Origin of the sequence: Nocardia sp. JW2 (assembly GCF_051843015.1) — a bacterium.
In the GTDB taxonomy this organism is placed as follows: domain Bacteria; phylum Actinomycetota; class Actinomycetes; order Mycobacteriales; family Mycobacteriaceae; genus Nocardia; species Nocardia coubleae.
On the sequence record NZ_JBPXLK010000002.1, the window covers coordinates 230,687 to 288,357 of the forward strand.

Genomic DNA, 57,671 nt, shown 5'->3' on the forward strand with positions numbered 1-57,671 from the left:
CGAGCTCGTGGCTGAGCCGGTTGATGTCCGTGGAGTCCACGCCTGCGGTGGCGTCGACGAGTCCCATGTGTTCGCCGATGGCTCGAACTACCGTTTCGACGGGGACATCAGGGTCCCAGTGCGGGCCCGTCACCTCGGCGCTGGGCGCAATGGCCGCTCGTAGGTGTGCGTGTTCGGGATTGTCGACGAACTCGATATCGACCCGCAAGCCGTCACCGTTGAGCAGGATGTGTTTCGGCGCGGAAGTGTCTGCCGCACCTGCCTTCTCGGGGAACAACGCGGCTGGTGGCGCTTTCGACGGGTCACCGAACAGCTGTGAACTCGCCTCGATCATGGTGCGCGCGACCGTCTGCATTCGGTCGGCTGTGACCCCCGGCATTTGCTCGAGGTAGGCACGGATCTTCACTTCGGTTGTCCGGCGGCCATTGCCGTCGATGGTTTGCCGGAAGTCGTACCGCGCAGTGCTGACGGTCGTCGGCTGCTGAACGGGTGGCCCGGCCGGGTAGGCCGCCGTCAGCTCCGCACCGGTGGTGCTGCGCGTGACGGTGCCGTCTTCGTGATGGGTGCGCCAGTGGCCGTCGGCTGAGATGCGTGGACCACCGGTGCCGTCAGGATTCACGGTGGTAGCGCTGTGGATACTGCCGTCGGCATCGATCCACACCGCCCGGGCCGGGGCCAGGACATCGATGCCGAGATGTTGGGCGAGTCGGGTGGCGAACCCGTTCGAGGACGCATTGCCCGCGATGAGCCGGACCGGGGTGGTGTGGTCCCAGCCGTGTGCGCGCAACAGGTCGCCGTATTCGGCAGGGGTGTAGGTGTGGTCGCCGATGAGCGCGTGGCCGTCGTCGGAGAGATGAACGTCGGCTGTGAAGTAACCGGGGGCGGCCGGCACCTGGCGAGCAAGGTCGGCGCGGCCGGGATCGTCGGTGTGATGGGCGATGCCCGCGGCGGTGCGCTCACCGCGCTCGGCGGCGAGTTGTCCACTGTGAGTGAATGCTTCGTCTCGTCGGTCGGCGAGATGGCGCAGTGCTGCGGCTTGCTTCTCGAGGGCCGCCAACTCGTGTTCGGGCGAATCCGTCGGGACGACCAATGGGGGATGGTCCTGCTGAGTTCGGATGGCCGTCATCGATTGCCCGTTCGGCCCGTCCGGGGCGGAAGTCTTCGTGTTCTTGTCTGCCCAGGCGTGAAAAACCGTGAGGTCGAAATCAGGGTGGGCTTTGAGTTCGGCGGCGCGCTGTCGAAGGTGCTCGACGTCGGTTTCGACATGTCGGCGGAGTTTTTCGGTGTGGTGCGCTCGTTCGCTCTCGCCGGCTTCGGAGTCCCGGAAATGCGTGTCGACCAGCCCGGGAATGCTTGCCAGCCGGGCACGTTCCATTCCATCGATGACCGCGGCCACATGCCACGGCGTCATTTCCCGATCGACTTCCTGCAGGGTCTTCGCTGCCCAGGTGACGGCGGGTTGCGTACCCGGCCGGAACTCGATCAGGGGTTCGTTCTTCGACTCCGGTGTTGGGTCGAACTGGTGCTGGTCGATGATGCTTTCGTAGTTGCGTGCCCGCTGGAAGGAACTCTGTGGGTTCCAGTAGACGTGGGGACCGTGCATGATGCCCGCACCGATCACGGCGAGCCGGCGCTCGTAGAGACTCAGCTCCGCTGGTGTCAGGCGAGTTCCGTCGGCGTGCAGGATTTCGAACATGTCGTGGTCGCCGGTTACGGGTACCTTGTCACCGTTGATCTTCTGATGGACGATGCCGTTCTCGACCACGAAATCGTGCGCCAGCTCGGCCATATCCGCCGCATACGCGACGAAGTCCTCGGCGCGGTCATGTAGTCGCTGCTCGAGTGCTTCGATCTGCGTGTCCGACATGCCGGTGGTGTCGGGCATACGCAACGTCCCCGGCTCGAACCGCCCGACCAGCCCCTTGGCGTGCGCCGGTGCGCCGAGCGCGACATCGAGATCGTTGATCGTCTTGTCTTTGATCACCATCGGTTTGGGCGCGGCGCCGGCTTTCAGGTGCGGCACCGAATCAGGATTGGTCGGGCGGACCTGGATGATCAGGTTGAATCTGTCGATGAATCCTTGGATACGGCGTTGGTTTCTGATCGGAATGCCGTAGACCGATTCGATGTCGGCGGATGTCAGCGGATCCGTCGGCAGGGAGTCGTCGGCCATGAGGTCCCAGTCGCCCTGCCGACCGGGGTCCGAGTTCGCCGGATCGACGGGAAGCGCGGTCGGCGGCCGATGATTTCCGTCCGCATCCGCCGGATGGAACGTGCGCCAATTGCCGTCGTTGTGAACGACGGCGGGGGAGTCGGGGCGTTGCCTGACACCGACGATGTCGGTGGGTGCGTGGACAGGCACACCGAGTTCGTTCGCGATGTGTTGTGCCCACCCGGCGTCGTTGCCGCTGTGGCATGAGACGAGTCGGACGGGAGTGCCCGGCACATAGTCGGGATTGGCGCGGATGGCCTCGACCACCCGCTGGGGATCGACCGGGATACCCATATCGTCGACGGGGCGGCCGATGTCGTTGCCGTGGACGACGACGTCGTGGGCGCCCTCGTTGCGGAGGTTCTCGCTGACACGACGCGCGGTGGGGTCGTCGCCGATGGTGGTGCTGTGGGGCCGGTGCTGGACGGGCAGACCGACATCCACGCGGTGCTCGGGAGTACGCGCGTCGTCATCGGCGAGTGGATCGGTAGCGGCCGAATGGTCGGCCACGGTGTGGCTGTGGGTGCGCGCAGCTTCGATACCCGCGTCGTAGTCGGTGACCGATCGTCCCGCGCCCGGATGGTATTCCGAGCCGACCGCCGCGGGGTCGTAGGCCATGAACACCACGTCGGGCCGACCACCGTTGTGCTTGCGGAAGGTCTCGTAATCCCAACCGGGCGGAGCATACTCGTCGTTCCAGGCGAGGCGGGCCACCGGCACGAAGCCCGCCTCGGCGTAGAGCCGAGGCAGAACTGTGTCGAAACAATCGAGCCTGCGGCCGCCCTGATCGATCGCGATGGTGAGCATCGCGATCGACGCGCCAGGATAGCGAGTATCGCGATGGGCGAAGACCGAAACGATCTCGTCGCCTTTCAAGGCGATGCCCGCTTTACCGTCGTCGGTGACGAACAACCGCATGGTGCGGTATTCCTCGGTGCTGTAGACGTGCACCGACGCCGCGAAACGATTGTTCTCGGTGAGCAGGACCATTTGCCGACGGAAGAAGTCGGCGTCGGCCGGTGCCAGCTCGAAGAGGTCCGGCGTGCTGTGTCCGAGAGCGGCGAGACGGTCCGCGTCGGCGGTCGTCAGCGAGCTGACCCCGACCGGGGTGATGTCGCCGAGATCGGTCAGAAGCCGTGGGCCTCCGCTTCCTCGATCATCTCGTCCGTCCAGTACTGCTCGATCGCTGTCCGTTTGTCCGTCGGAAGGTCCGGTGTCCACCCCCGCCGCCGCCAGAACGCTTGGCGTTGGGCCTCGGTCAGTGGTGGAACGCTGCTGTCGGTCATCGGAGATCTCCTGGGCGGGCTGGCTTGTCGGGCTGGTGGTTTCGTGCGCGTCGGCGGGTGGTACGTCGGCTGAGGGCGCCAGCCGTTCTTGCCGATTGTCGGGATCCCCGGACATCGCCCGGCCGGGGTTCGCCGTGGCCGGTGAAGTCGAACCTGCGACCGGGACAACGTATCCCCGGTCGTTGATCGGGCCGCCGCGTGGATACTCTCCCGGTGGTAAGTCGAATACACCTTCGTTGTCGAAGAAGCGAACCTGGCCGTCACGGCTGACGACGGCTTCGACATGCGGCGTCCTTTTGAACCGGAGATCCTGGTGCATGCTGTTGACGCAGTCGGGTCGGAGTCGACGCTCCTCCGGCGACGGCGGACCGGGTAGCCGATCCTCCGGATGCGTGTGCAGGATGAACTTATACGTGGATGCCAAGCCGGGTGGGATTATCGAACGGGTTCTCTCACCGCGGAAAAGTCGCAGGTCGCCGTCGGCGTTCTGAACGACGGCATGCTCGTTGTCCGCGAACTTCTGCAGTTCGGCGAGGTGGGTGATGTTCACCTCGCCCGGCCGGATCGGAATGCTCTCGTTCGTCGCCAAGGCGTTGACCAGTTGTTTGGCCTTGGGCGACAGTTCGCCGAACGTGATCTCACCGCCCGGCATCCGCGAGTTGGATTTGTAGTGCTTGGCCATCTCCCGGGTTCCGTCGGTCGACGTCTCCGGAGGCGGAGCGGTCTCCTGATGGTGGGAAGTCTCGGCCGTCGAATTCGACGAGGGCGGAACGACATTTGTGCTGGCGGCTTGGACGGGCGCGGTTGTCCCCGGCGTATGGGAGTCGATGGCGGCCCGAGGACCGGACGCTGGAGCGACCGGCGGACCGGGGTGACCGGGTCGCGATGTGGGCGCGCTGTTCTCGGCAGCAGGCGCGTGCCGTTCGGAATCGGTTCTATCCGAAGTCGCCTTCGGGGACGACGTGGGTGTGGTAGCCGGCGTCGATGGCATAGCCGATGGAGTGGCGCCCGCTGCGGCGACGGGCGCGGTGGGCGACGGCGCCGCAGGAGCACTGGCTACCGGCGATGTTGTTGTGGTTTCTGTTTCGGCAGCCGATGCTGCGAGATCGACCGTGGGCGCAGCGGTGTGCGTGGCCGGTGCGACAGTACCCGGGTCGCCGACCTGAGATTGTGGATCGCGAGTGGCATCTGTCTGCGGCACGGCATTGCCGGTGCTGGTTGTGGCGATGTCCGGTGCCGTCGGGTCGGCATGGCTCCCACCGAATTCGGTTGTGGATGAATGGGAGTTCTCGTCGACAACACTCGATGGGGCTTCCACTCCGGTCGACGCCGCATCGATAGCTGAATCCGTTGGAGTGTGAGCGGTATCAGCATTGGCGTTCGAGGGACTGACGTCGCTTGTGGACTGTGCAGCGGGGGCCCCGGCACCGACGCCGGGATCAGTCTGTCCGGGGGGTGAGGTTGTCTGTTGTGTGCTGGCCGAATTCTCCGAGGACGCTGGGTCAACGGTGTCGGCATTTCCAGAGCTTTGGTTGGTGCCTGTGTCGGCCGGGCCGGCCTCGGTGTCAGTTCCGTTGTTCGAGCTGCTGTTGTCGCCGTTGTTCCGGCTGTCGCCTGCTCCGTTGTTCGTTGCCGTATTCGATCCGGCGTGGTCCGTTTGGGAGGGACTGCCCGTGCGGGTGGTGTTGCCGGTGTAGTTCATGGGTCCGGCGTTGTCGGTGTGTCCGCGGTAGCCGTGGATGGCGGAGGGGCCGGCGCCGGAGGCGGCGCCGCCGGTGAAGGAGCGTGGGTCGAAGTCCCAGTTGCCGGTGAAGGCGCCGGTGGCGAGGTAGGCGGCGGTCGCGCCGGCGAGGCCTGCGCCTGCGCCGGTGGTGGCGCCGTTGCGGGCCCCTGTCCATTTGCCGTTGGTGGTGGGGAGTTTGCGGCCGAGGCCGAAGCCGGTGGCGCCGCCGACGCCGCCGGCGATGGCGGAGATGCCGGCGTTGAGTCCGACGGCTTGCCAGTCGTAGCCGTTGATGTGGCCGGTTGTGTTCTGGATGTGTTGGACGGTGAGTTCTTGGCTGGTGCCTTGTCCGAGTTCGACGAGGGATTCTTGGACGGTTTCGTAGACGAGTTTGACCGCTATGCGTTCGAGGACTTCTTCGGTGACGTTGGTGGTGATGGTGTGGGCGATGGCTCTGGCGAGGCGGTTGCCCATCCAGGTGAAGAGTTTTCGGGCTTGGGCGATGACGATGGCGTGGGCTAGTGGTGCGCCGGGTCCGGCGGCGGCGGCCCAGGCGAGTTCTGTGAGGAGCCAGGCGCCGGCGATGTAGAAGTTGAGTTTGGCGGCTTGGAGTTGGTCGCCGCCGGAGTCGGCGGCGGCAGCGAGTTTGGTCCAGTGGTCGGCGAGGTGAGCGAGGGATCCGTTTTTGTCGGGGCCTTGGCCGTCGATGAGGGGTTGGATCCATTCGAGGATGGATTCCCCGCCGCGGCCTTGGGGGTAGGCGGCGTTGACGGTGCCGACAACGGCTTCGAGTTCGGGAACGAGGGCCTTGGCGTCGTCGGCGGCGGCTTGGAGGTCTTTGCCCATTCGCCACATGAGGTCTTCGTTGCCGTGTGGCCAGTCGGCTCCGACGAGCCATTCCACGGGTTCGAGCCAGGACGGGAATCCGAGTGCCACAGCGGGTTACCGGTACTCGATGCGGAACACCCGCGCATCCACCGGCACAACCCACGGCAGATATGGGTAGGCGACAGCACTCGTCATCGAAGCCCCCCACGGCTGGTGCAACCAAACATTAGCCGACATCGCGGTGTCGACGAGTTCGACTGTGCCACAAGTGGATATAAACTACAACGCAGCAATTCGCTGTTGTTGCCGAGTGATTCGAGCTGCTTGCACCATCACGCATGATTCAGCGGAGGTGCGCACGGGCTACGGCCGGGTGCCAGGCCACGGCAGGTCTAGCGCGAGTTCAAGCGTCTTCTAGCCGTTTCGGCACATAGCCGGACAGGTATTCACCGAAGAAGCGGGCGAGGTCCGAGGGGTATGCCTGAATGCAGGACAGCGAATAATCGAGCACCAGGCCGAAGCGGTTTCGCCCGGAGTCCACGTAGCGGTACTTCGGCTCGAGCGTGTCCAGCATCTCCTGATAGAGGTCGCGCACATCGAGGAAGTCCAACAGTTCCACCAGGTCCCATGTCGATACATCGACCTGTGGGTCCTTGCTCAACAGTATCGATCGCCCGCCGGCGCTACCGCGCACACGTTCGCCTCGACCGAGAGCCTCTGCACGGTGCATGTCGATGAAATGAAAGGGGCCGGATTCCTCGACATACGCCCATTCGTTGAACCGAGGATTCTCGTAGAGCTCCCCACTGGGAAGGCGGGCCACCAGATCGGTAAAACCGAGTCCGCGGCGGGGCACTTCGTGTGTTTCGCCGTCACCGCCCCGGAGCAGCACCACATCCTCCACCGTCGAAACCCAGGTAGCAGCCTCCCGCCTGAACGTTTCCCGTTCCGGGAAGTTTCGGATGCACCCGAGGTGGAACGAGCCCCAGAAGAAGCTCGCGTTCTCATCCCACGAGGCACGCATTTGGTGGTAGGGCCGCATGGACTCCGCCCATCCGTCCACCTCGAGCACGAATCGGCCACAGAATCGGCACGCCTCGTCGTCGTCGATCACTATCTGTCCTCTCGGCGTCGACTCGGTGGGGATAGGGAAGCTGGTCCGGATGGGCGACTTATCAGTGAATATTCGTCCCCGGACCGAGCGGGTCGACTGTACGACATCGCACCGTCGAACCGGGCGCGGCAACTGGACTCGAGTCCACCGGCCCGGTAAACAATCCGGCTACCAGCCCGAATCTGTGACCCCGGTACGACGTTCGGCCGTCCACCTGGCGTGATCCTCGGCATTGTCGAAGGTCGGCGCCGCCTCCTCGGCTCTGACGCGTTCGGGAGAGTTGGGTGGTGCCATCGAGGCCGCCGGCAGCGTAGGCGCCTGACTATCGAGGTCGGGAAGGTTGTCGATGAGTTCGTGCAGCTTCGGCATCGCGGCCCGCTGATCCGCGATCGGTTGCATCAGCTCCTCGGTCTGACGCCCGACATCGGCAAGAGCGCGTTGCGCGGCAGTCGTGACAGCTTTGGCGATTTCGTCATAGGTGAGTTCGTCGATGTCGGAGGAGAACTTCGTCTCGATCACCGCACCATCGGCGTTCATCGTCACAGTGACACGTTTGTCGTTGGTGATCCCGGTCCCGGTCAGCAGAGCGCGTTTCTGCGCCGCTTCCGCGATCGCACTGATCTGCTGGCTGAAAGTGACCAGCAGAGAGGCGGTTTCGGCTTCATTGTTCATCGAAAGTCTACTTCCCGAAGCCGTCGACGTTTTCCTGCTCGCGTTCGTCGCTACGCTTGCTGCCCGACAAGATCCCGTTGGACAGGTTGCCCATCGAGGTCGACAGCGTGCTCGTGCTCTCCACGATGTTGGTAGCCCCGGCTTCGAATCCGTCTGCCCCGTCCGCGAACTTGCTGCCGAACCGGTCATCACCCCAAGCGGCCGCTCCCGGCGCGACAGCTGTCTTACCGGCGGCGGCGATCGTATCCAACTGGTCCGCGATCGCGGCGATGTCGTGGATGACTTGTGCCAGCTTGGCGGTGTTCACTTCGATCGGCTCTGTCATCGGTTCCCCCGGTCTGTTCCATAGTGACCGTACCTTTGGCCACCTATTCGACTGTGCCACAACGAGTATGAAGGCACAATGGTCTTGGTTGCGGCCCGTGACTGCACACCCGCGCTTGCGCCAAGAGTCAACTGTAGGACTTGCGTTCATCCCTGATCGCACGAATGACCGCGGCGATCCGAGCATTGACCATCGAGATCAACTGAGCTGAATCCGCAGGGATCGCTGTGGAACTCGGTCCCGGAGTCACCGCGTATCGACCGTCGTCTTCTAGATCCCGCCACTGGAGCCAGCGCTCGGTGATGCCGCGTGGTCCGAATTCCGAGTGGCCTTGCACCACACCTATCGATCCGACGGATGCTGTCGGCATCGCGAGAAACTTGCTGGAACGGACCTTCGTCCGCTCATCGAAATCGTCCTCCACGAACGAGCGGCCGTAGTCGTATTCGACATCGGTCACGGCAGTCTCGATCAACGGAATCTCCGGCATCTTTCCGGCCTCGGCCGGGGGCAACGCGCTGACAATGATGTCCGCCAGCTTCAGCGGATCACATTCGGTCACCGTGAACCCGCCGCTGTGCATATACGTCTCGCCGGGCAATTGGGTGATCAGATAGCCGCGATTCGCGCGGCGCAACGCCAACATCCTGACCCGGCCGTCGGCGCGATGGGGGTCGCGCGAATCCAGACCGTTGACCACGATCCGGATATCTGGCTGGGTCAGTGCTTCGAGGACGTTCTTGAACGAGTTGTCCAGCTTGGTGCTCAAACCCTCACCAACTTCCCGTTTCTCACGCAAGTAGTCGTAATACATGGGGGTCCTACTGATGAATACGAGTGGATGGGGGAGCGTGCCGGCTTCACCGAGCGACTCCCAGATCACCACGAGCTCCAGATCGGTGAGCTGCCACGTCCGGCTCATCGTTCCACCACCGGCCGAACCACGACCGGTGCGTCGCCAAGTGCTTCATCGAGATTCTCAGTCGAATTCAGATACTGCGGGCGCTTGTGCTCTTTGCCCTGGCCTTGTCCTTGCCCGGCGGCGGCGGGGCTCATGCCCGGTGCGCCGGCCGCACCGGTGGCCCCAGCCGTGATCCCGGCACGACTCACCATGGCGTCGGCCGTCGTGATCGCCGCTGCGCGAGGGAACAATCGGGACTGGGTCGCATCTCGAGTCAGTGGAGCCGCCGCGGCCGCTCCGCCCCCAAGACCGGCTCGGGAGCCACCGCCACCACCGCCACCGCCGGCCGACGTGGGAAGTCCCGCAAGTCCGGTGGGTGCCACACCGTTCAGCGCACTGTTCTCCTGAGCCGTTTCGACACCCTCCTGAGCGGCCTGCAAGCTCTCTTCGGCCGCCTGCTGCGCAGCCTCCAGTCCTTGCTCGAGAGCGCTCGAGGCATCCTCGGTCGCATCCTGCGCGGCTTCCTGCGCGCTGTTCGCTGCGTCTCCGAGGGATGAGGTGTCCGCAGAATCCGTGGCGGATGACAGGAGATTCTGGGCGGCCTCCGACGCGCTTTCGAGAGCGGAAGTCAGGTCACCGGTATCGGGCGTTGTCGGCGTCGTCGGTGTTTCCGGTGTCGTTGGAGTAGTGGGGGTTTCAGGCGTGGTGAGTTGAGGAGTGCCGCCGCCTCCTCCATTTGCGCCCGCGCCACCTCCGGTATTCACGCCGGGTACAGCGGCAGGTGCCGGTACCTCCGGTGCGGCCTCCTGCGGTGGGAGAGCAAGACCTGCTCTGCTCTTCGGCGACTTCAAAGTCAAGAGTTCCGAATTGTACCGAATGATGCCGGCGATGTAGTAGGCATCGCAGTCCTCTTGTATGTACTTCAGTCTGCTTTCAGTTTTTCCACTCTTGTCTTGTTCAGCTGGATCCTGCGGCGTAGTCGGCATGCGCACTCGTGTCTCTCTGAGAGACGATGCCAAGTCGTAAAGTCGGCTGCTGACGTACTTCATATTGAGCGTCAGACCTTCGGTATCGGCGGTGTAGTCTTCGATGGCTTTCAACGCCGCATCTGCCCCGGCACCGGTCCAGCCCGACCGCATTTTCGGGCCATCGGAGCGGAACAGGGCGAAGCCGTTGGCCAGTTGGTTTGCCATCCACTCCCAATTCTCCGCCGCGAATGCGATCGTCCCCGCATTTATGCTTTCGCCGAGCTGGTAGAAGGAAACCCAGGGTTTGGAGAAGGCGTTCTCGGGTGGCACCGCGCGGGTGTCCGACGGAGGTTTGTGGTCACTACCGAGATTGCGTCTCTTCCTGTCCAACAGTGGCCCATACGTCTGAACCTCGGGCTTCACCGTCTTGGCTGGATAACCGAGCTCGGGTGTCTTGCGTGGTGCTCCTGGAACAGGCACGTCGTAGGACGGCCGGTACGAGTCCGGAAGGAAAGGTTTCGGTGTGGTCGGTCGGCCTGCGGTGGTGGTGTTCAAGATGTCCTTGAACGCGTCAGTCGACTGGTTTTCGGCCTTTGCGTAAGCGATACCGGCAGCCTTGAATGTATCGGCCATCGCATTGACGATATCGACGTGCGACTGCACTATTCGATCGAGATTGTCGGCCTGGGTGGAGAATTCCATCGCCAGCTTGGTTCCTGACCAAAAGATAGAGCTCGGGCCCGCGAACGGCTTGAGATTGTTCACATTCGGAATGTGCTGCTTGACGAGCAGTAGATATCCGAGGAGTTGGTTGCAAGAGTTCAACGCAGTGGCTGTCACCGATGAGTTGAACATCAGCGCATCGCTCGGTAATTGCGCTTTGGCTTGTAGCTCTCGCCAGTCGGTCACGCCAGCTCCCCTCGAGTGCTTCTTTTGGCTTCGGAGTTGGTCGTGCGACGGTAGCGATCATGTCTCCCCCGCCTGTCCTGTCCCCCCGGTAGCCCGTCTTGCGTCGGCGAGCTACCTCTGGGGATTATGCCGCTCTGGCGGGGTGAGTGCCACAGGGCAGATGGTTTCGGCATCGGCGCCGTGCGCTGGCGTCCGTAGGGGACACGGGGCAGGATCGGGTAGCTACATCTGGATGCCGAGTGGAGTGGGGAGGGTAACCGAGGTGAGCGAACGGGGAGGCCGTGCAGCGTCGGACGCTGAGGGTACTGGGGGCAGGCTGCTCGGTTCCACCGACATCGGATTCCAGCTCGGGGCAACGCCTGCGGACGACGGGAAGGCGGTGAACCGCCCAACCGCAAACGGCGTCGACTCGGTGCTCGGTTCACAGGGGGCGTCGATTTCGGACGAGCTCGGTTCGGATACTGCGGGAGTCGGTCGTCCGGTGTTGTCGGCTCAGGAGCCACTGGCGGACACATTGATTCGTCGGCTCGGCGAGGTCGGTCCAGCGGGGTGGAGGAGGCTCGAGGCATCTGTCGCATTGGCTGGTGGCACGGGTGTGGCGAGAGTCGACTGGTTCGACCGGGAAGGTCGGGCGGTGCGTTCCGAGGTGCCGGAGGATGTGCTCGATCTGATTCGCGAGCAACGCGTGCGCGAAATCGGTTCGCTCCGTGGGCCGTGGTGGCGGATGGTCGTGCGGGCGTCGGCGGACGGGCGTTCCGAGGTCGAGTACGACTACGGCGACGAACCGTTTCCGGGTGATCAGTTGCTGACTCCCGATGCGTATCTTGCGGATCTGCAGGCGTTTCCGCGCCCCCGAGTCCCGGTGTGGTTGGCGGCCTATGTGCGGCAGGAGGATTCGCAGCGACGCTCGGCGCGGCAGGCGGCTGCGCGGGCGCGTTCGGTAGGGGTGGCTTCGGCGCGAGAGGTGGAGGGGCTGCCTGGGTTGGCGGCGGTGTGGGGACGGTGGGCAGTGCTCTCGGCCGCGTTTGTCGCGGGTGAGCTGGAGCGGGGGCCTCGGGTGTTCCCGTCGATGGGGATCTTCGAGGGGGATGGGCGTAGCGGGTCGACGTTGTATCTGCTGCCGGGGGACCGCGCCGTGTTGTCCGGCGGTGTCTGGGGGGCTCCGGATCTGGAGGTGGCGTACAACAGCACCGGAGTGCTTCCGGACTACTACGCGGGTGCGCCCGAGTGGGTGGCCAACCAGGTACTCAATCCCCGTGCGGCGAATGGGCTCTTGTCGTTCTGCTTCTGGTGGGATCGCGGGAAGTGGTATCGGGGCGAGTCGGCCGAGGTCGAGCAGTTGGCTGTCGCGATGCCGGGGATCCGGACTGCCGAGGAGGTCGTGGACGCCGTGTGTGCCGCTGGTTCCGCCGATGCGCCGCGGTCCGCTGCGGCGGTCTTGGTCGCGGCGGCGGAGGTGGGGGCGGTCACCCGCGATCTCCTGAAGGATGCTTTGGGTTCAGTCGGCGATGTCGACGGCGCGTGGTATCAGCTTTCGCTGGCGGGACTGGTCGACGCGCGCGGGTAGTCGCCGATGAACTCCCGAAGTGAATGACTCGCTGCGCGAGAATCGAAAATCCCGCCGACAAAATGTCGGACATGATCAGCGGTCATCATTTCGGCGCTTGTCGAATGCCATGAACACTTTTCAGGTATTGCGACCCGTCGGCTCGACCGTTTTGCCGCCGATAGTGACAGAAAGACGATGATCTATGGTGTTTTCGGTGCCGAGATGGTAGTTGTAACAACAGGTTTGGAGTCTCGTCGGTAGGTGACGAGATGGAAGGGGGGAATCGTGGTCGATTCCATGGACGAGTTGGTCGATCGGGTGCAGCGACAGGTCTATCGTATGCGCGATCTGCATGACCAACTCACGCGTATCAGGGCGCGAGAAGCGTCCGAGGACGATGCGATGACCGTCGAGGTCGACGGAAATGGTGCAATGACGGCGCTTGACTTCTCCGACGCGGTTACCCGCATGACGCCGGGCGGCTTCGAATCCACCCTCGTCGCTACCGCCGCAGCGGCCGCGGCCAGTGCTTTTGCGCGCCGCGCGCAGTTGATCGAGGAGTTCAACACCGAGGTCGCGCGGTAATGTCTCGTTAACTTTCGAGCGCCTTATGATTACCTTAAGCCTTGTAGCACAACGTTTTTCAGCGATGTATGCTGATGTCGACCATCAAATATTCTGGAGGGGACGATGGCCGTTCTGATTCGTACCGATACCGCGGCGATTTCTTCTTATGGTGCCGCCAATGCTGCTATGGCTACGCAGGTGGCGGCCGCTGGTGCTGCCGATGCCGGCGCATCGATGGCAGCCGCGGTGCCGATCTTCGGTTTGATCGGGCAGGATTTTCTTGCCGCGTTCGCTGTCGCACAGGGCAACAACCTGGCATCGGTGACCGAGATCGCGGCGGTACATGCGGGTACTGCCCTGGTATCGGCGCAGACTGTCGGCGCGGTTCAGCTCGACGAGCAGATCGGCGTCGCCGCAATGAATTCCGTCAGGTCGCGCTGACTTTTCGGTCGAATTCGTAACCGCTGCGAACTATTTCGGAGCGGGATTTTCGTTCGCAATTAGGAGCAGTGGCAATGGGGATTGATACAAACGCTTCTGTCGGGGGTGAGTCGAGCGAGATCCGGTTCGATTCGGTCGCGGCAACCAACGCGGCCGCGCAGCTGGATGCGCTGGCTCAGCGGCTCGAAAATGATCTGCGCCTCGAACAGCACGCACTTTCTCCCGCGCCGGCGGGCAGTGACGCGGTGTCTGTGCGGGCCGCACAGACGCTCACCACCGTCGGTGAATCGTTTCAGCGCAACCTGATCGAAGGGGTGCTCGAGCTACGCAAGATCGCCGCGAACCTGCGCGCCCAGTCCGATCGGGTTGTGCAGAACGAGGAAATCAGTGCCGACGAGTTCCGTTCGCGGAACGTCTGACGGGACTCGCTGATGCTCGAACCGGCACCCCCGGGATTCACCGGCCAGGTCTGGGAGGCGAAGTTGCCTCAGGATCTTTCCCAGGACTTGTCCACCGGGGCAGGCGCGCGGACTCCGGCCGAGACAGGATTGGCGTGGGCGCGGCTCGGCGCCGGTCTCGGTCTCGCGGTGGTGGAATTCGAGAAGATTCTCGGCGGTATCGACGGTGCGTGGCAGTCCGATGGAGCCAGAGCAACGGTCGAGAAGATTTCCGCGCTGCGGCATTGGTTCCTGGACATGGCGACCGCCGCCGCGTCGAACGCCGCGCAAGCGGAAACACACGCCGCCGCCCACCAGGTGGCCAGGTTGGCGATGCCTGACGCAGGCGCGATCGCCGCGATCCAGTCCGCACAGCAGACCTTGGAAGCGGTGAGTGCCACTCTCGGCGCGCCGATGCTGGCGAAGGCTGCGCAGATCGACGGGGAAGCCGACCTCGCCAAGGCGACAGCCGCGCGGGTGATGCGGACCTACGAACTCGTCACCGAGCCGTTGGCAGCACCGTGGGAACAGCCGCAGCCGCCGGTCATTGCGACGGCCGACGCGTTGCAGGCCGAAACAACGACGGCGACAACAACACCCGCCTCGACCGGCAGCATCGCCATGCCGCTCGGCCTCGGCGCACTGTCGGTTCCGATGCGGCAGACGGCATATCGTGGCCGGATGGTGGCCGCCGGGGTGACCTCGGTCGCCGCACCGGTGACTAATGCTCAGCCCGTCACCGTGCCGCAGGGTTCGGTGCCGATGGCACCGGGCGCCGTAGCGGCGTCTAAGGCAGAAGAAGAGCACACGAGCCGGGCTGGTCTGATGTCGACGGGCGAGGGTGATTTCGTCGACGCCGGAGTGCAAGCCGCGCCCGCCGTGCTCGGTGGTTCCGCGGCCAACGTGCAGCAGGCAGCCGCACCGGCGCAGGAGGCGAGCGCGTGACGACTCTGACCACCGACGGGCTGCTGACGCTGACCGATCGGCTCGGCGTGCAGACATTGCCCACCGTGCTCGCGGTATGGCCGCAGTGGGAGACATACGACGAGCTGCTGAAAGCCCGCGAACATGCGCTTGCCGAGCTGAAAGCTGATGGTTCGGTCGATGCCTACGGCGAGGTCGCGCTCGAGCTGAGCGACGCGCTGACCACACTCGCCAATCCAGAGCGCGAGTTGGTCGTCCGTGTCTACGGCGAGGGCGAAACCGTGCGGATGTGTCTGGTCCGGCGTGGCGAGCACCATGCGTTCGCGATCCGGCGCGGTGACCACTTCGAGATCAGCTCGATCTGGAGCGACGGATCAGGGGCCGCGCTCGCGCGCCCGATCCTGGACGCTCTCGGCCGCTGTGACGCCGCCCAAGTGTCGAGTTTCAGCGCACCGGCGGCCGAGGTCGCCGAACGACTCGACGGTGCGACGGAGTCATCCGACTACGCCGACGCGGTATACGCCCTCGGAGTGCAGGGACGTGACGCCACGGCATACGGGTTGGCATTTGGTTCGTGCCGTTCATACGCCGAAATCGTTGCCTATGCGCACGAGGACGGCGCCACCACAAGTTCTCCGGGAGCCGTTGTCGTCTACGACACCGCGCAGGGCCGCATCGCGGCCGCTCCCGGTTCAGCCCCGGACCAGCAGGCGTGGTCGACCGTCACGCCTGGGACCGATCACCGGGTCGCGCAGGCGATTGCGGGGTTGGTCGAATCTCTGCCGGGGGGGAGGTGGATGCCCAGCTAGATCAGGGTTTCTCCACCAGAAGTAGAAGCCGGTGCTGCCGAATTCGGCGAATCGGTCCGGAAGGTCCGGAACACTTTCAGGAAGGTGCCTTTCATGGCTCAGTTTCAGGATGAAGTGAAGGCTGTCGCGGCAGCCAATGTAATGGAGACCTCTATCGCGTCCGTCCGTCGGACGTTGCAGGAGATCACGTCGTCTATCGAAGCGTCACGGCCCGGCTGGGTGGGTGACGCGCAGACTCAGTTCGACAAGGTGTCCACCCAGTGGAACCAGGAGTCCGCGGATCTGAACCAGAAGCTCGATGCGATCCACGAGGCAGTTCAGAGCGGCACCCAGGGCCTGTCGCAAATGAACCAGGCCAACGCCGCAGAGTTCACAGTTCTCAAAGTCTAATCGCAAACTTTATAAACGGAGGCAATCATGTCCGAACAGCTTTATAACCCGACTTACATCAACCCGCTGATCACTTCGCTTCGTGACGAGGTCACGAAGCTGAACACCGTCGCGGGCGAGATGGAGCACGGCTACACCGAGATGCAGAACGCCTGGATCGATCCGAATTCCGGCGAGACCAGTGAGTCCTTCACCGGTTTCAACACCGTGTACCAGGTCTGGAAGACCGACTTCAGCGACACCGCGGCTCAGCTGACCGACCTGGCGAACAAGGTGGAGACCGCGCTGCAGAACGCGACCACCACCGACCAGAAGGTCGGTGACTGGTTCATCCAGTAGCGGCCATCGGCTAGGCACCCCTTTCGAACAACCGAAAGGGGTGCCTAGCCATATCGGCGACTACTGTGCACCGGTTCGAATAGTTCATTGGAGGAACAGTGCCTGCCCAGCTGACCACCCGCGCGCAGGTCAACGGCTACCGCTTCTTATTGCGCAGGCTGGACCATGCCCTGATCCGGCGTGATGTGCGAATGCTGCACGACCCCATGCGTTCTCAGTTGCGCTCACTGGTGGCCGGTGCGATCCTCGCACTGCTGATCGTCGCCGGGGCGGCGATCATGGCGTTTCTGCGGCCGCAGGGCGCGATCGGCGATGCGAATATCGTCATGGGGAAGGACAGTGGTGCGCTCTATGTTGTTGTCCGGGACAACAACAAGAACATCACCGCGCTTCATCCGGTGCTGAATCTGGCGTCGGCCCGGTTGATCACCGGGAGTAGTGAAACGCCTACTTCGGTGAAGGATCGCAAGCTGGATTCGGCGCCACGCGGGCCTATTCTCGGCTTGCCGGGTGCGCCGGGGGCGCTGCCCGGTTCGAAGCAGAGCGAACGTTCGGATTGGACGCTGTGCGACACGGTGCAGCTGTCCAAGTCGGGTAGCGCGATTTCCTCGCCCGGTGTGGTGACCACGTTGGTTGCCGGTCGGCCGCACGTGAACGCGGTGATCCGCGAGGCGGATCCGGCGGCGACGCTGCTGGTGAGCCGGGGTGACAAGACCTACCTGATCTACGACGGCAAGCGCGCCGAGATCGACACGAAGAACACGGCGGTCGCACGGACGCTGCGGCTTTCGGAGTATCAGCCTCGGGCGGTGAGCACCGGGCTGCTCGATGCCGCGCGGGAGGTGCCCGTGTTGACCCCGCCGAATATCGCGCTGGCCGGTCAGCCGGGGCCGGGCAGGTTGAGCGACGTGCCGATCGGTGGCGTGATCAAGGTGTCCACCGCGGAGGGAGAAGCGCTGTATGTCGTGCAGGCCGGTGGCGTGCAGCGGATCTCGCCGTTCACCGCGCAGGTGATCAGGAACGCGAATTCCCAAGGGATGTCGGAAATCAAATCGATGCCGCCGGACATCCTCGATGGCATGGCGACGGTGTCGGGACTGCCGGTGAACGAGTTCCCCGACGAGATTCCGAAGATTCTCACGGCGGAGGACGCTCCGGTGGCCTGCCTGTCGTGGACGAAGGCGAAGGCGATCCCGACCAAAGCCCCGGATGCCACCGAGGCGCCCGCCGACCGGGCCGTTGTCACACTGCTGGCCGGTACCCGGTTGCCGCTCCCGGACTCGGCGAAGGCGGTGACCGTGGCCACCTCGGACGGCACCGGAGACCGGATCGACGGTGCGTACATCCCGCCGTCGTCCGGCGAGTTCCTCCAGATCACGGGAATCAGCTCGGGCAGCCCGCGACGTGGCAGTTTGTTCTACGTCGCCGACAACGGAATCCGGTACGGCATCCCCGATCTCGATACCGCCGAAGTCCTCGGCCTCGGACGTACCCCGAAGCTGGCTCCGTGGGAGATCGTCGGCCAGCTCGTGCCGGGAGCGACGCTGTCCAAGCAGTCGGCCCTCACGAAATACGACTCCCTGCCCACCGGCAGCTGAGCCCGTCGACACAACAGAGCCCGTCCAGCCGACCCGGCCGGACGGGCTCTGTTGTCTGTAGGGGACCGCTCAGGCCCCGAGGTAGTACTGCTCGGTGGGCGTGGTGACCAGGGTGGCGGTGGCCTTCGAGGCGGGGGTATGCACGGTGATCGTGGTGGCCGACCGAGGATCCTGGATGATGGTGACATCGACTTCCGGCCTCGGTACCGAGGTGAATTCGCGGGCGATATTCACCACGGTCGCCGATCCGGGAGGTGCGGAGGCCGGAACACCGTCGAACACGATGACGATCGCGGGCGCGTGTGGTCCGCCGCCGGCGGGCGTCACCCGGGCACCCGCATTGCGCGGTGCCAACGTAAGAGCGTTCGGCGCACCGACATTGGCGACCATCGTGTGCCACGAGGCCGGACGATCCGTGTGGACGATCGCACCGGCTCCGAGCGCGATCGCGCGCAGAATCACTTGCTGGGCCAGATAGAGGTTGCCGACGATCTCGATCCGGCGGCTGCCGACACCGACCAGCGGAATGGCGACGCCCCGGCCCGAGCTGTCGGCACCGATCAGCTGTCCGCATCCGGTGGTGGGGATACTGAGGTCGGCGAGCGCGTCGAGCCCACCCCGATAGCCCACCGCCCCGGTGTCGCGGCTGCCGATCGGCAGGCTGTCGGCCAAGGCCCAGAGCTGACGGCGGGGCAGCGGTCGCAGGCCCTCGAGTGGTACTTCCTCGAACTCGGTATAGGTGTCGTAGCGAACTCGCGCGTCCACTTCGATCATCCTGCGCCGCTGCCCGAGTCGGGCTCGGGTGTCGTCGCCGGACAGCAGCCGTACCATCACCGTTGTCGCCAGACTCGGCACCGCCCACACCCGCGCGAAGCCGTCGGCGGTGATGAGTTCGTCGCCGATCTGGTAGCTCGTCAGAAATACGTCGGCTTGCTCCAGGGTGTCGGGGCGTTCGTCGAACTGGTCGATCGCGATGCCGCGACTGAGTTCCCTGATCGCGACGCTCATGTCGGCCGAGGTCAGAATCGCGGCCTTGATGCCGTTGGTCGCGAGCCGGTTGGTCACCCGCAGGGTCGCGATGATGGCCGCGCGCAGCGTGCCTTCGTGTCCGCTGCCCCGGTTGGCGATGGCCTCGGCGTTGGCCAACGGATCGAGGCGGAGCACGATCCACATGGTGCGCTGGGCGATGGCGGGCAACGGGCCGAGGATCTGATCGTACATGCGGCCCAGCGGTGCCACCTGGGCGGCGTACCCGGTGAGCACGGCGTCGGTGCTCGTGGTCCGGGTCCCGGTGCTCACCACATCGATGGAGTCGAGCGCGATATCGAATTGCCGTAGGCAATGGGCGATTTCGGTGAGCGGCAGCACCTGATCGGTGCTGAGCGAACCACGGTCGAGCAGGGTCAGCGTGTCCGGCGGCGAGTCCACGCGCAGCATGGTGACCAGGCATCGGCCGTCCCAGCGCACACCGGCGCTGCCGCCGTCGGGTAGTGGGACGTCGAAGGTCGAATCCTGTTCGATGATGGTGCGGGTGCGCCGGCGCCACCGGTAGTGGACCCAGGCGCCGATCCGCAGACCGATCGGCACCCCGCGCACCGGAGCGAATCCGCAGGCGGCCACCACGAGGCAGACGATCATCGTCGCCCACCACTGCGCGTCGAGCGCGATCGAGATCAGCGACGCCGCGACCTCGATGAGGGCCATCGGGATGACCAAACCCAGTGGTAGGTGCCGAAACAACCAGAACTCCTGCGAGCTCAACCCGGCGGTGCCGGGCTCCTCGGGTTCCGGCTCCTGGGATGTCCGGTCTTCTGACAGCTGCTGAATACTCACCGATCTCCCCCGACCCGAGCGCATCACCGACAGCTGTGCGCTCGTCTGCCTATCTCAGTTGGTGTCCGCGCAGGTCGATCCCGAGCCACGCGGGTGCGCCGCGCGCTAGTTCGCCGAAAACCCCAGCGAGGCCAGCAGCCCGTCCAGAGCCACCGCCATGTCGGGTTCCTCGATGCGCATCAAAACCGAGTCGTCGACGTCGGCCAGGTCGAGGGAATCGTCGTTGGCGAGCCGGAACTCGCGTTCTTCCTCGGCCGCCTCGACGACATTGCGGATGAAACGACCGTTGCCCGCCAGGTCGACACCGCGGCGGGGCTGGCCGCTCTGATCGGTGCTGTGTGTTTCGTACAGATCCCGGCAGGCGAGGACCAGTCGGTTGAGCGCGCCTTCGGAGAGCGTGGAGTCACGTGACGCCGCGATCACCTCACCGATCTGACCGAGCTCTTCCGGTGTGTAGGACGGAAACTGCAACCGCTTCGAAAAGCGCGATGCCAGACCGTCGTTCGCGGCGAGGAAGCGGTCGATCTCGCCGTCGTAGCCGGCGATGATCACCACGAGCCGGTCGCGGTCGTTCTCCATGCGGGCCAGCAGGGTGTCCACGGCCTCACGTCCGAAGGCGTCACCGCCGGACAGGCCGGTCTGGATGAGCGTGTAGGCCTCATCGATGAACAGCACGCCGTCCATCGCGCTGTCGATCACCTTCTCGGTCTTGAGCGCGGTGCCGCCGAGATTCTGGCTGACGAAGTCGACGCGCTTGGCCTCGACGACCTTGTCGGTCTTGAGAATGCCTACGCCGCAATAGATCTTGGCGACGACCCGCGCGATGGTGGTCTTGCCGGTTCCCGGTGGACCGGTGAACGCGAGATGCTGTCCGCGAGGCGCACTCGACAGACCCTTCTCCGCGCGGATCCGGGCCAGCTGGGCGGTGGACTGCAGCTTGGCGACCTGCGTTTTGACCGAGGCCAGCCCGATCTGTTTGGTCAGTTCGGCGCGCGCCTCGGCGAGCACGGACTTGGCCCGATCCTGGATTTGCGCGTCCTCGAGATCGGACATCGATGGCGCCGAGGCCGGATCCCACTTGTCGGTCCTTGCTTCGAGGGCCTCGCGGGTGGTCACCGTGAGCCGGTAGGTCTTGTCCCGCATGGCAGCGGTGTTGGCCTCGAAGTCCGGTGCCTGCGAATAGACCTGCTCGAAAAGTTTCTGCGCTTCCTCGGCCTTGCCGGATTCCCGCAGGCACAGGCCGCGACAGAACATGGCGGTGGTGCGTGCTGCGGGAATGGGGCCCGCCTCGGCTTGCTCGAGCCGCCGGATGGCCTCACCGAACAAACCGAGTTGCGCACAGGCCGAACCGACCATGACGTGTGCGCCCGCGGCCAGATACGGGTCGTCCCATTCGGCGGATCCTGGCAGCACCGACATCACGTCGGACCAGCGTTGCGTCTGGTAGTGCAGGACGCCGCGGATGTAGGCGCAGATCCGGTCGTCGGCGAGTTTGTCGGGATCGGCCGGTTTCGCGGCCCGATGCGCGGCCAGTTCGTCGAGGACCCGCTCGGCGTCGCCGTACTGCTTGTCCGCGATCAGATGTGCCGCGTAGGCGAGCCAGATCTCGGTGAAGCTCGACAGCGGGTAGTCGATGTAGAGACCGGGTGTGAACCGGCCCGCGAGCTGACGCGGCGCCAAACCGACCCTGCGCTGCTCGCGATTGAGTGACATGGTGCTCGTCCGGTGCAGATTGACGAGTACTTCCTGGGTGAGTTCGCCTGCGGCGGCGCGGCCCAGCCAGGCGTCGCACATTCCGTCGTCCCATTCGGTGGCTCGCGTGAATGCCAATCTCGCGTACTCGAGGTCGCGGCTGGATTCCTGTCCGTCGATGCTCAGGCCGAGCGATAGGACCCCCGCGTCGAATGCCCGTTGTGCCTGGCGAATATCAGCCATCCGCGCTTCCCCCGAAATCTTTGTTCCCCGTGTAGCTTTCGCCACTGTAGCGTCCGAACGTCGTGGCCGTGCACCGACTCGAACGGTCGGATACATTATGAACGATTGCCCGATTCGGGCAAACCTGACATGCAGGGGGAGTAGTTAGCAAGTGTCAGCACAATCGAGCGGTGGCCTGGGAACCACCGAACCCGAATTGTGCCGTGTGTCCGTCATCGGGGGAAACACCCAGCTCGACGTCGGCCTACCGGCAAATGTTCCGATCATCGCATTCATCGACGACCTGGTGGCCCTGATCGAGTCCCGGGATCCGCAGCAGCCCGATCAGGAGGACGGCGCGGCGCCGTTGGAGGCGCGTCACCACACGCTCGCCCGGCTCGGCCGCGACGCGCTCGCGCCCAACCAGACACTGTCCGAGGCAGAGGTTTTCGACGGTGAGCTGCTGGTGTTGCGGTCGGTAGCCTCGACCGAATCGCCGGCGTTGTTCGACGATGTCATCGATGCCGTTTCCCGGCTGACCGCCGAGGTGTTCCATGGCTGGTCGGCCGACGCGGCGCGGATGGTCGGCTTGGTCCTCGCCGCGATCGCGATCGTCGCCGGTCTCGGGCTTTCCGCGCTGACCCGTGGCCAGGGGGCCGACCTGATCGCGCCGATCATGCTGGCCGGTGGGGCGATCGGCTCGCTGGTCGCCGCGGTGATCGCTGTGCGCAAGCTCGGCGCCGAGTTCGTCGGCGCCATGCTGGTGCTGTACACGCTGCTGCTGGTTTTCGGGACGGGCGCGCTGATCGTGCCGGGAGCCCTTGGCGCGCCGCACGTTCTGCTCGGCTGCACAGCCACTTTCGTCGCCGCGATCGGCTGCTATCGCCTCGCGCGGGTGGGGACGACGATGATCGCCGCGGCCGGGACCGTGAGTGCGCTCGGTGCCGTTGCGGCCGCGGTCCGGTTGTTCTGGGAGCCGAGTCTCGACTCGATCGCCGCCGGGCTCGTGGTCGGTGCGACTGTGCTCTTCTCCGCGGCGGCGAGGCTGGCGGCGGGCTTCGCCAAGCTGCCCATCCCACCAGTCCCCACGGCCGGCGCGGCGATCGACCCGGCCGACCATGAGCCGCGCCCGACGATCGAGGGCATCGGCGCGATCGGTGCGACCGTGCTGCCCTCGGCGACCGGCCTCGGCCTAAGAGCCCGATACGCCAACAACTTTCAGACCGGAATCGTCGCCGCCGCCGCGTTCGTCGCGGCAGCGGCCGCAGTCGTCGCGGCCGACCCGTTCGGTGACGCGGGGCGCCCCGGAATCGCCCTGGCGGTTGTCACCGCGACGATCCTCTGCCTGCGTGGCCGCTCGTTCGCGGACCTGGCCCAGGCATGCGTCATGATCACCGCCGGTTGCCTGAGCTTCATCGCGCTGATCGTCACGCTGGCGCTCGGCGACCCGGACATGCTGCTGACCTCGGTCGGGTTGCTGTTGTTGTTCGCGATCGGCTCGGTGGTGTTCGGTGTCCTCGGGCCGCACACCGAGGCGACCCCGCCGACGCAGCGCGCCATCGAGATCTTCGAATACATCCTGATCATCTCGATGGTGCCGCTGGTGGTGTGGATCATGGATGTGTATTCGATCGCTCGAAATCTATGACGCGCCGAGTACCCGCGCGCCGCACAAGAGCGCGAATGATTTGTGCGGCAGCACTTCTCGTGGCATCGACACCGATCGTGGCGCAGCTCGGCGGACAGCAGGCCGCCGCCGCACCGCTGTCGCCGACGATTCTGCCGCCCGGAATCGACTCCGCCGCGCTCGGTGTCGCCCAGGACATCAGCGGACGGGCCGCACCGCTCGAACCGACGGAGCAGCGAACGGTCTGCGCTCAGCCCCGCCTGATCGGCTCACCGCCGAAGGAAGCACCTGTCGCGCAACGTGTTCTCGACCTCGAGTCGGCCTGGCAGTTCAGTCGAGGTGCCGGTCAGAAGGTCGCTGTCATCGATACGGGAGTCAATCGGCATCCGCGTCTGCCAGCCCTGCAGAGCGGTGGGGACTATGTCGCCGATTCCGACGGAACAGTGGACTGCGACGGTCACGGCACCCTGGTCGCGGGCATCATCGCCGCGCGGCCGAGCCCGGACGACGCCTTCGTCGGGGTGGCGCCCGAGGCCGAGATCCTGACCATCAGGCAGCTCAGTCTCGCGTACCAGGCCAAGAACAAGCGGGGCGACCCGCCACCGGGCACCATCGACGACTCCGGCTACGGAAACGTGCTCACGCTGGCGGGGGCGGTCGTGCGCGCTGTCGATTTCGGTGCGACGGTCATCAATATCTCCGAGGTCGCCTGTGCGGCGGCCGGTAGCGACACCGCCGACGGCGCGCTCGGTGCCGCCGTTCGTTACGCCTACGAGCGCAATGTGGTGGTGGTCGCGGCCGCCGGAAATGTGCAGAGCGACGGCGGGTGTGCGGCGCAGAACGACGGCACCGGCTGGGGGAGCGTGAAGACGATCGCGAGCCCGGCCTGGTTCTCGCCGTATGTGCTCGCGGTCGCGTCGGTGGATCCGAGCGGGGCACCGTCGGAGCTGTCGCTCAACGGCCCGTGGATCGGTGTCGCCGCGATCGGCAGGCAGATCGTTTCCCTCGACAGCAAGCCGGGCGGTACCGGATTGGTCGATGCCGTTGAGACATCGGAGGGACCGGCCACGATCGAGGGGACCAGTTTCGCCGCACCTTATGTCGCCGGCCTGGCGGCGCTGGTGCGGGCGAGGTTTCCGCATCTGACTGCGCAGCAGGTCATCGACCGGATCGTCCGGACGGCGCACCAGCCGGGTGCGGGCCGCGACGACCGGATCGGTGCGGGCCTCATCGATCCGACCGCCGCACTGACCGACCAGTTGCCCGATCTGCCGATCAGCGCGAACGCGCAGAGCCCGCAGGCGTATGTGCCGCCGCCGCCACCCGCGGCCGAGAGCCCATGGCCGCGGCGCATCGCTGTCTTCGGGTCGTTGGCCTGCCTGAGCGGTCTGGTGATCGGCTTCGCGGCCGCGGCGCCGTACCGGCGTAGGCAGGCGAATGAGCAACTGCCCGAATTTGATTCGTAACCCGGAGGGGGAACCATGGTTACCGAAGGTTTTGTCAGACGCCCACGGATAGCACCACCGAGGGCACCGGGGGGCGAAGTGACGCTGAGCCCGCCGCCGGAGATCCAGCGACCGATTCCCACCCCGATGCTGCTGAAGCTGATGCCGGTGGTGATGGTCGTCGCGGTGGTCGGCATGCTCGCGATGTTCGTGATGATGGGCCGCAACCTGCTGGCCAATCCCATGATGATGATGTTTCCGATGATGATGCTGATGTCCATGGTCGGCATGTTCGCGGGCATGGGACGCGGGGGCGGCCCGAAGGCGGCCGGTGAGCTCAACGAGGAGCGTAAGGACTATTTCCGATACCTCGACCAGATCCGCAAGGACGTGCGCCGGACGGGCAACAAGCAGCTGGAAACCCTGATCTGGAGCCATCCGGCCCCCGCCGACCTGCGGTCGCTGCTCGGCACCCGGCGGATGTGGGAGCGCAGGCCCAACGATCCCGATTTCGGGCACGTTCGGGTCGGCCTGGGCAGTCATCGTCTCGCCACCAAGCTGGCCCGCCCGGAGACCGGTCCACTCGAGGATCTGGAGCCGGTATCGACCGTGGCGTTGCGACGCTTCGTGCGCACCCATTCGGTGGTGCATCTGCTGCCGACCGCGATATCGCTTCGCGCGTTTCCGGCGATCAATGTCGGCGGCTCGATCGAGGACGCCCGTGGGCTGATGCGGGTGGTGCTGATGGAGCTCACCGCTTTCCACGGGCCGGATCACCTGTCTGTCGCCATCGTGTGCGCCGAGGCCGACGGGCCCGCGTGGTCCTGGGCGAAGTGGTTGCCGCATCTGCAGCATCCCACCGTGAAGGACGGAATGGGATCGGCGCGGATGATGTACCAGTCCCTCGCCGAACTCGAGACCGCGATGGGCGACGAGCTCCTCGACCGTGGCCGGTTCATGCGCAACTCCCAGGTGCCCGACGGTCGTTCGCATCTCGTGGTCGTCATCGACGACGGGTATGTCAGCGGCTCCGAGCGTCTGATCAGCGAATCGGGCCTGGACGCGGTCACCGTCTTCGACCTGACCGCGCCAGAGAACGGTCTGGCCGCTCGACGTGGGTTGCAGCTGGTGGCCGTCGCGGATGAGCTCTTCGCGCGCAGCGCCGCCGGGACGGAGAAATTCGCCACCGCGGATCTGGTCACCGTGGAGGAGGCCGCGACGTTCGCCAGGCACCTGGCCCGGTATCGGCTGGCCACCGCGGCCCAGATCGTCAGCCTCGGCGACAACACGTCGGGGTCGACCGATCCCGGTCTGATGGCCTTGCTGCGGATCCCGGACGCGGCCCAGATCGACCCGGCCCAGGTGTGGCGGCCGCGCACCGGCCGTGAGCGGCTGCGGGTACCGATCGGCATCACACCCGACGGCAGCCCGGTCGAACTCGACATCAAGGAATCCGCCGAGAACGGTATGGGCCCGCACGGCTTGTGCATCGGTGCCACCGGCTCGGGCAAGTCGGAATTCCTTCGGACGCTGGTGCTTTCGATGGTCACGACACACTCGCCCGACCAGCTGAACCTCGTACTCGTCGACTTCAAGGGTGGCGCGACCTTCCTCGGCCTCGACCCGCTTCCACACGTCGCCGCGGTGATCACCAACCTCGAGGACGAACTCGAACTCGTCGACCGCATGAAGGACGCGCTCGCCGGTGAGATGAACCGTCGTCAGGAGCTGCTGCGTTCGGCGGGCAACTTCGCCAACGTGAACGATTACGAGAAGGCACGTGCGGCAGGACAGCCACTCGACCCACTGCCCGCGCTGTTCGTCGTGGTCGACGAGTTCTCCGAACTGCTCTCGCAGAAGCCGGATTTCGCGGACCTGTTCGTCATGATCGGTCGGCTCGGCCGGTCGCTGCACGTGCACCTACTGCTCGCCTCGCAGCGGTTGGAGGAGAACAAGCTGCGCGGCCTCGATTCACACCTGTCGTACCGGATCGGTCTGCGCACCTTCTCTGCCAACGAATCCCGCGCGGTACTCGGGATCACCGACGCCTATCACCTCCCCGGCGTCCCCGGTTCGGCCTATCTGAAGAGCGACTCGGCGGATCCGTTGCGATTCAACGCGACCTATGTGTCCGGCGCGTATATCGCGCCGCGAAACGTCACGCGTCGATCCAACGGTGAGGTCGTTCTCGACCTGCCCGCCCGCGTTTTCACCGGTGCGCCGGTCGAGTTGCCGGAACTTCCCGAACGGGCACCGGAGCCTGCGGACCTGGACGACCCACTCGGGCTGCCACCTTCACCGGACGAGGGCGTGCCGGACACGTTGCTCCAGGTCGTCGTGAAAAGGCTTGTCGGACACGGACGCCCCGCTCATGAGGTGTGGCTGCCGCCGCTGGAGGAATCACCGTCGGTCGACATGCTGCTGCCCGAACCCGATTGGCGTTCGCCGGTCAACCGCAACGGTCAGCTGGTGATGCCGATCGGCATCATCGACAAGCCCTACGAACAGCGCCGTGACGTTCTCACCCTCAATCTCGCAGGCGCCCAGGGCAATATCGCGGTGGTCGGTGGCCCGCAGTCGGGCAAGTCGACCACCCTGCGCACCATCATCATGGCCGCGGCCGCCACACATTCACCGGTACAGGTGCAGTTCTATTGCCTGGACTTCGGTGGCGGCAGCCTGGCCGGTCTGGTCGGACTTCCCCACGTCGGCTCGGTGGCAAGCAGGCAAGACGTCGACCTGGTCCGGCGCACCATCGCCGAACTGAGCACGCTGGCCCGCCAGCGCGAGGAACGGTTCAGCGCGCTGCGGATCGAATCGATGGCGGACTTCCGGCGGCGAAAGTTCTCCGCGCTCGCCGCGAACGGTGGGGTACTGCCCGCCGACCACCCGCTCGCCGACGACCTGTTCGGCGACGTGTTCCTCGTCATCGACGGCTGGAGCGTGATCCGCGAGGAGTTCGAGTCGCTGGAGACCCAGATCAACGGCCTCGCCGAGCGCGGGCTCTCCTACGGCATCCACGTGATCATCGCCGCTTCTCGCTGGGCGCAGATCCGCCCCGTTGTCAAAGACCAGATCGGCACCCGCATCGAGCTGCGGCTCGGCGACCCGTCCGATTCCGAAATGGGCCGCCGCGCAGCCGTTCTGGTTCCGGTCGGCCGTCCCGGTCGAGGACTCACCGCGGACCAACTGCACCTGCTGATCGCGCTGCCCCGGCTGGATTCGGACTCCGACCCGGAGACGGTGTCCGACGGCGCCGCCCGCGCGAAAGCGGATCTCGCCGCAATGTACGGCGAGATGCGCGCTCCGGCGGTGCGGATGCTGTCGCTACAGATCGATCGCACCGAACTGCTCGACCGTACCCGCGCCGCAGGTATCCAGCTCGGGCCGACCAAGGTAGTCGTTGGCGTCGGTGAATCCGAACTGCAGCCGCTGGTCCTAGATTTCGGGGCGGAACCGCATTTCATGGCCTTCGCCGATGTGGAATCGGGCAAGACGACACTGCTGCGCAACATCGTGATGGGAATCATCGAGAACGCCACGCCCGAGGCCGCCAAAGTTGTTCTCATCGACTACCGGCGAACGATGCTCGGCGTGGTCGACGAGGCACACCTGGCCGGATACTCGTCGACTTCGCAGACTGCGGTAACGCTGGTCAACGAGATCGCGCACTACATGAGCACCCGACTGCCTAGTGACGACATCACACCGCAGCAGCTGCGCGAACGCAATTGGTGGACCGGGCCCGAACTGTACGTCGTGGTTGACGATTACGACATGGTCGCCGGCGGTGGGCTGGGCGGCGATCCACTGACCCCGCTGCTCGAATACCTGCCACAGGCTCGTGACATCGGGCTGCACGTGATCATCGCGCGCCGCGCGGGCGGTGTCTCGCGCGCACTGTTCAACGGTGTGCTCGGCGCGATGAAGAACATGTCGGTGGACGCGTTGGTGATGAGCGGCCCACGCGACGAGGGACGGATCCTCGGCGATGTCCGCCCCACCAAGCTGCCGCCGGGTCGGGGCATTCTCGTCTCGCGCACGCGTGGGGAGGAAATGATGCAGGTCGCGTACTTGCCGCCGCTGTAGCAGAGTCGAGGGTGTCGGCGCCGCGAGGCGGATGATGGGGGACATACGCGCCGAGGAAGGCGAAGAACCATGAGCAAGACGGTCAACGGAATCACGTTCTCCACTCCCGAGGAAGCGGGCGTCGAGCAGCTGACACCCGAGGAATTCGCCGCGGCGCGAGCGATGTTCGCCGCGGCGCGACGGCAGGCCGAAGACGAGCAGGTCGACGGACCGTTCTATCCCGCGATCGAACCGTACGACCACGGCATGCTCGGGGTCGGCGACGGGCATTCGATCTACTGGGAGGTCAGCGGCAACCCGGACGGCAAACCCGCCGTTGTCGTCCACGACATCGGTGCCGGTGGTGGCCGTGACGTCCGGCAGATGTTCGACCCGGCGGTGTATCGCATCGTGGTGTTCGACCAGCGCGGATCAGGAGCGAGCACGCCGCACGCGAGCGAGCCGACCACCTCGATGGAGTTCATCACCACAACGCACCTCCTCGCCGACCTGGAACGACTGCGGACTCATCTGCGGGTCGATCGCTGGTTGATCTACGCCGAAGCGTGGGGATGTGCCGTGGCACTGGCCTATGCGGAGCAGTATCCACAACACGTGACCGAACTCGTCCTGGTCGAAGTGGCGCTGTTCCGGCGTGAGGAAATCAACTGGTTGTTCGGCGGCCTCGCGCGGATCATGCCCGCGCAATGGGAGATCTTCACCGATGAACTGGAATTGATCGGTGCCAAGGAGGATCCGGTCGCGGGCTACCACACTCTGTTGAACCACGGCGAATTGTCGGTGCGCGAGCAGGCTGCGGCGAGCTGGTGCGAATGGCTCGGTTCAGTCATCGCTCGCGAAACGCCGGATGCTCCCTGGCCGTTCAGCGAGCATTCACCTGCCGAGCTGATGGCCGTGGCGCGAATCGGTGCGAATTTCTTCGCGCACAGCGCATGGCTCGACGACGATCAGATCCTGCGGGATATCAACAGGATCGCCCATATTCCCGTCACCCTGGTCCAGGGTGAACTCGACCTCACCACGCCCGCGAAGAACGCGTGGGACCTGGGCCGCGCGTTGCCGAATTCGCTGCTCTACACCGACCACGAAGCGGGGCATATGTTCGGATTCGGGCTCCTGTCGACGGCGATGTATGCCCTTGAACAGTTCGCCGCGGACCGGCCTTTCACCGGGTGGAACTCGTCGATGATGTGACGCTTGAGGTCGCGGGCTGGTGGGAAGTTGTGCTTGCGGAAGTAGTGTGGGACGGCCCCGGCCCAGATCCATGCTCCGTCGGTGCGGTAGTTGCGGGGGACATCGAACTCGCCGGGGGCGAATTCTTCTTCCTCTTCCCGGCCCTGATCTTTGTATTTCTCCTCGAACCCGGGGGCCAGTCGTCCATGCTCGGGAACAGTTGGTGTTCGTCGAGGAACGAAAAGAAGCGTCTCCCACTCGCTTTGTTCCGTTCTTCTAGAAAATCTTGCATTAAAATGTCGTCCAATATGGCGTGCTCGGCGGGTGAGCAATCGGGGCGGGTGGCGCTTATTCTGGACTCGATGTTCTTGACGGAATCTCGTAGTTTTCCTGAGTCCTCGTTGAATTCGAAACCTCGGCGTGCGCCGACAGGGTGAACGGCACATCGACCGGTGGTTGTCGTGCCGTGATCGTCGGCTCGGCGATCGGTCGGGCGGTGTTCTCCTCGTGGGTCGGGCGCGTGGGGTTCGGGTCGAGTGTCGAGCGGTCCGTCACCGGGGTTCCGGGGGCGAAGCCATCGGTGGTGGTGGGGGTGGTCGTGCCGTCGGGGTGGTGGGTCACCCACTCGCCGTCGGGTGGGATGCGCGGGCGACGGTTGCCGGTCGAGTCGATCTCCACCGCGCTCGTGTAGACGCGGCCGTGTTCGTCGGTCCAGGCGCGGGCCGTCGGGGCGAGGACATCGGTGCCGAGATGTGCGGCGAGCCGGGCGGCGAAAGGACCCGAGGCGGCGTCGCAGCCGATGAGACGGATGGGGGTCCGTCCATCCCATCGCGTGTGGTGTCTGAGCAGATCGCCGTATTCTTCCGGGCTGAAGCGCCGCCCACCGATAACTGCCGCGCCGGCGTCGTCGAGGTGGACATCGGCGGTGAAGTACCGGTCGTCGCGGTGTACGCGGCCCGCGAGATCGGCCATCGCCGGGTCGTCGGAATGGTGCGCGACACCGGCTTCGGTGTCCGATCCGTACCGCGCGTGGGCCTCGGCGACGGACGGGGTCAGTATTTCACCGAGTGGCTGGGCGGAAGGGGCAACGTGTTTCGGTTGGGTCTGGTCCTCGGCCGGGCTTGCCGGTTCCGTTGTAGTGGCGACCGGTGGTGCTTGCTGTTCATCAGCCGAGTCGACCGGCTGTCGATAAGGCGACCCGGTAAGGGATGTGTCGGGGTCGGACGTGGGTGTCGCTACCAGCCCGCTGTCCATCAAGGTGATCTCCATGACTCCGGTCTCGGAGTTCAACTGCCGCGAGATCACCTGGAAACTGAAATAGCTGTCCAGAATGACAACAGGATTTCCGTGCTTGCGGGCGTACGCGCTGACATCTTTTCCGGTAGCCATCAGCATTGTAAACGCGACCTGGCCTGCGTCCGCAGGAATCGGGCTCTTGAATGCTATTCGGTCATCCTGGTAGAGGACAAAGTTCCCTGGGCGATATTTGCTGATGATGGTGTCCAACTGCAATGAGCCGACTCGATACGCTAGGCCTTGATAGTTCGGCAGGCTGATCAATGCATTGTAGAAATCGGTGCTTTCACTGCGGGTGAGTGGGCCGTGCATAAATTTGCGCAGCGCCCGCTTCTGGAACATGTTGATTTCGAGGGAGCGTGGACTGAAATTATTGCGATACCAACTCTGCTTCTTTTCCGCATGTCGACGGAATTCGCTGGTATCGGGTATTGCTACCGGTCCGGCTTCTGACGGGGCTGCGGGCGTACCCGCCGGGTCGAAGAAGAATGTGTGAAACCTCTTGTAACCGTGGAATTTATCCTGGCTGACCTCGGATAGGGGTGAGGTGCTCCGAGTTGCCGGATCGTAGATCGAGATCCGGTCGCCGTGGTTGGTCAGCAGGACGAAGTCGACACTTCTTTGGTTTGGGTCTCGGCGGCTTATCGTCGTGCTCTGGTTCTCGATACCGACGATCGCGGTGCTGCCGGTGCCGAGGTTGTGAAGGTAGTGGGCGAGCCACGTCGAGTTCGAGAACGGTGTGGCTGGGCGGCCCGTTATCGCGGCTATCTCCGCCGGCGTCATCGCGTTCGCGGCAACGCGATGGATATCGACCAGCGGCGCGGCGGTGGGAGGTGTAGGGGTGTGCTCGGCGACTGCGGACCGGAGTTCGTAACGCTGCGGATCGGTATCCGGTGTGTCGGTATCGGGTGTGGACGGGACGGCGATGGCGCGAGTGAGGGCGTCGGTCGCGACATCGAGTGCTCGGTGAAGGTCGCCTGTTTCCATGAGAGCGACTTCCATGACCCCGGTGTCCGGGTCGAGGTGGCGGGAGATCACCTGGAACTCGGTGCCGAGGCCGAACACGATGGAGTTCGCCGTACGGCGGAAGTAGTGGCCGAGATCTTTTCCGGTCGAGGACAAGATCGTGAACTCGACATCCCCGGCGACGGTCGGCAACCGTTTCTTCGACGCGGTCGCATGGCCCGGGTCACGCACGATTTCACCCGGCATGTAGTCCGCGAGGAGGGTCTCGATCGGTAGCGTTTCGACACGGTATACGACGGCGTGGTAGTCAGAAAATTTGGCGAGCGTTTCGTGGAATCGGGTGCTGGCGGTCCAGCGCGTGCCCGCGCCGGCCCGCAATTCTTCGTTTATCGAGTCCAGATCATCATCGTAGGTTCGAAGCGCGGCCCGGTCGCTGGACGTCAGCGTAATCGGTTGCGGGCTGACTCGGCTCCGGTAGATTCCGGCGGATTTCTCGGAGGCTTTCTGCAACTCGGCGATATCGTCTACTTTGGTGGGTCCGGGCTCGGTCGGTGCTATCGGCAGACCGGCTGGATCGATAAAATAGGTGAGAAATCCGGTGGCGAACCCGCGCCCGGTCTTTCGGTATCGAGTAGTCTCGGAGAATACAGCTGTCGATTGCGTGGCCGGGTCGTAGAGTGTTATTACTCCGTGGTTGTTGGTGAGTACGTAGGTATTTTCGTTTACTGCATCGTCGATCAGTTGATCGTTGCGTGCACGGGATCTGGCATTCTTTCCTTTTGAAAGTCCTTGTTGCTGAACGCAGATCATGGCCATGCTTCCATGACCGTGGTGGCGTAGGTAGGTCTCGATCCATTCCGGGTCGTGGAACGGCGTCGGCTCACGCCCCATAGCGTCGTTGACCTGGGCCAGACTCATGTGGTTCTGCCCGACCGGTTGCGGCTGGATAAAGCTGCTCGCGGTCATCGCTCGGATGTGGGTGACCGCGAGGACGGCGCGATGATGGATGCCCGGCTCGGTGTAGTCGCTGGTCAAAGCTCGTCGGCTCGGCCTCGCCGCCTCTGGCACCACCAGCTCCACCAAGTCGATGTGTAAGATTCCGGTGTGCGGATCGAGTACGCGGTTGACTACGGAAAATGATGTGCCGCGTTCGAAAACGATATCCGAGTATTGCTTGTCAGATATGAGTGACCCTGCACGCCGGTAGAAGTTCCTCGGATCGCCGAAAAGTCGTGCGGACTTGGATTGTATGGCGAGGTGTACGTTGAGACTACTGTCTGTAGGCTTGAAATTCCGCCTAGTAGCTAAAATGTAGCCGGGCTCATGGACAACAGTGCTTTCCTGGTAAAGGACGGCTTCTGTCCAGGGTAGTGTGGTGTAATGATGAGCGATGCCTTCGTGTGGGGGGAGCGCTCTCAGGGACGTGTCTATATTGTTGATCCACTCGCGTAAGTGAGGCGTGAAGATATTTTCGCGCAGTGCCTTTGTGTACGAAGGTGCGTTCATCAGCAGGACTTCGAGAGTTCTATTGTCGGATTTGCTTCGGAGTGCATGCCTACTGAACGGGGAGGGAATTCGCTTTTCGTTCGGGCGGTCCATCGTCGCGATGTGCCGGTCGTCGAGGCCGGGTTCTGCCGACGCGGTCATCGGCTCGATGGGATGTCCATCGATATCGTAGAAGAGGGCCTTCGTCTGACTAAGGGTTCGTTCGGACGGCCGGTATTCCTGGGTAGTGTCCGTAGCCGCGTCGTAAATGGTGACGAGCCCGTCGCCGTGGTTTGTCAGGACCGCACAGCGGTTGTTCAAGTTGGCAGCGGCACTGTCGTCTCGGTGCTGCTCGACGATGAACGCTGTGCTGCCCGGACCGTGTAGTTGGAGGTGGCCGACCACCCAGTCGGCTTGCACAAGTGTTGTCCAATATTGATGCCCAGCGCGCGTGAGCACCTCACCCATGGTCATCCAGCGCCCGCCACCTGGCTGAATGGCGACACTCCCAGTTTTCTCCCGAAGATGGGTCAGTGCCAGTTCGGCTCTGAGCCCGTCGGCAGCGGGCCCGGGGTGTGGTGACGGTGGTCGTTCGAGGTCACGGAACGCCGTCGGTGATTTCTTCACACCCGGGCTCGAAGGATCACGAACAACGTTCCCTTCGGAGTCGAAGTACACAGCGCTGTACTGCGGGTACGCCAAAGGAATCAACGGGGTAGCGGTGCTGACCGTATGGGTACCCGGATCGTAGAAGCTGAGCTCACCGTCGCGATTGGTGGCGACGAAGGTGTATGTGTTCAGTCCTCTGCGTGTCTCGGCATTTGACCAGTCCTGATCTCGACCGTAGTCGTAATCCCTCGGGAAGCCGACTGCGCTGTACGAATCGCCGAGCTCGTGCAGTCGTTCGAGGATGTCGGAAAGGTTTGTCAGCCAGAACCTACCGCCGGCTGCGGTCGTGAACTGCTCGAAGGTCATCCCATCTGGCTCGATGTGATCGGGGATCTGAATGGCTACGCTGCCGGTCACCTCCTTCAGGTACTTCAGCGCCAGCGCAGCTCGCTGACCACCGGCGGTCGGATCGAACAACTCGATTCGGTGGCGTGGGCCAGGGGCAGTTTGCGCGAGACCGGGGGATGGATCTGCCGGGTGTACTCGGTCGCCACCGTTCTGGTTGCCCAGCTCGGCCACTCGGCTTCGGTTGTGGTCGGTAGCGACCTCGGGTGTGAACGTTTCCGGGGCGGGAGTTTCTGTGTCGGTCAGTACTCCGCTGTCAGTTGCTGTGGCCAGGTGCCGTGGGTCTGGAACCAGCTGCGGATGTGGGCCGCGGCCATGCTGTGCGGGTTGCTCGTCGGGGAGTAGGCGAAGTTCCTCGGATAGATCACCAGGTCGGAGTCGGGTTCGGTCGCGCCCGGAAGGGTCAGTGACTCCAGTTGCATCCGGTACCACACCCGGTCCCCCTCGTCCCGGGTCAGTGTCAGGTGCAGGCGGGTCTGGAAGGGGAAGATCTGGGGTCCGGGTTGTTCGCCGTTCCGTATCGCTGCCCGGTACCTCTCGATCGCCATGTTCGGAGACCAGCTCGGAAACAGGTAGATCACTCCTGTTTCGGCTGTCAGGATCATGATCGGCAGCCCGGTCGGGTACTCGCGGTCCGCCGGGACCCGTTGGATCACCCAGCCTTCGGTGAATTCCTCGACGATCTCCGTTTCCGGGTCTTCCCATCGGAGGTTCTTCGCGAGGTACTCCTTGGCTTCTGCTGCGGTCTTGATCGGTAGCGGCACGGAATGGGCTCCCATCGGCTCGTATCGGAATTGTGTTCAGCGCGTCCAGTTCTCGGATTTCCCGGGGTGGCGCATCCCACGTCTCCTGAGATTGCGCGTCCCACCACACTGGCCCGGACGCGTCGACGGGGTAGACGACGACCAGGATATGCCGCATGCCGCTGGGCCAGGTGAACCCGACGAATGCCGACGCGCCCGGGCCGAGTTCGGCGATCAGGGCATGCAACCGGTCAGCCGGCGAACCGGGCCCGTGTGCGAGATCGACCGACTCGGCCCCAAGCCATTGTCGTATCGCGTCGAGGTCGCCGATGCCGTGATATTCCGGAAGTCGTCCGGGGATGATGATCGATTGCGCGGCGCGGGCGACCGTTGGCGCGCCGTTGAAGGTCATGATCGCGGCGACGGCGGCTTCCCAGCAGTTCGCACTGCGGCTTTGCGTCGAACGGCCACCGGGGTTGATCAGCCGGGCGGTGGGGTGGGTGCGTGGGTCGGCGCCACGCGTATAGCGGTCGCCGTCCAACGCAGCAGCACGCAGTTCTTCCTGGTAGTGCTGGTGCTCGAGGGCAACTGGTGGGTGGAACGCGTAGGCACGCGCGTCGGCGATCGGAGGCAGCGGCGATCCGGTGTTGGCTGCGGCCGTCTGGTGGGCTATTTCGTCGCGCAGTTCGTAGAGCTCCATGCCGTCCAGGCGCATCCCCTTGTTCGGGGAGTTGTTGACAGGCTGCAGGCCGAAGTGGTTACGCAGGTACATCGCGATTTCGGACGAGGTGGCGTCGGGCGCGATGCCCTGTGGGATGAGGCCACGGACCCGGGAGATCGGGACGCGGAGGTGGGCGGCTTCGGGGTCGTCGACGAACTCGCTGCGAACGTGGAGGGTGGTTCCGTCCGGCAACCGCATCGGCGGGTTCTGCGCGTCGTCGTTGTCGTGGCTGGAAAGTGCTTCGGCTCCGAATATTTCGGCTGTTGCTCGCTGAGTCAGTGCACGGATGTCGGCGAGTTCAGCCGGGCTGATTTCGCCGACTGGTCGAAGGTGAATTCGCAGGGTGAGTTCGGTGATCGGGCTCTGCCCGGTGCGATGACCGATGTCGAAACCGGGAGTCGGGGTAGGTGCGTCCGAGTCGAGATAGTCGGTGTCACCGAGTGGTTCTTCCAGCTGACGGTGCGGGCCATCAGTGTCTAGACCTCGAGTGTGCCCGTCTCCGGCCAGTCGCCCGTCTCCGCGCGACGCTCCAGGATCCAGTGCGCCGCCTGAGTGTCGAGATAGGACGTCGGGCTGTACTCCGAGTCCAGTTTGTCGATCGTCAGCAGGTAGCCCGCCGCCGGTTCGCTCTCCTCGGACAGGGATTGCAGTCGGATCAGGTAGCGGACCTGCATTATTTCGTTGGATGTCAGTTGCAGGTGTATCCGGGTGAGCGGCGGGTACAGCTGGTGCCCAGGTAGCGGGGCCCCGGTTTTCATTGCCTCGATGTACTGGTCGATCAGCGGATTGTTCCGTGTGCTCGGCAGACTGGTGATCACTCCGGACTGGGAATTCAGAATGAACTTGGGAGCTCCGACCGGCATGTCCAGCGGATCCTCTGGGATCGGCCAGCACACCGTCGCTATCCAGCCGTACTCGAACGGGTAGACCGACACCGGGTACGTGAGCCCCAATGCTCGGATAATGTACTGCTGGGCCTGCTCCGGCGTTCGGATCGGTGTATTCAAGGGCGGGTGTCCCATCTGGTCGTAGGGGAATGGCGGAAAGGATTACGGCGCCCTCGACATACTTGCTCGGCGGGCCGTCCCATACGGCCTGTTCTTGTGGACACCACCACACCGGGCCGGGTGCGTCGAGCGGAAAGACAACGAGCAGAGCATGGCCGTTGAGGGTTCGGGTTCCGTGCGCGTCGGTCTCCTGCCATCCGACGAAAACGGGTGCGGCGGCACCGGGCCCGAGTTCGGCGACGTATTGCTGCAGCATCTCGAACGAAGCGAGGTCGATTTTTCGGTTGCTCCACGACATGAGGCCCGCGCGCAGCCAATCGGCCATGGTGGCCGCTGTACCGGCCGCCCTGTCGCCGCGCACCGGCGGGGCGACCTGTGGGTCACCGTGAAAGGTGAGCAATGCCGACACCACAGCTGCCCAGCAGTTGTTGCCGCGACCGAGCACGGTATGCCCGCCGGGGTTGATCAGGTCGGCAACCACACTGGTCCGTGGATCGAATCCGCGGATATACCCGCCTTCTGGCAATCGAGCTGCCCGTTCCAGCGCGATCTGCGGGGACTCACTTTCCAGTAGCGCCAACGCTTCTCGGGCCTTGGTGGTCCCGAATGCGTAGTGGGCGTCCGGGACCGCAGGCCGGAATCCGCCCAAACGGGCTTCTCGCGTGAGTACATCGACATCACCCTCGTCGACGGTGAGTCCGTTCGGCATGGAGCTGGTCGGCGGCAACCCGAGGTGCTCACGCACAGCGACCGCGAGCAGCCGCGCGGCCTCGTCGATATCGGCCGTCTCGACAGGCGCAGGGACAGACAGGTGGGCACCGTCGGGGTCCGCGACCGGATCGATGGTGAACTGATAGGGCGTCCCCGTGACGGGCGAATACCATTTACCGGACCCGAAAACGATGGTGTGGGCCGAGTCCACGATTGATCGGACGTGTCGGCTGTTGTCGCCGGATTCCGGAATACCCAGATCGAAATGCAACCGAATACGGAGTTCGGCCGCCCCGCCGTCCGTGGCCGTTTCGGCGATGAAGTCGAAGTGGGGACCGGTGAATACCGCAGAACTCACAGGTGGCACGGACGCAGTGGCGGGGGTGATCGCGGGCAACCCGCTCGCGTTCGAACCCCGAACCGGGGTATCGATGCCGCTGTCGCGTGCGCCACCCCGGAGCTCGGCCTCGACGACGTGCACTCGGCCGTGTTCATCGACGAAGACGCGCCGAAAGGACAACTGTTCACCGCGCGCGAGGCGCTGCCAGTGTTCTTTGGCCGACAGCGTGTTCAGATGGGGATCTGCTCCCTCGAAAGCGACAAGTGTGCGCCCCGCCACCCCTGGCAGCGCGCCGATGCCGTGGTCTGCCGGTGCGACGCCTGCCGCGGCGAGCACGTCGGCGATGGCCAGGTCGGTGGCCTCGTCCGACAACAGTTTCGCCTCGTCGCGGGCAGAAAGGTACTTCGAAAAGTGGTCGCTCGCGGCACTTTTCAGGGAACGTAGGGTGCGGATGTCCTGGTAGTGGGCAATCTCCTCGGCCTGCGTCGCCCCGTTGCGGCTGACGGCCTCTCGCGCTGCCGCGATCGCGGTGTCGATGTGCTGGTTGATCCGGTCGTGGGTGATGCGTGGCCCGGCCGTGGTCGCCCCGGTGTCGAGCGCGCGGTAGATCTCGGTCAGTGTGTCGGCGGCGGATTTCGCGTGCCGCATCGCTCGGTTCGCTCGGGAGGTGTGGTCGGCGATCGTCGCGGCGGCCAGTGGTGAGGTCTCGTGTGGCCGGGGTGTGCCGTAGCTCCAGGCCGCCTCCGGTGCGAGGGAGATCTCGTGCGCCGAACGTTGCTGTTCGACCGTGGCCGTGAACTCAGCGACGATATCGGCGAGTTCGATGGCGAACTGCCCGCCTATCCGCGCGGTGCTGTCTGCCCTGTCGGCCAGGTCGACCGATTCCGCGATCACCGCATCACGAGCGGTGGCGAAGCGCGCTATCGCCTGGCCACGCGCCTCTTCGATCCGGTCGACGGAGGCCGAATCGAGGACGAATGCGGCGTCGGTCGGCACGGTCGCGCGGACGATCGCGTCGAGCTGGTCGAGGGCGACCCGCTCGACGGCGTCCAGGTGTTCGTTGGCGGTTCGGTACGGGTTGTCGCCTTGTGGCGCCGACCGATCCACGACATGTATCTCGCCGGCCTCGTCGACCACGACCCGCTGGAAGTCGATCTCCGTACCGGCCGCGGTCAATTCACGCCACACCCGGTCATCGATCAGCGGCTGCGTCACGCGGTTCGGGCTGACCACGAGCGCGCGGGCGTCTTCGCCGTCGAGGATGCCAACGCCATCGGCCGGCACAGTCGCCCCGGCCGCGTGCAGGACTTCCGCCACGGCCGCGTCGTCGACCAGTTTCCGGAGATCACGTTCGAGGGCATGCGCGTCGATCAAACGCTCGATCAGTTGCTCGGCCTCGGCGCGCACTCGCGTCAATCGCTCCTGTTCGCGATCGCGCTCCAGCCGCTCGAGTGAGAAGCGCACCATCTCATCCGGAGATGCGGGTGCGCGGTCGAATTCCGGGGCAGATCGCGACAGCTCGGCGTCGATCCGGTCGATGAGTGCTCGCCCCAGCGCTCGCGGGCCGTCGCCCGTTCGTTCGAGACTGTCGCCGAGAACATCGGTGGCCAGCGCCGTGATTCGGCGGGCCGCGCGATGCTGCTCCCCTTGCGCCGCGGCGATCCGGCCCATAAGGGCGGCGCGGTCGACGACTTGCTGACCATGCGACGGCAGGTCGGCAGCTCGCGCGGTGGGCGACTGGTGTTGCTCTGCGGTGCTTTCCGCCACCGGCAACGCTTCATCGGCTCGCGACTCGGCCGGTTCCAGCGCCCTTGATGGCGACCGGGCCGGGAGTGTGGGCTCAGGCTCGAGTGGCTGCGGCGCGTATTTGATACCGGCTCGCCACGCCTCGGGCGGTGCACGGTGACTGCTCCAATCGAAACCGAGCCCGATCGCGTGCCTGTCGCCCTCGCGCCAGCTCGCGTCCGGGTTCTCAACGAGGTACCGGCTGCCGACCAAACTGTTGTGGAGCAGCAGGATGTCGTCGTCCAACGGTGTGCCGTCGGTCAACCGGTTCCATGCCTCGGCGATATCGGCGACGGCATCCATCCGCTGACGTACCGGATTTCCGGTGCGACGGTCGATGACCAGGTGCCGATCGTGCATCAGGTGATTCTTTATCTGCCTGATTTCGCCGTGTGTGAATTCTGTGCTCGCGAGATGTTCGAACACCGAGGTGGCGACCGGCGAGTCATAGTCGAGAACAGATTCGATGAGATCGGCGGCTGTGTGGCGCAAGTCTTCGCGCAACTGTGCCGAAACCCAATCGGTGAGCTTGCCGAGTGTTTCTTCGTTTGCCCGCCAGAATCTGTGGTCGAGGCCGCGTACAGTTTTTCTGATCTTGTCGATGACCTTGTCGGCCTGTTGAATTCGTCGGGCGTCATCATGGGCCGCCAGATTGGCTATGATTTTGTCGATATCGCTGTCGTCGGCCCGAAAACGCGCATATTCCGCATCGGCCCAGGCCTGTACTCGCGCCCAGGACTCTCGCTCATTTTGCGCGCGCTCGCGCAATGGTTCGCTCGGCGGGTCCGTGAGGTCGACATGTTCGGAGGCATCCCACTGATGGAATCGAGGCTGCGAGTCGACGGGGACCCGGTAATCGAGGTCGGTGAATCGGTACATTCCGCGAAGCCACGGATGCCATTTGAATTTGAAGGCCAGTCGTGCGGGGTTGGCCGGGTCGTGATACCGCCGCATGCCCGCGAAGACGCCGAACGTTTCCAGAACCAGACGCGAAAGGTTGTACAGCAGGCCATCGGTCGCCAAGGAAGCGGTCTGCATCCCGGTATCGAAGTGTCCCCCCATCGGAACGGCAGGAGTCAGTTCGGTAAGGACGTGACGATCGGGAATTCGGTCGAAGTTGGCAAAAATCGAGGTCTGGATCGGGTCCATCGCCCAGCCGGTGATCCCCTTCGGCGGCTCCTTGGTCGGGTCGAGCTCCTTACCGTTCCCGAACCATTTCGGAGTGGAATCAGGGCCGGTCGTCCACGGTTTGGAGGGGTCGATGAAGCGCTCATGCCCTGCTCCATCACGCCAGATGGTGATGTCCGACGGCATGTGTGCCGCGAGACCGGTTCGTCCGGGACCTGCCATCACCCGCTGCGGTGGCGTGGCGTCGACCAACTGCCAGTTGCCTCGCTCGTCGGCTATCACGTGCTTGAACTCGACGCTGGTTGCCGGTGTTCGAAACGCGCGTGCGACCGCGGGGGATTGCTGAAGGGCCGACAGCAGTGTCTCGTCCAGCTCGGAGCGGAGGGTGCCCATGGCTGTGCGTGGAGCGAGGACGATCAGGCGCGGATGGTCGCCCGTGATCAGACCGACACGGCCGGTGAGCATTTGTCCGCCGAGGCGCGTCACTTCCTCCTGGCCGGCGCCTCTGAGTAGCGCCATCCTGTCGAGCGCGCGGCCGATCATGTTGTCCGCGAGCTCCACCCGACGCGTTGCGTCGGCCAACATGCTCGACAGGCGTCGGCGTTCGGTCGGGCTCTCGTTGTCAGCGGCCAATCGCGCCGCGAGGTCGTCGCGCATGGCCCGGTATGGTTCGGCCGCGAGGGTTGTTTCGGCGCGCTCCTGTGCGATGGCATCCAGGGCGTCCAGGACGGCAGGCGAAATGGATGTTCCCCGCGACTCGCCGGTCAGCTCAGCGATCCGACGGCCATAGGCGGCCCAATCCCAGTCCAGCTTGGCAACGCGCCATGCGGCGGCCTGTAGTTTGGCGATCTCCTTGCGCCTGCGGTCGAGCGTCTCGTCCGAGACCGCCTCGGCGACGGTGTAGTCGTAGAGATCGCCTTGGGCGGAGACGTTCTCCCGGCCGATGAGGCGGTCGTGCAGTCGGCGCACGGTGGCTTCGAGGTTGTGCGGGATCAGTGCGACATCAGGATCGTCGATTCCATGCCGTCCGGCGCGCTCGTCCCGCTTCGCTCGTTGCAACCAGCGCTCTTGGGCGAGTGCGTCTCGTTGGGCGACCAGCTCATCGATCGCACGGCGGTGCAATGACTCTGGATCGAGGCTCGATGTTGCTCGCGTCTGGGGCAACCGGACTGTCACGTCCGCGACTGCCTGCGTGCGCAGGACATTGACGTGGGCCGTCGAGTCGATGACCAGTACCCGCAGAAAGACGATCTGCGTGTCGGGCCGCGTGAGCGCGGAGGCGAGTGTGGGGCTGTGCGGGAGCGCCTTGCTCAGCAACTGGTGCATGCGCTCTTGGTCGGGAATATCGCCGTAGACGAGGAGAAGAATCCTGGTGGGATCACTGCCCGACATCGCGACGCGGTCCGTCACCCGGTGCGCACCGAGCGCTGCGAGATAGTCGGCCCCCGCGAGCACGGTGGCTGCCGCGGTTTTGGCCGCGGACTGTTGGACGCGCGGGTCGTCGGGCTGTGCTACCCGGTCGCTGCGCACCGACTCCATCAGCTCATCGCGCTCTCGACCGAGCGCGTCGACCTGTCGCAGTGTTTCCGGCGAGAGGGTGTGCTGAGTTGAGCGCGGCCCGTTCGGCAGCGTGGCTCGCGGGGCCGATGGCGCTGATGGGCTCGGGACAGTCGAGAGGGCTTGTGGGGCAACCGGGTCGGTGGCCGGCTGCGGTGTGGTCGCCGGTCGAGTCGCAGCTCCCGATTCGACGTCGGTCAGTACGATCTGGCCCGCAGCTGTCAGTTGGAGGTGCCGGTACCGGACAGATACGTCGCCGAGTGCGGCAACAGCCGCTTCGTCGAGCACGGTGTGCGGGTCCGGCGAGGTCGTAACGACCAGGTATCGCACCGGATCGCCGGCAAGTACACCGATGCCGTCGACCACGCGGGCGCCGGCAGCGGTGAGAACATCGTGTACGGCGGCCTGTTCGGCTTTCGTGCGGTTGTCTCGGTTGGCGCCGTGCGCGTGCTGATACACGTTCAGTTGACGGCTGACTTCGACCATCGTGTGGCGAAGTCGCCCGGCCGCGGCATCGGCCGCTTTCAGGTGCTCCATCTGCTCGACGTTCGATAGCCCGCCCGTATGCGCGCCGAGCCCCTCGCGAGCGATCTGGGCATCAATGGCGGCGAGCAGGCGGGCCGCGAGTGCAGCAGGTTCGCCCGTGTGGTCGATTTCGAGGTCGCGCGCGATCTGGACGAGCTTCGCCGCGGCAGCATCGCGCTCGGCCGCGGCGTGCTCTGCGGCGCGCAGAAACTCGTTGATATGCGGGCGGTGTACTGGACTGATGGTGGGGGTGCCCGCGACGGTCCAACCGGGGACGAGGGTCGGCGTGTGATCGGCCGGATCCAGTGGCCGATCGCTTCCCGGTCGGGCCGGTGCCTCTGCGGGGTGTTCAGTGGCCGTAGTCGGCGGTGTCGCCGAGTTCGTGTCCGAATTGATTGCGGGGGAGGGTGGTTCGAGTTCGGACCGTCGTGCCTGGATCGGGATGTCGTTCGGGGTGGCTGATGTGGCCGCGCCCGCTGTGCGGCTCGACGGCACTTCGGCAGCGGTGTGGGCTGCTGATGTCGGGTCGGGTCGCGTGGCTGATCTGTGCTCGAGCGCAGTGTCGCGATTCGCACTCTCGTGTGGACGGTTCGCCTTTGATCTCGGGCCGGGGGGTGCCGGGCTCGTTGTCGCAGAACCGGATACGGGTGCCGCGGTAGCGGGGATCGCGCTCAGTGGGGGGAGCGTAGTCGAGGCAGGCGTGATGCTCGGTGCGCCCGCGGCGGACGTTGGTGCCGAGCCTGTTGCGGTGGGCGACTGGTTGTCGACCACAGTGGCGGCGAGGTCTTCGGCGGGTGACATCGTTGCGCCGGTGGGCGTGAGGTCGGTCTGCCCTGCGTCGACAGTGGTCTCGGCGGCTACCGGCGCGTTCGATGTGCCGTTTACGTCGGTGCCAGGAGCGCCTGTGTCCGCAGTTTCGGTGGCGGCTGCGGGGGGCGATGCTGTTGTGTTGCTCGGCGAGTCGGTAGTTGTCGGTGTCGTGGACGTGGCCTCGGCCGGTGCGCCGGCGGCCTGCTCGGTGGAGATGTCGGTCTGGTCTTGGGCCTGCTGATCGTCGGTGGCGGTGGTATCGCTGTTGTCAGTGGTGGCTTCGCCGTTCGTCGAACCGGCGTCGATCGGTGTTCGAGTGGTGTCGGTTTCGGGGTTGACACCGGCCGTGGGGGCAGCGGTGTCGGTTTGTCCAGTGGGGTGGGTCGTGTCGGAAGTGGTTTCTGTGGTCGCGGCCGAGCCCTGCGCGGTTGTGGTGTCGGCCTCACCACCGCTGTGGTTGGTTCCTGTCTCGGCCGCGGTGCTCGAGCCTGCTCCGTTGCCGTTGCCGTTGCCGTTGCCGTTGCCGTTGCCGTTGCCGTTGCCGGCTCGGCTTTCGGTGGTGCTGTTCGGTTCGGAGCTGGTGCGGGGGGTGTCGCGGGGGTCGGTGAAGGGTTGTCCGGCGAAATCGGAGTGACCGCGGGCGCCGTGGATGGCGGAGGGGATTGCGCCGGAGGTGGCGCCGCCGGTGAACGAGCGCGGGTCGAAGTCCCATTGGCCGGTGAGTTTTCCGGTGGCGAGGTAGGCGGCGGTGGCGCCGGCCAGACCTGCGCCTGCGCCGGTGAGTGCGCCGTTGCGGGCGCCTGACCAGCCGCCGTTGGTGGTGGGGAGTCTGCGTCCGAGGCCGAAGCCGGTGGCGCCGCCGACGCCGCCGGCGATGGCGGAGATGGCGGCGGTGTCCCAGAGGGCTTCGGAGTTGTAGCCGTCGGTGTGGCCGGACTTGTACTGGATGTGTTGGACGGCGAGCTCTTGGCTGGTGCCTTGGCCGAATTCGACGAAGGATTCTTGGACGATTTCGTAGACGAGTTTGGGCAGGATGCGGTCGCGGACCTCCTCGGTGACGTTTTCGGCGACGTTTCTGCCGGTGGCTCGCATGAGGCCGCGTCCGAGGGCGGCGAAGATTTTGCGGGCGGTGGCGATGACGACGGCTTGGGCGAGTCCGGCGCCGGGTCCGGCGGCGAGTGCCCAGGCGATTTCGGCCAGGAGCCAGGCGCCGGCGATGTAGAAGTTGAGTTTGGCGGCTTGGAGTTGGTCGCCACCGGTGTCGGCGGCGGTGGCGAGTTTGGTCCAGTGGTCGGCGAGTTGGGCGAGGGACCCGTTCTTGTCGGGACCTTGGCCGTCGATGAGGGGTTGGATCCATTGCAGGATGGATTCGCCGCCGTGTCCTTGGGGGTAGGCGGCGTTGACGGTGGTGACGATGTTCTCGAGGTCGGGGACCAGTGCTTCGGCGTCGTCTGCGGCGGTTTGGAGGTCTTTGCCCATCTGCCACATGAGGTCTTCGTTGCCGTGTGGCCAGTCGGAGCCGACGAGCCATTCGAACGGCTCGAGCCAAGACGGGAAGCTCAGCGCCACAAGAGATCCCGGAGTCGCGATCTGCACGGGCAAACGTCGATTTCCGCGGACGAAGTCGTAACGCTGTGGATGACGACGCCGATCATGAAGCCCCCCGCTTCGTTCAGGCGTACCTCGTCAGGAAATACGGGTCGCCTTCACCTATGCGAAAACGACTGTGTCACAGCGATTTATGACGCGCAACCCCTGCGCACAATGCGCTCGACGCAGTCCCGCATTCTCCGGGCCGACCCGCCCCTAGGGGCCATTTTATTCACCGATCGAGTACTCGAGGTTTCGATCGAATTCATTCTCTGTACACATTTGTATCCGGCTCAGCCGAGAGGCAGCAGCCTAAATGGCTAGTTCCGTGTCAACCCAATACTTGGGCGCGGGGTCGAGTGTATGGGTCCACGCCCAGTCGCCGAATTGTGGTGTGGGCCACCAATATCTGTCGATGTCGACCTGCTCGATCCGTTCGCTGAGGAGCTTGCCGCTGTCCGGCTCGGAGACCGTGGCGCGGGCCCAGCCGTCGGTCCTGACCTCGTAAGCCGCGATCCGTTCGACCTCGCGGAGGTTTCGGGTTGTAGGTTCGGGATAGATCAGCCGTAGCTGCTGTCGCTGCAGGAGGCGATCGCCCACGCGGACAAACATATGTGCGGTGCAGATGCGTTTGTTGTCATCGAATATGTTGACGACGAATTTATTGTCGTTGCGACTCACTGTGATGAGAATCCGGGGATCGCTCAGCTCGCCGAGGATCACACCGTAAGTGGCACCTTCCTCGTCGCGTGCTCGAGCTTCGTAAGCCAAGATCAAGCCCTGCGGGCGGGCGTGCACATCGTCCCATGACAAGCAGTAGTGCACCGGCATGTCGCCATCGCTCGGCGGCTGGAACCGCTCCAGATCGCGGACCGATGTCCAATCGCCGAACGAGGGAACCGGCGTCCACAAACTCTCGACACGAGCACCACCGCCGGTGCTCTCCAGCCACTCGCGTTGGTCATCGAGCCAGGTCATACGGTGAGCAGTGCCATCCGGTTCGAAGTTGAACTGATCGACGAAACCGCCGTCGAGCGGATCGGTCGATTCACCGTTGTATCGATACTCGGTCATCCTTCGCAGGAACATCATGGCGGGGCTCGTCCGCTGGAACTCCCACCACACATGCGGTCGGCCGTGGTCGTCGAGTTTGCTGACGGAGAGTTCCTCCGCTGCCCAGTGCACATCGACGATGGCATCGGGGCGGGCGGCCTCGCCTAGTACCACGGTGTATGCGGTGCCGGTACGATCGAATTCTCGGGCTTCGGATTCGCTGAGGTAGTCGCGTGGTCGTCGAGCGTCATAGTCCCAGCTACGACAGTACGTGAGGACCGCGTGCGCGAGAATCTTGCGGCCGAGCTCTGCCGCCGTGCGGGCAAGGTTGTCGCCGTGGGGTTTCGGCCCGAACGGCCCACCGCGGCGCAATCGGCCGGCGAGTTCGACGAGCGCGTCGCCCACGTAGACGCCGAGTGAGCTCGGCACGACCACCGGAGCTACTTCGACGTCGTTTCTAGGCAACAGTTCTGCGATATCGGAGGCTTCGTCGGTGAGTTCGATCGGTTGCGGGTCGGTGGTGGTGCCCGAGCGCCTTCGCAGGTGTCGCGCGGGGTCTTGTACGAGCGGAAGAGCCGTGCGGGCGGGGCGGTCCTGCGCGAGTAGATACAGATCGACGGTCGCGCTGCGCCAATCCGCGTCCTCGGGAATTCGCCAGCCGTCGCGGCCGTCGGCGACAATATCGAGCCACCGGATCGCGGCGTCGCGCAGGCGTCCGAACCGGGTCGGGACAGGTTCACGCGCGGTACCGGTGACGACCGGACGCCGCCAGTCCGAGAGTGCGCGCAGCTCCGCCGCCATTTCGGTCACCTCGTCGCCCTTCTGTGCCTGCTCGCCGCTCGGTCCGAACGCAGCCCCCGGGTGCAGCCGTGCGGCGAGTTCGTCGAGCAGATCAGCGGCGACCGCGACCTCGGCTGGTGAGAGTAGGACTGCCTGCCGCACCTGATGCGCCACTTCGTCCGGTGTCGCACCCGAGACCTCGAACCGCTGCTCAGCGGGGCCGCGAATCGCCAGGTGCAATCGGCGCGCGGCTTCGGCGAATTGGTGATCGGACGCGGTCTCGTCATCGAGCAGGCCACACAGGTGCACCGCTGCCTCGCGCAGTTGTTCGTACTCTTCGAATGAATCCCCGTTCGCGGGGTCCACGCTGGTGATGAAAACCTCGGTCGGTGGCGTGAGATGGTCGACGGGGTCGAGGACGTTTGTTCGCGTTCCCTCGGAACGCAAGCGGTCCGGGGCTGTCGTCCACATTCTCGTCGGACCTGGATAGAAAGTTGGTCGACCGAAATATGTTTGCGCCAGGAGTTCCGCGGCGAGATCGCCCGCGACGATCCCGAGTTCGGAACGGACAGCGAGGAGCCCGTACGAAATACCCGGTCGCAACCGCGCGACGAGTTCTTTCAGCAATAGTCCCGCCGTGAACGCGGTCTTCGCGTTCAGCGCAACCATCGGCGGCTCGGTCGTCGAGTCGGCTTCGGCCGCCAGTAGGTTGCGCAGGTCGTTGGCTTCGTCGAAGAGCGTCCGGCCAGGGGTGGATCGGAGGAAGAACCCAGGATCGTCGCCGGGCTCGACGCCAGACGGCAGACGGTCGCGAACGACTAGAGCCAAACTCTCCACGGCCCGTACCGGTGCGCTCGATTCCCACGTGCCAGTCGGCGGCAACGTCCCGGCGCGCTGTGCGGCTTGTGTCGCGGCCAGCGAATTGATCACGTGAGTCACAGCATTGCGCAGATCGGGCTGCCGGACGAACGAGACGCGTGCGAGCCATTCGGCGCGCTGGGCAGGGTCGTGTACGGGCGGGGATGGTCGGCGTACGGTGGTCAGGTCGCTCAGAGTATCGGCAAGGTGTTCGGTGAAGTCGACCAATGCGAGGCCGCCGGTGCCCAACCCGAACGCCGCTCCGGGCCGAAGGCGTGCGGCGAGTTCCCGCAGCAGGTCCGCGACCAAAACCACTTGCAGGCCCGTCATCGATACGACGGCCCCCGCGACATCGTCGCGGTACATCTGGTTCGGGTCGCTCTCCAGTTCGACCGGCGAACCGTTGGGTGCCCAGCTCAACAGGTGACGCTCCGGGTCGGGTGCGGCGTCGTTGACCAGGGCTTGTGTGTACGTCACGCTGCCGCGGAACCTGTCGACCAGGGTTTTCACACCGGCCGTCAGCAGGTTTGGGTCCCCGCCGGATGCGGAGAAGGCGTCGACCAGTGCTGTCGCTGCATCCTCGAGTAGGACCGAGGGGGCTATTGAACGCAGGTCGTCGTCGGTCACGAGCAATGTCCCACTGTGGCTCCCACCCTCGAAATCCCGCCCTCGATCGGTCTCGATGCTACCCCCGAGGCCGCGCGCCCGAACACCCTCAGCCGACCCACACGTTCGGGAGCAGGCGTCAAGTGGTCAGTCGTGAAACATGCATTGCCTCAAGCGAAATCCGAGCCTGGACCGGCCGCATCGGTGGCGTGTCGCGCGCCCTCTACGACCCCGTACTCGGCGCCATGAAGAACCTGTCGGTGCAGACCTTGATCATGAGCGGTTCGCGCGACGAAGGAAAACTGATCGGCGACGTCCGTCCGAGCAAGATGCCTCCTGGTCGCGGCACCCTCGTCTCCCGCAGGCAGGGCGTCGAACTGGTTCACATCGCCGAGTTGCCCCCGCTATAGCCCTGTAAGGAGTACCGGCTCGGCGCCGTCCGAGCCGGGTGGGCCGGGACCACTCGGCGTTGAAACAGCGCGCGCGAGGGTCCGTGGGCGCCGGGCCCGGCGATCCTGGCCAGCTGGAAACCGGCCCGGCGGTAATAGTCGTGCAGGTCGGAGTTGGTTGTCCAGGCGTCCAGACGCACCCAGGCGCGGTCCGCGCGTTCGGCCAGCCGGTCGGCATGGTCGAGCAGGTGGCGGCCGACCTCGCGGCCCGCGAACCGGAGGTCGACGATCATGAAGTGCACCACCACCGACTCGGCCAGTTCCCACGGCGACCACAGGCCGGGATCGCTGCGCCGATTGACGGTGATCGTGCCCGCGGGCTCTCCGTCCACTTCGGCGACCCAGGTCTCGCCCGCGTCCAGTGCGCGACCGACCTCGCCCGCGAAGATCTCGATCGGACGGCCCTTGCCCGCCACCGTCCACTGATCCGAACCCCGCGCGGCCAGCCACGCCGTGCGCTGCACCCGCAGGCGGCAGATCAACGGCAGGTCACCCAGGGTGGCCTGCCGTAGCCGCACGCTCATGGCATAGCGACGGCGTGACCGGGTGCGATGCCGAGAGTGCGGGCGATGACGGCGGTCCCCGCCTCGTCGCCGAGTTGGTAGGCCAACCGGTTGCGGCCGGCCAGGGAGCGGTGACGGGTCGCCCGGGTGACCCGTTCGTGATTGGCTCCGATACGCAGATGATCCAGCAGTACGGTGCCGGTCGCGACGCCGAGCACCACTGCTTCCTCCGCGGTCGCGGGCCGGGCGACGACCGTGTCGCGGTGCGCGGTCTCGCCGTAGCCGCGGTCGGCCAGGCGCCGCGTGGTGCCCTCGGGGATGTCGTGCGGTGAGTCGATTCCGGCTGCCTCGGCGAGGTCGCGCGGATAGAAACTCACCTCCCACGACCACGGTTCGTTGTCGAGGTACTGCACCACCGTCCTGGCAAGCACCCAGGACGCCGGTGGCACGCCGAGCCAGTGCGCGACCTGGTCGTCGGCCGGTTCCATGCAGGTGCTGAATTCCTTGGCCGGTTGCCTGCTCGCCGCGCGCGCGATCTCCTCGAAGATGTCGTGCGCCGAGCGCGGACGATCACGCCGGATGTGGTCGGTGACCACAGATTCCAGCACTTCCTGGTTTCGAACGATGGTTCCGCGGGAAGTCGCTGTATAGACCAGGTTTTCGGCGACGAGCACCTGGATGGCGTTGCGCGCGGTGGTGATCGAGACCTGCATCTGCTCGGCCAGCTCGGAATGGCTGGGCAGCCGGTCGCCCGGTTTCCAGGTACCCGCGCGGATCTCCTCGCGGAGGAGGTTCGCGATCCGCAGATAGGTCGGACCGTCCGCCATCATGCTCCTCGGTAGGTCGTGCAGGTAACGAAGTGTACTCGTCTGGGTTACCTACGGCCGAGTAATGCTTGACAGTGAGCTTGCGAGGTTTATTGTAATGAACGTCCTGATCCGGTGCTGTGCGGCGACGACGGCGAGGCAACGTGGCTGGTGCGGAGAGTTCTACGGTTGTAATGGCTTTCCCCGACACATTGCGGTGTGTCGGCCCCGCAGGTCCGCACGCTGATACCGGTTTACTGCCCTTCTCCGACCTACTGGTCCGGGCATGTCGCGGTCACCGGGTGGTCGGCGGACCCCTGCTGTGGTTCGCGCGCGACCTCGCGGTGCTGCACGAGAAGCGGGTGGTCGGCCGTGGCGGTCGCGTCGAGACCGACGCCGTGGTGCTGCGTGAGATCGACTGCCGGCGAGCCGAATTGGTCCTCGCCATCGACGACTGGGTGCTGCGCGGCGTGCCGCAGCACCGCCTGGGCGCCACGCTGCACACCGAAACCATCGGCGCGGTCATCGACCGGTTGGCGGAGTCCTCGGTGCGCGCTCACCACGCGCTGATGACGCTGGACGCCAACGACGAACTGCTGCACAGCGCCTGGCACCACCTGGCCGAGTTGGCCGACGCCTACGACGATCTGGTGCGTGATGTGCTCGCCGGGCGGCGTCGGCTGCCCGAATGGTGACCGCTCAGCGGTAGCGGTTGTGTTCGGCGCCGAACTCGTCGGCGACCGTCGCGGCCAGCTCCACGTACGCGCGCTTGGTCGACTTGTGCAGGCGGTGCAGGTCGATCTCGGCGCCCTCGGACAGGTGCTCGTCGAACGGGATGATGTGCACGGCACGGCAGCGCGACAGGAAGTACTCGCGCAGCTGCTGCACGCCGACGTTCGGTGAACCCTCACGCGGCAGGTTGATCACAACCACCGCGTTGCGCACGAGGTGGTCGTGCCCGTGCAGCGACAGCCAGTCGAGCGTCGCGGCGGCGCTGCGGGCACCGTCGATGGCCGCCGACGAGATCAGCACCAGCGAATGCGCCAGGTCGAGCACGCCGTTCATCGCCGAGTGCATCAGGCCGGTGCCGCAGTCGGTGAGGATGATGTTGTAGAACCGCTGCAGAATGCGGGCGACGGCCCGGTACTCCTCGTCGTTGAACGACTCCGAGGCAGCCGGATCGCGCTCGCTGGCAAGCACTTCCAGCCTGCTCGAACTCTGCGAGGTGTGCCTGCGCACATCCGAGTAGCGTTCGATGGCCGGATCGAGCAGCAGGTCGCGCACGGTCGAGCGGGTCTGGATGGCCACGCGCTGGGACAGGGTGCCGAAGTCCGGGTTGGCGTCGACCGCGATCACCCGGTCACCACGGATCGACGCGAAGATCGACCCGAGACCGGTGGTGGTCGTCGTCTTGCCGACACCGCCCTTGAGTGAGAGCACCGCGATCCGGTAATCACCACGCACCGGCTGCCGGATACGGGCGACCAGCTCCTGCAGGCGCCGCTCCTCGGCCGACATTCCCGGGTTGATCGCGCCACCGGAAACATGGTGCACGGCCTTACGCCATCCACTGCCCGGCGCCTTCTTGACCCGCTTGACCGGCACATTGTCCAGTGACGGGGGCTGATAGCCGGGGTTACCCCAGCCGGGTTGACCGTAGGCGGGCTGCTGGTACTGCGGTGCAACGTTGTTCGGGGCGTGGTGCGGCTGCGCCGGTCCACTGTGCGGGGTGCCGTCCGGCGCGTGGAAGGGCTGAACCGGGGCACCGTTGGGTGCTTGGGACCAGGTGCCGTCCGGTGCCTGGAACTGCTGGGGCGCGGCCGCCTGGTACGGCTGTGCTGGTGCGCCATCGGGTGCGTGGAGCGGCCCTGGGTACGGCGGTGGCTGGGAGCCGTCGGGCGCCTGGTACGGCTGAACCGGCGCGGCGGTGCCCTGTGAATACTGCTGGGTCTGAGCAGCATTCGGGCCGGCCTGCGCGGCGTTCCCGTGGGGGTACGTGCCGTCAGGCTGCACTCGCATACCGTCAGGGCGGTACTGGGGGAGCCCATCGCTCTGGTACGGATGAGCGGGGCCCGCATCGGGTGCCTGCGGGTAGGCGCCGCCGATGGGCTGCTGTGCCGGATAGACAGTCGCACCACCGCTCTGTGCGGTCGGGTCGGGGACGGCCTGCTGCTCGGGTTCGGGCTGTGAGGGTGCGGTGTTCGGCGTCAGCTGATGACGTGGAGGTGTTCCCTCGGGGCGGGAATGCGGCGCAGGCTGTGCGAATTCACCTGAGCGGTAAGCAGTTTCAGACGGCCGGCCCTGCGCGACGGCGGCGCTGTCGCTGGGCGACACACCCTGCAGCCGTGGGTCGTCGGCCCGGAACATCTCGGTCTGCGCATCAGGTGCGTGCACGGAAGCGCCGTGCGACAGATCTCCGGGAATCGAATCGTATTGCGACGCAGAGAAAGCCGGTCCCTGCGATACCTCGCCGGACGCATAGGGCGAGACAGGCGCCGCCGAAGCCGCGACGTCACCGGAGCTGTACGGCGACCCCTGCGCGATCCCACCTTGCCCGGCCTGGGCTTGGTCGGCGCGGTCCTCGGTCTGTGTCGACGAAGGGCTCACCGAATATCCGGCGTCAGCCGACTCGGCGGCGACGGAAGCCGCCGATGCTCCAGTGGCCGGCCCGGATGTCGGTGTACCAGAAGTGTTGTGTGGCGCCGCTTCTGGATGCGCGTCCCGGGTCGACGGATCCGGCTGGCCGCCGGTGGACGGCCCAGGTTCGGCTACCTGGCGCGAAGGGGTCGAGAGCGCCTCGATCGGCGTGTCCGATGACAGCGGGTCGACGGGCGCCGAAACCGCTTCGGCACCCGATGCCTGCGGATGTGCGGGTGACTGCGACCAGACCGGAACGGCAGGCGGCGACAGCGAGTCCGCAGGGGAAGGTGACGACATCGGCACGGCGGGCGGTGCGAGCGGGTCGGCAGGTGCAGACGACGACACCGGAACGGCAGGCGGCGCCGGCGGATCGGCGGGGGTAGGCGACGACACCGGCACGGCGGGCGGTGCGAGCGGGTCGGCAGGTGCAGACGACGAGACCGGATCGGCGGGTGCCGGCGGGTCCGCGGGTGAAGGTGAGGACACCGGAGACGCCAGCGGGTCCGAGGGGGACGGCGTGGCGGGCGCGAGCAACCGTGGCGGCGCCTGGGTCGGGCGCGCCGGGGGATCGGGCAGCGGGGGAGGCGGCGGGAGGTCGGGCAGGCTGCGCTGGTTCGAGGGCCCGAGCGGCGTGAAGCCCTCGGACGGGGGAGCGGGGGTCCGCGTCGGGAGGGCCGCCGCGGCCTGCTCGGCAGGTGCCGGTGGCAGTGAAGGGCCCGAATGAGCCGGCGGAACGGCCGCATTCGGGATCGAGTGCGACGGCGAACTGGTGTGCGCAGGCGCGGCCGGGAACTGGGCCGGTGTAGAGGACTGCCCGGTGTTCCACGGGGAGAACGCATCCGGCCCGGTCTGCGGCGGCATGAGCCGGTCAGGTGCGCTCTGCTCCTGGGGCCGAGCGGCGCCGGCCGAGGACCGCGAGCCGGCGGCATGCTGGGCGGCGTCGCCAGTCGCGCCGGAGTCGAGCCTCGGTGGAGCGAGTGGGTCGGTGCCTTGCTCCCACGCGCCTGCCTGGGATTGCTGCGCGGAGTCGCCCGAGGCCGACCGCGGTGGCGGAGCGAGTGGGTTCGGGGCGCCCTGAGCCTGGGGCCAAGGCGCGCCGGTCGAGGCCGGTGGCCAGGGAGCGTCGGCGCCCTGAGTCGGTGCGGGCGCGCTCGATGTCGACTGATTCGGACCGGGCATCAGCGGGTTCGCGGTCGACGGCGCATGCGGATCGTGGAAAGCAGGGCCGGTGGCGCCGGTTACCTGGCTCGGCTGTTCGGGCTCGCGCTCCTTGCGGCGGCGGCCGCCCTTCTTCTCTTTGCGCGCGCTGTCGTCGCCGCGCAGGAACCGACGGCGCTTGGGTGCCTCGTCGATCGGTTCGTCCTGTGGCAGGTTCTCGACCGGTGCCTCGTACCCGACCTGGGTGACTTCGCTCTCCGACAGCCATGGCGGCAACATGGGGAGGCTGTCGTTGTTGCGGCTCACCGGTGCGCTCCGCTCACCAGGGTCCCCCGATCTGATCGACCCACTACTTGCGACGCCGGTGAGTTTACGCGACAACCCGATCGGCGTGGCGGGCGCCTCATGCCTGCCCGCATGCCCACCGTCGACGTCTCCATTGTGCGACGTGCGCCACGTTCAGGGTGTACCGTCGGGGTCTTTTTGCCTCAGCGCACACGGCCCGGTAAGCTTGAGCGGCGGTGCACCTAGGCGCCGACTGTTCGCGTGCAAACCCGGGAAGTTCGTCGGGCCTGTGGGTGAGCAGCTACGAGGTAATCCACTCAAGGTTGAGCATAACCGGGATCGCGGAGGATATGGCGAAGAAAGACGGGGCCATCGAGGTCGAGGGTCGAGTTGTCGAGCCGCTGCCCAATGCGATGTTCCGGATCGAGCTCGAGAACGGTCACAAGGTTCTCGCGCACATCAGCGGAAAGATGCGGCAGCACTACATTCGCATCCTTCCGGAAGACCGCGTGGTCGTCGAGCTCTCGCCGTACGACCTGTCCCGCGGCCGGATCGTCTACCGCTACAAGTGATGCCTGCCTGACGTCGCGAGCCCGAGGCCCGCGGCGTCACACGGTGTTCCGGCCCAGGTCGGAACGCGACAAGAGACTTCCCCAGTCGTCGGCTGGGGAAAAACTGTGTTCACAGACCCTTGTGAACCCACGAAAAGATTGGACGGACGTGAAGGTTCAGCCGAGCGTCAAGAAGATCTGCGAGAAGTGCAAGGTGATCCGCCGTCACGGTCGGGTCATGGTGATCTGCGACAACCTGCGCCACAAGCAGCGTCAGGGCTGAGCAAGCCTCACCGCCGGGCACCGATCGTCTGATCGGACTGACCGAAAAAGAAGAACTCCCAGCTCCAGCGCGTACGCACGTGTGCGCGCCAACCACCGGTACGGAGGCCGGTGCCCCCATTTGCAAAGACGGGGGGACGGACAGGGAGCAGACCTCCGCAACCATTAAGGAACCTGCCACATGGCACGTCTGATGGGCGTTGATCTCCCGCGCGAAAAGCGCATGGAGATCGCGCTGACCTACATTTTCGGAATCGGGCGCACCCGCGCCACCGAGATCCTGGCTCAGACCGGCGTCAGCCCGGACCTGCGCTCGAAGGATCTCAGCGACGACGACCTGAGCAAGCTGCGCGACTACATCGAAGCGTCGGAGTTCAAGGTCGAAGGTGACCTGCGCCGCGAGGTCCAGGCCGATATTCGCCGCAAGATCGAGATCGGCTGCTACCAGGGCATCCGCCACCGTCGTGGCCTGCCTGTGCGTGGTCAGCGCACCAAGACCAACGCGCGTACGCGCAAGGGTCCGAAGAAGACCGTCGCCGGCAAGAAGAAGTAGGGATAGCGTATGCCTCCGAAGAGCCGGGCCGCTGGCCCGAAGAAGACTCAGAAGTCGCGTCGCCGGGATAAGAAGAACATCCCGCACGGCCACGCGCACATCAAGAGCACGTTCAACAACACCATCGTCTCGATCACCGACCCCGAGGGCAATGTCATCTCGTGGGCGTCGTCGGGCCACGTCGGTTTCAAGGGTTCGCGTAAGAGCACCCCGTTCGCCGCGCAGCTCGCTGCCGAGAACGCTGCCCGCAAGGCGCAGGAGAACGGCGTCAAGAAGGTCGACGTGTTCGTGAAGGGCCCGGGTTCGGGCCGCGAGACCGCGATCCGTTCGCTTCAGGCCGCTGGCCTCGAGGTCGGCTCGATCTCCGATGTCACTCCTCAGCCGCACAACGGCTGCCGGCCGCCCAAGCGCCGTCGCGTCTAGCGGGAAAGGAAACAGCTAAAAAATGGCTCGTTATACAGGCCCCATCACCCGCAAGTCGCGTCGTCTGCGCGTCGACCTCGTCGGAGGCGACCAGGCGTTCGAGCGTCGTCCTTACCCGCCCGGCCAGCACGGCCGCGCGCGGATCAAGGAATCCGAGTACCTGATGCAGCTGCAGGAGAAGCAGAAGGCTCGCTTCTCCTACGGCGTCATGGAAAAGCAGTTCCGTCGCTACTACGAAGAGGCCAACCGCCTCAAGGGCAAGACCGGCGACAACCTGCTGCGTCTGCTCGAGTCGCGTCTGGACAACGTCGTGTACCGCGCCGGTCTGGCTCGTACCCGTCGTCAGGCCCGTCAGCTCGTCAGCCACGGCCACTTCCTGGTCAACGGCGTGAAGGTCGACGTGCCCAGCTACCAGGTCTCCCAGTACGACATCATCGATGTCCGGGAGAAGTCGCTGCCCACCCTGCCGTTCCAGGTGGCGCGTGAGACCGTCGGCGACCGTCAGGTTCCGGGCTGGCTGCAGGTCGTCCCCGGCCGCCTGCGCATCCTGGTGCACCAGCTCCCCGAGCGTGCCCAGATCGATGTGCCGCTGCAGGAACAGCTCATCGTCGAGTACTACTCGAAGTAAGCGCTTTTGGTGGGGGCCGTTCCTACGACGGCCCCCGCAATCACTGATTAGGCGTCAAATAGCGGACGCCCTGAACAGGAAGTAGATCCTCATGCTGATTTCCCAGCGTCCGACACTGACCGAAGAGGTTGTGGCGGAGAACCGCTCGAAGTTCACCATCGAACCCCTCGAGCCGGGCTTCGGTTACACCCTCGGCAACTCGCTGCGTCGTACCCTGCTGTCCTCCATCCCGGGGGCCGCGGTCACGAGCATCCGCATCGACGGTGTCCTGCACGAGTTCACCACCGTTCCCGGTGTGAAGGAAGACGTCACCGACATCATCCTGAACCTCAAGGGTCTGGTCGT

General features: G+C 65.3%; 38 protein-coding genes (2 of these 38 running past the window's edge). 25 read left to right on the forward strand and 13 right to left on the reverse strand.

Annotated elements, in window-relative coordinates:
- Window positions 1–2,479 carry the 5' portion of a hypothetical protein gene (locus ACSVDM_RS04135; RefSeq protein ID WP_439262920.1) on the reverse strand. Its footprint begins 3,167 nt before the window's first position, so the window shows 2,479 of its 5,646 coding nt (coding positions 1–2,479); the start codon lies at window positions 2,477–2,479; its stop codon lies off the left edge, out of view.
- Window positions 2,480–2,536: 57 nt separating this feature from the next.
- On the opposite strand from ACSVDM_RS04135, the gene ACSVDM_RS04140 reads away from it, so the two are divergent.
- The 3 genes from ACSVDM_RS04140 (at window position 2,537) to ACSVDM_RS04150 (ending at window position 5,743) form a co-directional block, all read left to right on the forward strand.
- Entirely contained in the window at window positions 2,537–3,571 is a 1,035-nt protein-coding gene (locus ACSVDM_RS04140) for a hypothetical protein (protein ID WP_439262922.1), read from the forward strand.
- A 469-nt stretch (window positions 3,572–4,040) separates the two neighbouring features.
- Complete coding sequence (locus ACSVDM_RS04145) at window positions 4,041–4,169, forward strand: hypothetical protein (RefSeq protein WP_255675418.1); 129 nt, start codon at window positions 4,041–4,043, stop codon at window positions 4,167–4,169.
- A gap of 1,064 nt (window positions 4,170–5,233) precedes the next feature.
- Window positions 5,234–5,743: a hypothetical protein gene (locus tag ACSVDM_RS04150; protein WP_439262923.1), complete on the forward strand. Its 510-nt coding sequence runs from the start codon at window positions 5,234–5,236 to the stop codon at window positions 5,741–5,743.
- A gap of 709 nt (window positions 5,744–6,452) precedes the next feature.
- Here ACSVDM_RS04150 and ACSVDM_RS04155 read toward each other — a convergent pair.
- From ACSVDM_RS04155 to ACSVDM_RS04175, 5 genes are all read right to left on the reverse strand, one after another.
- A complete protein-coding gene (locus tag ACSVDM_RS04155; protein WP_439262925.1) occupies window positions 6,453–7,163 on the reverse strand; it encodes a hypothetical protein in 711 nt (236 codons plus the stop codon).
- Window positions 7,164–7,331: 168 nt separating this feature from the next.
- Window positions 7,332–7,835, reverse strand: a complete 504-nt coding sequence (locus ACSVDM_RS04160; RefSeq protein ID WP_439262927.1) for a YbaB/EbfC family nucleoid-associated protein — start codon at window positions 7,833–7,835, stop codon at window positions 7,332–7,334.
- Between the two features lie 7 nt (window positions 7,836–7,842).
- Window positions 7,843–8,160: a hypothetical protein gene (locus tag ACSVDM_RS04165; RefSeq protein WP_439262929.1), complete on the reverse strand. Its 318-nt coding sequence runs from the start codon at window positions 8,158–8,160 to the stop codon at window positions 7,843–7,845.
- A 127-nt stretch (window positions 8,161–8,287) separates the two neighbouring features.
- Window positions 8,288–9,082: an ESX secretion-associated protein EspG gene (locus tag ACSVDM_RS04170; RefSeq protein WP_439262931.1), complete on the reverse strand. Its 795-nt coding sequence runs from the start codon at window positions 9,080–9,082 to the stop codon at window positions 8,288–8,290.
- The gene (locus ACSVDM_RS04175; RefSeq protein WP_439262933.1) at window positions 9,079–10,938 is read right to left on the reverse strand and encodes a hypothetical protein; all 1,860 of its coding nucleotides are present in this window, start codon (window positions 10,936–10,938) and stop codon (window positions 9,079–9,081) included. Before ACSVDM_RS04175 ends, ACSVDM_RS04170 begins: the two co-directional genes overlap by 4 nt.
- Before the next feature lie 634 nt (window positions 10,939–11,572).
- Between ACSVDM_RS04175 and ACSVDM_RS04180 the strand changes: the two genes are divergently transcribed.
- The 9 genes from ACSVDM_RS04180 (at window position 11,573) to eccB (ending at window position 17,992) form a co-directional block, all read left to right on the forward strand.
- On the forward strand, window positions 11,573–12,505 hold the full coding sequence (locus ACSVDM_RS04180) for a hypothetical protein (protein ID WP_439262935.1): 933 nt from the start codon (window positions 11,573–11,575) through the stop codon (window positions 12,503–12,505).
- A gap of 267 nt (window positions 12,506–12,772) precedes the next feature.
- Window positions 12,773–13,072, forward strand: a complete 300-nt coding sequence (locus ACSVDM_RS04185; RefSeq protein WP_439262937.1) for a YbaB/EbfC family nucleoid-associated protein — start codon at window positions 12,773–12,775, stop codon at window positions 13,070–13,072.
- Between the two features lie 105 nt (window positions 13,073–13,177).
- The gene (locus tag ACSVDM_RS04190; RefSeq protein ID WP_439262939.1) at window positions 13,178–13,495 is read left to right on the forward strand and encodes a hypothetical protein; all 318 of its coding nucleotides are present in this window, start codon (window positions 13,178–13,180) and stop codon (window positions 13,493–13,495) included.
- Window positions 13,496–13,569: 74 nt separating this feature from the next.
- Complete coding sequence (locus ACSVDM_RS04195; protein ID WP_439262941.1) at window positions 13,570–13,914, forward strand: PE family protein; 345 nt, start codon at window positions 13,570–13,572, stop codon at window positions 13,912–13,914.
- Window positions 13,915–13,926: 12 nt separating this feature from the next.
- Window positions 13,927–14,877 (forward strand): PPE domain-containing protein, encoded by a 951-nt coding sequence (locus ACSVDM_RS04200; protein ID WP_439262943.1) that lies wholly within the window; start codon window positions 13,927–13,929, stop codon window positions 14,875–14,877.
- Window positions 14,874–15,665, forward strand: coding sequence for an ESX secretion-associated protein EspG (locus ACSVDM_RS04205; protein ID WP_439262945.1), 792 nt, complete (start codon window positions 14,874–14,876; stop codon window positions 15,663–15,665). Before ACSVDM_RS04200 ends, ACSVDM_RS04205 begins: the two co-directional genes overlap by 4 nt.
- A gap of 93 nt (window positions 15,666–15,758) precedes the next feature.
- The gene (locus ACSVDM_RS04210) at window positions 15,759–16,055 is read left to right on the forward strand and encodes a WXG100 family type VII secretion target (protein WP_181699421.1); all 297 of its coding nucleotides are present in this window, start codon (window positions 15,759–15,761) and stop codon (window positions 16,053–16,055) included.
- A 27-nt stretch (window positions 16,056–16,082) separates the two neighbouring features.
- On the forward strand, window positions 16,083–16,394 hold the full coding sequence (locus tag ACSVDM_RS04215) for a WXG100 family type VII secretion target (RefSeq protein WP_181699419.1): 312 nt from the start codon (window positions 16,083–16,085) through the stop codon (window positions 16,392–16,394).
- Window positions 16,395–16,492: 98 nt separating this feature from the next.
- Window positions 16,493–17,992 carry a type VII secretion protein EccB gene (gene eccB, locus ACSVDM_RS04220; protein WP_181699417.1) on the forward strand — a complete coding sequence of 500 codons (1,500 nt, stop codon included), beginning with the start codon at window positions 16,493–16,495 and terminating at the stop codon, window positions 17,990–17,992.
- Window positions 17,993–18,061: 69 nt separating this feature from the next.
- Here the strand turns inward: eccB and eccE are convergent, their stop codons facing one another.
- Entirely contained in the window at window positions 18,062–19,825 is a 1,764-nt protein-coding gene (gene eccE / locus ACSVDM_RS04225; protein ID WP_439262948.1) for a type VII secretion protein EccE, read from the reverse strand.
- A 105-nt stretch (window positions 19,826–19,930) separates the two neighbouring features.
- Entirely contained in the window at window positions 19,931–21,760 is a 1,830-nt protein-coding gene (gene eccA / locus ACSVDM_RS04230) for a type VII secretion AAA-ATPase EccA (protein WP_439262950.1), read from the reverse strand.
- A gap of 151 nt (window positions 21,761–21,911) precedes the next feature.
- Here eccA and eccD point away from each other — a divergent pair, with 151 nt between their 5' ends.
- The 4 genes from eccD to ACSVDM_RS04250 all read left to right on the forward strand — a co-directional run bounded on the left by eccD (window position 21,912) and on the right by ACSVDM_RS04250 (window position 30,094).
- On the forward strand, window positions 21,912–23,387 hold the full coding sequence (gene eccD, locus ACSVDM_RS04235) for a type VII secretion integral membrane protein EccD (protein WP_439262952.1): 1,476 nt from the start codon (window positions 21,912–21,914) through the stop codon (window positions 23,385–23,387).
- Window positions 23,384–24,832, forward strand: coding sequence for a type VII secretion-associated serine protease mycosin (gene mycP, locus ACSVDM_RS04240; RefSeq protein WP_181699410.1), 1,449 nt, complete (start codon window positions 23,384–23,386; stop codon window positions 24,830–24,832). Before eccD ends, mycP begins: the two co-directional genes overlap by 4 nt.
- Window positions 24,833–24,847: 15 nt before the next feature.
- Complete coding sequence (gene eccCa, locus ACSVDM_RS04245) at window positions 24,848–28,900, forward strand: type VII secretion protein EccCa (RefSeq protein ID WP_439262955.1); 4,053 nt, start codon at window positions 24,848–24,850, stop codon at window positions 28,898–28,900.
- A gap of 69 nt (window positions 28,901–28,969) precedes the next feature.
- Window positions 28,970–30,094, forward strand: a complete 1,125-nt coding sequence (locus ACSVDM_RS04250; RefSeq protein WP_439262957.1) for an alpha/beta fold hydrolase — start codon at window positions 28,970–28,972, stop codon at window positions 30,092–30,094.
- Between the two features lie 327 nt (window positions 30,095–30,421).
- Here ACSVDM_RS04250 and ACSVDM_RS04255 read toward each other — a convergent pair whose 3' ends face one another.
- On the reverse strand, window positions 30,422–45,757 hold the full coding sequence (locus ACSVDM_RS04255; protein WP_439262959.1) for a toxin glutamine deamidase domain-containing protein: 15,336 nt from the start codon (window positions 45,755–45,757) through the stop codon (window positions 30,422–30,424).
- Between the two features lie 306 nt (window positions 45,758–46,063).
- The gene (locus tag ACSVDM_RS04260; protein ID WP_439262961.1) at window positions 46,064–47,614 is read right to left on the reverse strand and encodes a hypothetical protein; all 1,551 of its coding nucleotides are present in this window, start codon (window positions 47,612–47,614) and stop codon (window positions 46,064–46,066) included.
- Between the two features lie 1,643 nt (window positions 47,615–49,257).
- On the opposite strand from ACSVDM_RS04260, the gene ACSVDM_RS04265 reads away from it, so the two are divergent.
- Window positions 49,258–49,458: a hypothetical protein gene (locus ACSVDM_RS04265; protein WP_439262963.1), complete on the forward strand. Its 201-nt coding sequence runs from the start codon at window positions 49,258–49,260 to the stop codon at window positions 49,456–49,458.
- On the opposite strand, the gene ACSVDM_RS04270 is transcribed toward ACSVDM_RS04265, so the two are convergent.
- Window positions 49,431–50,021, reverse strand: a complete 591-nt coding sequence (locus ACSVDM_RS04270) for a GNAT family N-acetyltransferase (protein ID WP_439262965.1) — start codon at window positions 50,019–50,021, stop codon at window positions 49,431–49,433. The genes ACSVDM_RS04265 and ACSVDM_RS04270 overlap by 28 nt on opposite strands.
- On the reverse strand, window positions 50,018–50,827 hold the full coding sequence (locus ACSVDM_RS04275) for a GntR family transcriptional regulator (protein WP_439262967.1): 810 nt from the start codon (window positions 50,825–50,827) through the stop codon (window positions 50,018–50,020). The genes ACSVDM_RS04270 and ACSVDM_RS04275 overlap by 4 nt, the downstream gene beginning before the upstream one ends.
- Window positions 50,828–51,108: 281 nt before the next feature.
- Here ACSVDM_RS04275 and ACSVDM_RS04280 point away from each other — a divergent pair, with 281 nt between their 5' ends.
- Window positions 51,109–51,501 (forward strand): DUF4254 domain-containing protein, encoded by a 393-nt coding sequence (locus tag ACSVDM_RS04280; RefSeq protein WP_357147272.1) that lies wholly within the window; start codon window positions 51,109–51,111, stop codon window positions 51,499–51,501.
- A gap of 4 nt (window positions 51,502–51,505) precedes the next feature.
- On the opposite strand, the gene ACSVDM_RS04285 is transcribed toward ACSVDM_RS04280, so the two are convergent.
- Window positions 51,506–53,200, reverse strand: a complete 1,695-nt coding sequence (locus ACSVDM_RS04285) for a nucleotide-binding protein (protein WP_439262969.1) — start codon at window positions 53,198–53,200, stop codon at window positions 51,506–51,508.
- A 412-nt stretch (window positions 53,201–53,612) separates the two neighbouring features.
- Between ACSVDM_RS04285 and ACSVDM_RS04290 the strand changes: the two genes are divergently transcribed.
- From ACSVDM_RS04290 to ACSVDM_RS04320, 7 genes are all read left to right on the forward strand, one after another.
- Window positions 53,613–54,170 (forward strand): hypothetical protein, encoded by a 558-nt coding sequence (locus ACSVDM_RS04290; protein ID WP_439262971.1) that lies wholly within the window; start codon window positions 53,613–53,615, stop codon window positions 54,168–54,170.
- Window positions 54,171–55,239: 1,069 nt separating this feature from the next.
- Window positions 55,240–55,461 (forward strand): translation initiation factor IF-1, encoded by a 222-nt coding sequence (infA, locus tag ACSVDM_RS04295; RefSeq protein ID WP_003418601.1) that lies wholly within the window; start codon window positions 55,240–55,242, stop codon window positions 55,459–55,461.
- A gap of 148 nt (window positions 55,462–55,609) precedes the next feature.
- Entirely contained in the window at window positions 55,610–55,723 is a 114-nt protein-coding gene (gene rpmJ, locus ACSVDM_RS04300) for a 50S ribosomal protein L36 (protein ID WP_011207363.1), read from the forward strand.
- A gap of 180 nt (window positions 55,724–55,903) precedes the next feature.
- Complete coding sequence (rpsM, locus tag ACSVDM_RS04305) at window positions 55,904–56,275, forward strand: 30S ribosomal protein S13 (protein ID WP_067491000.1); 372 nt, start codon at window positions 55,904–55,906, stop codon at window positions 56,273–56,275.
- A 9-nt stretch (window positions 56,276–56,284) separates the two neighbouring features.
- Window positions 56,285–56,698: a 30S ribosomal protein S11 gene (gene rpsK, locus ACSVDM_RS04310; RefSeq protein ID WP_019045110.1), complete on the forward strand. Its 414-nt coding sequence runs from the start codon at window positions 56,285–56,287 to the stop codon at window positions 56,696–56,698.
- A 22-nt stretch (window positions 56,699–56,720) separates the two neighbouring features.
- On the forward strand, window positions 56,721–57,326 hold the full coding sequence (rpsD, locus tag ACSVDM_RS04315) for a 30S ribosomal protein S4 (RefSeq protein WP_067490998.1): 606 nt from the start codon (window positions 56,721–56,723) through the stop codon (window positions 57,324–57,326).
- Between the two features lie 91 nt (window positions 57,327–57,417).
- A protein-coding gene (locus ACSVDM_RS04320) for a DNA-directed RNA polymerase subunit alpha (RefSeq protein WP_022567324.1) crosses the window boundary here: on the forward strand, window positions 57,418–57,671 show its start. Its footprint extends 805 nt past the window's final position; only the first 254 of its 1,059 coding nucleotides appear in the window; its start codon is at window positions 57,418–57,420; the stop codon falls past the right edge of the window.

Bases quoted from the DNA above. Each gene is read 5' to 3' on its own strand.
- rpsK (WP_019045110.1), top strand. From the start codon at position 56,285: ATGCCTCCGAAGAGCCGGGCCGCTGGCCCGAAGAAGACTCAGAAGTCG.
- rpsD (WP_067490998.1), top strand. From the start codon at position 56,721: ATGGCTCGTTATACAGGCCCCATCACCCGCAAGTCGCGTCGTCTGCGC.
- eccCa (WP_439262955.1), top strand. From the start codon at position 24,848: ATGGTTACCGAAGGTTTTGTCAGACGCCCACGGATAGCACCACCGAGG.
- mycP (WP_181699410.1), top strand. From the start codon at position 23,384: ATGACGCGCCGAGTACCCGCGCGCCGCACAAGAGCGCGAATGATTTGT.
- ACSVDM_RS04215 (WP_181699419.1), top strand. From the start codon at position 16,083: ATGTCCGAACAGCTTTATAACCCGACTTACATCAACCCGCTGATCACT.
- ACSVDM_RS04270 (WP_439262965.1), bottom strand. From the start codon at position 50,021: ATGAGCGTGCGGCTACGGCAGGCCACCCTGGGTGACCTGCCGTTGATC.
- ACSVDM_RS04165 (WP_439262929.1), bottom strand. From the start codon at position 8,160: ATGACAGAGCCGATCGAAGTGAACACCGCCAAGCTGGCACAAGTCATC.
- eccA (WP_439262950.1), bottom strand. From the start codon at position 21,760: ATGGCTGATATTCGCCAGGCACAACGGGCATTCGACGCGGGGGTCCTA.
- rpsM (WP_067491000.1), top strand. From the start codon at position 55,904: ATGGCACGTCTGATGGGCGTTGATCTCCCGCGCGAAAAGCGCATGGAG.
- ACSVDM_RS04160 (WP_439262927.1), bottom strand. From the start codon at position 7,835: ATGAACAATGAAGCCGAAACCGCCTCTCTGCTGGTCACTTTCAGCCAG.
- ACSVDM_RS04190 (WP_439262939.1), top strand. From the start codon at position 13,178: ATGGCCGTTCTGATTCGTACCGATACCGCGGCGATTTCTTCTTATGGT.
- ACSVDM_RS04275 (WP_439262967.1), bottom strand. From the start codon at position 50,827: ATGGCGGACGGTCCGACCTATCTGCGGATCGCGAACCTCCTCCGCGAG.
- ACSVDM_RS04200 (WP_439262943.1), top strand. From the start codon at position 13,927: ATGCTCGAACCGGCACCCCCGGGATTCACCGGCCAGGTCTGGGAGGCG.
- ACSVDM_RS04170 (WP_439262931.1), bottom strand. From the start codon at position 9,082: ATGAGCCGGACGTGGCAGCTCACCGATCTGGAGCTCGTGGTGATCTGG.
- ACSVDM_RS04145 (WP_255675418.1), top strand. From the start codon at position 4,041: ATGTTCACCTCGCCCGGCCGGATCGGAATGCTCTCGTTCGTCGCCAAG.
- infA (WP_003418601.1), top strand. From the start codon at position 55,240: ATGGCGAAGAAAGACGGGGCCATCGAGGTCGAGGGTCGAGTTGTCGAG.
- ACSVDM_RS04210 (WP_181699421.1), top strand. From the start codon at position 15,759: ATGGCTCAGTTTCAGGATGAAGTGAAGGCTGTCGCGGCAGCCAATGTA.
- ACSVDM_RS04195 (WP_439262941.1), top strand. From the start codon at position 13,570: ATGGGGATTGATACAAACGCTTCTGTCGGGGGTGAGTCGAGCGAGATC.
- ACSVDM_RS04250 (WP_439262957.1), top strand. From the start codon at position 28,970: ATGAGCAAGACGGTCAACGGAATCACGTTCTCCACTCCCGAGGAAGCG.